The sequence below is a fragment of the Camelimonas sp. FR25 genome, assembly GCF_059740505.1.
On the sequence record NZ_JCAWFG010000021.1, the window covers coordinates 57,672 to 115,342 of the forward strand.

Genomic DNA, 57,671 nt, shown 5'->3' on the forward strand with positions numbered 1-57,671 from the left:
GCCATGGCCGCCGGCGCCTGTGGCGGTGATCGCCGCGCCATTGCTCTGGATCACCCCGCTGATCGCTGCGGCGTCAAGCAGACGTCTTCCGTGCCGGGCGACGAGGCCGTGGCCGCCGGCGCCGCTGGCGGCAAAGGCGCCGCCGCTAAGATTGATAGCGCTGTTGCTGTCGACCACAACGACGTGACCATCAGCCCCGCTGGCGGCGACCTGGGTGTTGCTGACGTGAATGGCGCCGCCATCGCTGGCCAACAGGCCAATGGCGCCCTGACCCGTGGCGCCGATGTCGCCGCCTGACAGGGTGACGTCGCCAGCGCTGCGCCCATCATAGGCGTTCTCTGGGTCTGATGCGTCGGCTGCGCCAGCCACAACCGCATGGGCGCGGACGCCATGGGTCTGGATATCGCCGCTGGAGGCGATGGTCCCACCCATCATCGCCGCAAGCCCGACAGCGTCGGCGCCCATTGTCGTGAACTGACCGCCGTCAATGCCGATGTGGGCGCCATGCGAGGCGAGGGCGGCCGCCGCTTGCGCCCCTTCAGTGCGCAGGGTGACATTGGCGGCGACGATCGTGCCGCCGGCGGTCGTAAGGTCGACGCCCTGCTTGCGCCGGTCGTTGTCGGCGAGCAGGCCGATGGCGGCGGCGCCAGCCGTGGCGACGGTGACGCCGTTGAGATGGATGGCGCTGCGACTTTCGGCATGCGCGCCGACGCCATTGGCGCCCGTGGTGCTGACGCTGATCTGGGCGGCGTTGATGACGCCAGCATCCAGAGCGTGCAGGGCCACGGCGTGCGCACCGCTGGTGGTGATGGTTCCACCGGTCAGATTGACCGTGCCTGCCGTTGCGCCGTCATAGGCCGTTGCAGTGGCGGCGCTGGCGCCCGCCTGCACCGCAAAGCCATGGCTGCCGGTGGTGGTGACCGTGGCGGCGGAATTGATCACGCCGCCGCTATGGGCGAGGAGGCCGATGGCAGGCGCCGCCGCCGTGCTGGTCACGCTGATGGCGCCTCCCAGCAGGGTGACGCCGCCGCCACGATTGTGAACCTCGACGGCGCGTTGTCCCGCCGTCACCGCGATCACCGGGTTGGCATGCATGCCCAGATCAACGCCATTGGCGACAATGGGCGGGTCCGCCAGCGCCGCGCCTGAGCCAAGCGCCAGCGCCATGGCGGTAGAAGCCATCAGGCCACGATGGCGGCGACGGGCGGGGTGGGGTCCAGTGGCGCGGCGCGCCACGTCTTCGTGCAGGGGGATCGGCGTCATTATGCACCGTTGCATGAATAAAATGGATATTGATCAAAAAACATGAAGTAATGATATGTATTAAATCTTTAAAAATATGGTTAACGACTATTTATTGTTACGTATTGTTGCGCGTCATACCATGTCATCGCGCGCATCGATTGACGTGTTATCGAAGAATCCAAAAGAACAAATGTCATCGCTGTGCGCGTCTGGGTCGCGAATTACGCTGCTCGCGCAGATATAGCTGCGCGCCAACGTCATGCGATTCCTGGAATGGCGCTGCCCTGTCCGGCCTGGCGTTGCCTGTGCTGGCGCGACCTGGCTGACCCGGATCGGGCCCGCTCGGCCAGGCGTCGGATATGGCGCGGCGACAGGAGACGCCTGCCGTCTGCGCGACGGTCAACTGGCGTCGGCACAAGCCGACGCGCCCGAACCTGGCGCCGTGACGCAGCTTGCGTCACGGCGCGCTCTGCTCACGGCGCACTCTGCTCACGGCTCGTCTGCTTTAGGCGCGTTTTGCCTTTGACGCACAGTGCGGCGCATCACGCCCCGCCTCCCCTGGGAACGGCGGGCGCGCGCCGCAGGCAGACGCGCGCCATCCACTGGCGCGCGTCCGGTGTCCGGCTCATTTCTCCGAAATCGGGCCTTCGAACAGATTGTAGCGGTCGCCCTCGAAGCGCTGCAGATACAGCGCGTTATACAGGCTGTAATTGTCCTTCTGGGTGTGCAGCGACAGCTTCGGCAGCACCATCGGCACGTCTTTCTCATCCATGGAAGCGGCGACGTCGCGGATGTTCTCACGGGTGAGATTGTCGCCGGCCCGCTTCAGGATGCGCTCCAGCAGCACCGCGGCCATATAGCCCTGCACCGCGTTGGAATCGTCGACCATGCCTTCCTGGCCGATGCTCTTCATAAAAGCCTTGTAGTCCTTCATGTCCTGATCATTGGCCCATTGCGGATCATCTGGCTCCTTCAGCGCCACGGCGGTGATCACGCCTTGAGAGGCCTGAACGCCCGCCGGCTTGAGCACGCTGCCAATGGAAGCGGAGACGCTGACAACCATCTGCAGCGGCTTCCAGCCCAGCTCATGGGTGCGCTTGATCACCTGGGCGGCGAATTTTGGCGTCGCGACGATAAACAGAATGTCGGCGCCGCTGGCCCGCATGCGCACCACTTCGGCGTCGACGGTGGCGCTGGTGATCTCATAAGGCGCCTCGATGGTGATCATCGACTTCGCCTTGGCGCCCAGCCCCTCGCGGAAGCCGCGCACATAATCTTTGCCGAAGTCGTCGTTCTGGTAGATGATCGCCACCTTGCCGTCCGGCTTGTTCTTCAGGACGTAATTGGCGTAAATCTTGGCTTCCATGTCGTATAGCGGCAGCATCGCTGTCGTCCATGGATAGTTCTTCGGATCATTCCATTTGCTGGCGCCGGTGGCGACAAACAGCTGCGGAACCTGCTTGCTGTTCAGATATTTGTGCACCGCCGAATTGGAGGGTGTGCCGACCGAACCATAGACGGCCAGCACATTGTCGCTCTCCACCAGCTTGCGGGTCTGCTCCACCGCCTTGGGCGGGCTGTAGGCGTCGTCCAGCGACAGGATGTTGATCTTGCGTCCGTTGACGCCGCCCTTCTCATTGACCTTCTTGAAGTATTCCACGATGGCCGAGCCGCGCACACCGTAAGCCGAGGCGGGGCCGCTATAGGGCACCACATTGCCGATGCGGACTTCCGTGTCGCTGGCGCCAGGGCCGTATTTCTTGTCGCTGGCGGCTGCGGCGCCAATCGATGCGGCAAGACATGCCGCTGCGATCAGGATGTTTTTCATGGCGTTTCCTCCCGGATCCCTTATCCGGAAGACCAGCTTCGATGACCCCGTAAGTAGGCGTCAATCCCGACATTGGCAGCACTGGGCGCCCGCCAGACGCAGACTTGCCGCCGCCTGGCCGCCGTATAAGGCGCAATCAAGCAGCGCAAAGACGTCTGCGCTGCACATGGTGAAACCTTACGCCGCTGCCGGCGCGGCGCTGACCACCACCCGTCGCCGCCTTACTTGCGGCGCGCCGTCACCGCGATGCGCACGTTGATGCCTTTCGACACCCAGGCGCCGTCGGCGTCCGATTGCATGCCGACGTCGAGCTCTGTGCGGTTGAGTTGCACATCGCCAGTGACGTGGGCGACGCCGTCGCTCTCGCTAAAGCTGAACGGCAGGGTCACCGGCAGGCGCAGGCCTTTGAGCTCAAGGGCGCCAATCGCCTCGAAGCGATCGCCGCCAAGCGCCCGGAAATCGCTGGCGACAAAGCGGGCGGTGGGGAAAGCCTTCGGATTTAGCCATTCCTCACCCTCCAGCGCGCCTTCCTGGGTAGCGTCGCCGGTGCGGGCGGAGGCGGTGTCGATGCGGATGTCGGCGCGGGAGCCAGCGAGGTTCTGAGGGTCAAACCACACCTCGCCGCTCCAGCGTTCAAACTGGCCCTCGAAGGGCGCGCCCGAGTGCTCGCCGGCAAAGCTGATGCGCGAGGCTGGCCGCTCGATCTGCCAGGCCTGGGCTGCGGCGCGTTCGACGCCATTGGCGGCGTCATTGCCGGCGGCTGCGGCGGGCGGCGTCGCAGCCGGCGCCTGCGCCAGCCCGGCCTGTGGCGTGACGCTGGGCGCCGCGCTCGAGGCAGCCTGTGGCGCGGGCTGCGCGGCGATGGCGGCGGCGACGGCCAGCGCAAGGATGGCGCCGGCGCCCGTTACGCGCTCGAGCATGTGGAGGGCGCGACTGGGCGGGGCGGCCCGCGGCGCTTCGCCATGGGCGAGGCCCGGCAGCATCTGCGCCAGCACGCCATCGCGGTTGACGAACTGGTGCTTCAGCGCAGCGCCCACATGCAGCACGATCAGCGCCACGGCGCCCCAGGCCAGCGCCGCATGGGCGCCCATGCTCTGAAACGCGAGCATTCGCCGCGTGGCCGCCGCCGCATCGGCGACGAAGGGCAGAGCCGGGATGGTGAACAGGCCGAACCAGCTGGTGGGCACGGCGAGGGCGCGGTCAGTGGCTACGGCCCAGCCAGCCGAAACATAGAGCCAACCAGTGAGCGGCAAAGCCAGCATCAGGCCGTAGAACGCCGCATGGGTGGCGCCCGCCGCAAATTTTTCCCACCACCGCATGCCGGTCGGCAACGCCGGAACCGGATGGGTGAGGCGCCAGATGATACGCACGACGGTCAGGGCCAGCACCAGAAAGCCCAGCGACTTGTGCAGCTGGAACACCCGATAGGCCAACGCCTGCGTTTGCGGATCGGCGATGGCGTCCGTCATCCATAGCCCCATGGCGATAAGGGCGATGATGCACAGGGCGATGGCCCAGTGCAGGGCGATGGCGACGGTGGTGTAGCGGGCGGGGCGGGAGGGCATCGGGTACTTCCAGATCCGGCGCACGGGCGCCGTAGGGCGCCGCAGGCCCGCAACGCATGCGGGCCTGCGGCCAGGTCATCAAGGGCGCTGTGGCTTACTTCGCCACGGCTTACTTGGCGTCAGCCTTGCGGATGAACTCGCCGTCGAAGCGCACGCTGACCTCGTCGCCGACGAAGCCTACCGGCATGCCGAAGTCGCTGCGCTTGAACGAGCCGGTGGCCGAGAAGCCGATGGCCGGGCGCTGCATGAAGGGGTGCTTCTCGAGTTCGCCGACGAAGGTGGCGTCGAGGGTCACCGGCTTGGTGACGCCGAGCAGGGTGAGGTCGCCGGTCACCTTGGCGCTGCGCGGGCCGGTCGGCTCAACCTTGGTCGAGGTGAAGCTGGCGGTCGGGAACTGGCCTGCGTTCAGGTAATTCTTGTTCTTCGCGATGTCCTCGCTCCAGCTGGCGAAGCCGGTTTTCGCGTGGGTCGCCTTGTAATCCGCCGGATAATTGGCGTCGACGGAATCGGTCTTGATCTCGATTTTCACCGAGGATTTGGCCGGGTTGGCCGGATCAAGCGTCACCTCGCCCGAGAAGGCGTTGAAGCGGGCGGTGTAGTGCGAAATGCGGTTGTGCAGGAAGGAGAAGCTCAGCGACGCATGGGTGGGGTCCATCACATAGACGCCGGCCGGAGCCTTCACCGGGGCTGCGGCCTCGGTCTTCGGCGCGGCGCTGTCTGCGGCGTGCGCCTGACCAAGGGCGAGCGAAAGGGCGACGGCGGAGATGGCCAGAATGCTGCGATGCGACATGGGTATTCCTCTTGTTCCGCGCCGGGGAGGGGGCGGTGATGACAGCGGTCCGCGCTGCGGCGGACGAACGCCCCACTGTTTACGTTGCGAAATTGAACCAAAATGTGTTGCAGAACACGTGGATGCGGCAGCTTGATCAGTGCTATTGCGCCAAAAAGCCGACTTTCGCCAATGACTTGCGGTCATTCGTCAGCAGATTTCCACATTTGTGCCAATTTGCATGCACATCTTTGCAGATCTGCATGGGCACATGCCGCGGCGGGCGGGTCTGCGCCGGGGCCAGTTCAACAATGCAATCTATCCACACGAGGCTGCAGGCGACCGCGCCTTGGCGCCTTGGCGCCTGCACGCCCAGGCATCGCCCCTGCAAAATACATCGCCATGCTGTGGAACCAAAAGGCCTGGCCCGTTCCTTACCGGAGACGCCGCTCTTGAATGAGGCTTTAGGAATGGAAACGGGTGAATTCAGGCAATTTCTTATTTTGATTGTCGTCATACTGGCGTTTGGCGTACCCGCAATTGTGTTTATTGGCTAATTTTTTCAGTATAGATGCGCGCCAATCCACGCCAACGCGGACGTCCGCGCGCAACAAAACGCTATCCCTGTTCCGCGATGGGCGTATTTCCGCGGCGATTGGCCCTGGCTCTGACGACTTTCCCGGACGACATTCCGTTCCGTTGATGCCCGCGCCAGGCAGCGCCCAGCGCCTCCTGTCCGGGGCGCGCGCCCTGCGCCCTGATGGCGGACGCAAACGCGATTAAGGCCTGACCGCAAGCTCAGGCACAGCCGCGGGCTTGCAGCCGAGCGCCTCACGCCGTCAGTCACCGATTGCCCACCCGCTGCCGCCACTGTGCGTCGCAGCGCCAGCATCAGATATCGCCCTTGAGCATTCCCCGCGTCCGGCGGGTCCGACGTCCGGTTGATGCCAGGATGCGACGATGCTGACGCATCCGCACCCTTGCATGCTCAGGCGCCGCACCGGCTTCACCAGAACCCGATCTCTCATGCTCACCGGGTTCTGAGACGACGCAGCAGTTGTGTCCGACATCCGCCAATTTGCCAAAGCAGCGTCCAGTCACGTTCACGATTCTACGCCGAATGGATGTGTTTATCGCTCATTGACCTTGCGTAATCTGGGTGACGCGGGGAGGACGCGATGCGGCGACGGGAAATCATTGAGCTGGTGGTGTTGATGTCGGTGTTTCTGGTCATGGCGGTTGCGGGCGTCAGCTATATCAGCGCCATCAGCATCTGGTTCGAGCGCCAGGCCCAGCACAACCAGCGCGCCGTCAGCCTGTCGGATCTGCGGCGCTAGCATCATGCCGCGACGAAGTTGACGTGCCAGCGAGTGGCGGGACTCCATCGCCCTGGTCTGCAAATACGCCGTGCCCGTCGCTTGCTGTTGCCTGTTATGGCGCTGCTCCTGTAGTGCTGTCGCCAGACATATTGGCGGGCGGGGCGCATGCACGGCGACATTTCCGGTTATCTCTACGTGGCCTTCCACATTGGATCGATCATCGCCGCGCTGGCCGCCGGCGTGCTGTGGATGCGGTCAGCCGCCATCAAGGTGCCAGACATCGCGCCCTATCTGATCCAGCAGGTCGATGGCGGCGCCCTGGCCAGCCGTGACATGCGCGATATTGAACGCAATCTCGAACAGCACCGTCAGGCGCTGGAGCAACAGGGGCGGTTCAACCGCGCCGCCGCCGGCGCCGCGTCCGCCGCCGCCGCCGCCCAGGCAGCGACCTTCGCACTCAATCTGATGGCGGTGCTGGCCCAGGGCGCCTGAGCCTTGCCGGCGCATGCCGCGCCCGCCGCGCCTATGGCGCCGCGCGCAGCGCGCAGGGCCGCCCGGCGCCAGCAACGAAAAACCCCGGACCAGCGATGGTCCGGGGCTTTTTAATGTCTGGCTAAAATCGCAGTCGCTGCGGCGGCTGAAGAGCCGCGCAAGGGCGCAGCTCCCAACCGGGCCAGCTCACTCCGGCAGAATGCGCACGGCGCCCAGATCAGCGGAGGAGGCGAAGGCTGCATAGGCCTTCAGCGCCGTGGTGACGTTACGCTTGCGCGGCTGCGCCGGCTTCCAGCCCAGGCGGTCCTGCTCGGCCCGGCGCGCCGCCATCTCTTCAGCGGAGATTTTCAGATTGATGGTGCGGTTGGGGATGTCGATCTCGATAATGTCGCCATCACGCACCAGACCGATGGCGCCGCCCTGCGCCGCTTCCGGCGAGGCGTGACCGATCGACAGCCCCGAGGTGCCGCCCGAGAAGCGGCCATCGGTGATCAGCGCGCAATCCTTGCCGAGGCCCCGCGACTTCAGATAGCTGGTCGGATACAGCATTTCCTGCATGCCCGGGCCGCCCTTCGGACCTTCGTAGCGGATCACCACCACGTCGCCCTTCTTGACCTTTTTACCCAGAATGCCAGCCACCGCATCGTCCTGGCTTTCATAGACCACAGCCGTGCCGGTGAATGTCAGGATCGATTCATCGACGCCCGCCGTCTTCACGATGCAACCGTCGAGGGCGATATTGCCCTTCAGCACCGCAAGGCCGCCGTCCTTGGAGAACGGATGCTCCACCGAGCGGATGACGCCGTTCTCGCGGTCGAGATCCAGTTCATCCCAGCGCGACGACTGGCTGAACGCCGTCTGGGTCGGCACGCCGCCCGGCGCCGCCTTGAAGAAGTCGCGCACGCTGTCGCTTTCGGTGCGGTCGATGGCCCAACGGTTGATCGCGTCGCCCAGCGTCGGCGCATGCACGGTGGGCGTGTCGGTGTGCAACAGCCCGCCAGCCTCCAATTGGCCAAGGATGGCCATGATGCCGCCGGCGCGGTGCACGTCTTCCATGTGCACGTCCTGCTTGGCCGGCGCGACCTTTGACAGGCACGGCACGCGGCGCGACAGCGCGTCGATGTCATCCATGGTGAAATCGACGCCGCCTTCATAGGCCGCCGCCAGAATGTGCAGCACCGTATTGGTCGAGCCGCCCATGGCGATGTCGAGCGACATGGCGTTCTCAAACGCCTTCTTGTTGGCGACATTGCGCGGCAGCACACTGTCGTCGTTCTGCTCGTAATAGCGCCGCGCCAGATCGACGATGAGATGACCGGCCTCAATGAACAGCCGCTTGCGGTCGGCGTGGGTGGCCAGCGTCGAGCCATTGCCCGGCAGCGACAGACCAAGCGCCTCGGTCAGGCAGTTCATCGAATTGGCGGTGAACATGCCGGAGCACGAGCCGCAGGTCGGGCAGGCCGAGCGCTCGATGACCTTGACGTCCTCATCCGAGATGTTCTCGTCGGCGGCGGCGACCATGGCGTCAACGAGGTCGAGCGCCACGGTCTTGCCGTGCATCACCACCTTGCCGGCTTCCATCGGGCCGCCGGAAACGAACACCGACGGGATGTTGAGCCGCATGGCGGCGTTGAGCATGCCGGGGGTGATCTTGTCGCAATTGGAGATACAGACCATCGCGTCAGCGCAATGGGCGTTGACCATATATTCGACGCTGTCGGCGATGATCTCGCGCGACGGCAGCGAATACAGCATGCCGTCGTGGCCCATGGCGATGCCGTCATCGACGGCGATGGTGTTGAATTCCTTGGCGATGCCGCCGGCGGCCTCGATCTCACGCGCCACCAGCTGGCCAAGGTCCTTCAGGTGGACGTGGCCAGGCACGAATTGGGTGAAGGAGTTGACGACGGCGATGATCGGTTTGCCAAAGTCGCCATCCTTCACGCCAGTGGCGCGCCAGAGGCCGCGGGCTCCCGCCATGTTGCGACCGTGAGTGGTGGTTCTTGAGCGATACGCGGGCATCGGGATGTCGTCTCTCTCGGTTTCCTGGCGCCGCGCCAGGGGTGTGGCGCCGGCGCGTGACCCTGCAATGTGGCCGACGCATCGCCCGGGGGCGGCGGCGCCAGCGTCCCGGCCACGGCCGGATCACTGGTAATTCTGGGCGTCGGCTGGCGCAATGGCGCTAACATAACGGCCAGGCCGCCACATCCGCACGTGTGTGCGCCTGTCTGTGACCTTTGAACAACTATAAGCATTGCGCGGCGGCGACGCCAGCTTGAGCGGCCATGCAAGGCGGGTCTTTGCGTCGTATTGGCCCGATTTATCGCCAGGCGACAGCTGCCGGTCCGGGCTGGGGCGCGGCGCCACGGCGTCTTTCATGCATCCAGCGCAGTGGACCATGCGCCATACGCCTGTCGCGGGCGTATTGGCAACCTGCGCGCTCTGCCTTGATCAGCGCCAGTGTTCGCCGCGAGTGTGCGCCGCCAGCGTTTGCCGCAATCGTTCGCCGTCAGTGTTTGCGGTCAGCCGCGTCGGCTCCGCGCAGGCCCATCGGCATTGGCGCTCCGGTCGTGGTGTCGACATAGGTCTGGCGCTCGGTTTCGGCGTTCAGCTCCGCCCCCACCAGGATAATAATGGCCGACAGCCACATCCACATGGTCAAGGCGATCACCGCGCCCAGCGCGCCATAGGTTTTGTCGTAATCCTCAAAATTGGCCACATACCAGGAGAAGGCCATTGAGGCGACGATCCACACCATGGCAGCGACCAGGGCGCCTGGGCTGACCCAGCGCCACTTGGCCTGGGAGCGGCTGGGGCCGAAGCGGTAGAGCAGGGTGAGCGCGGCGACCAGCACGATGACGATGGCCGGCCAGCGGCCGATCCAGATCAGCGGTTCGACAAAGCGCCCCAGATACAGCCGCTCCAGCGCCACCGGCGCGGCGACGATGACGGTGACGGCGAGCGCCGCGAACAGCAATACCCCAGCGGTGAAGCCCAGCGACAGCAGATTGAGGTGAATGAAGCCCCGCTTCTCATCCTCACCATAAGCGACATTGAGCGCATCAAAGATCGCCTTCATGCCGGCGTTGGCGCTCCAGATCGACAGGGCGAGGCTGATGGCCAGCGATAGTCCCAATTGTCCCGAGCCGGTGGCGCTGAGGCGCAAGACGTGATCACGCACCAGCTCATACGCCCCAGCGGGCAGGATCGTCGCCAGAAAGCCGAGGTGCTCCATGACCGTGTCAGGCTGCGCCACAAGGCCATACAGCGACACGAAAGCGGCGATGGCCGGAAAGATCGCCAGCAGGCCGTAGAAGGTTACGCCAGCCGCCACCGCCAGCACGCGATCGCGGCTGATCTCACCAAAGGTGCGCACAACGATCTCCCGCCAGCCGCGCGCCTCGATCCCGGTCGGCGCCGCAGCGTCCTTGCCCGCCGCTGAATTGGTCCCGGCCTCCTTGCGCTCCGCCTCCTCGCGCGCCGACAGTTGCTGCCCACCGCCCTGACCACCGCCCATGGCCAGGGCCGCCAGAGCGAAACCGAGCGTGAAGATGCCGACCATGCGCAGGGCGCCGCGTCCGCCTGATGCTGCTCTCGTCATCCGTCCCCCTTCCGCCGCCAAACGGCGAGTGTTCAAAGCAGCTCACCATGACACCCTGGCGCTGCGTCATGGGCAGGCGCCATGGCGCCAGCTTCGCCATGCGACGGGCCGTGAAGCGCCTGGTCTCGGCGCTTCATCACTGCTCCGACAAACGCGCGGCGGCGCAAATCGATCCCGTAGGCGACGCTTTTGACTTTGACGCCGCAGCAAAAATTGCATCTGGCGACCCCCGGTCGCGTCCTGGCAAAGCGGCGAGGTTGCGCTGTCAGCCATGGCCCCGCCTTCTGAACCTTTGCGGTCTCCCTGCGCCCGGCGGAGGGCAGACGGCGCCGGGCGCGCTGGCGCGCAGCGCAGACCACGACGAAGAGCGGGCTTTGCCGGCGTGTTGTCATCGGGCCATTATCGACAGGCGGGGCGGGGAGCTGGCCCGGATGCGTGTTTTGCCTGCCCCACAAAGCCCGGCGCAACCCGGCGCGCCTCGCCGGCCCGCGCGGCCCAGATTGGCGCAGGGCGGCGCAGCGGGACGGGTACGGCCAGCGTTGGCGAGCGCGCGGGATGCCAGGGTCATCACAAGGGGAAGGGGCCGCATGTGCAATCTGTACAGCCAGACGAAGGGGCCGCAGGCGATCCTCGACCTGTCGCGGGCCTTGCGCTCGACGGCGGGCAATTTGCCGCCTTCGGACTTCTATCCCGACTATCCTGCGCCGGTGGTGCGCCACGAGAACGGCGAGCGTGTGCTTACGCTGGCGCGCTGGGGCATGCCGACATCGCGCCGGGCGATCTATGAGGCGGCGACGCGCCGGGCCGACCGCCTGGCCCATCAGGGCAAGAAGGTGGACTTTGAGGCGCTGCTGGCGGTGGAACCTGACCCGGGCGTCACCAATGTGCGCAACACCGCCTCGCGCCACTGGCAGCCATGGTTGACTCCAGAGCACCGTTGCCTCGTCCCGTTCACCGCCTTCAGCGAGCCAGGTCGCGATGCGGCGGGCAAATATAGCCCCATCTGGTTCCGCCTCGCCGGCGACGACCCTGCGCCCCTGGCCTTTTTCGCCGGCGTCCATTTGCGCGGCTGGGAGGGCGTCCGCAAAATCCGCACGGGGCGGGAGCGGGCCGACCTGTTCGCCTTCCTTACCTGCGACCCCAACGCCGAAGTCGCCGCCGTCCACCCCAAGGCCATGCCGGTCATCCTCACCAGGGCCGACGAGATCGAGGCCTGGCTGCACGCCCCCTGGTCCGAAGCCCGCGCCCTGCAACGCAAATTGCCCGATGGATCGCTCGTGGCGGCGCAAGGCGCCCGAGCACAGCAAGGCGCCCGCGCGGGGCAAGGCGGCGGTCAGGGGACAGGCGTGTTGCCGCTGATCTGATGGCGCTTAAGTGGCGCCGCCAATCCTGGGCGGTTGAACGGCCAACGGTTGCTCCGCGCGCCGGACGAGCGTGGCGATCCCCTCATCAGATGATTGCTTTGAAGCCTGCGACGCGGCGTCTTTGGCGCCAGGCCCACGATACTCAATCTGGACAGCGAAAATTTCTGCCGCGGTAGATAATTTACCTACGGCCTTGAACGCGGCTGGCACGCCTGCCCTGGCTTTCGCCATCCTGTCTCATATCTGTCGGCGCTGCGTGTCTGTCGCAGGCGCATGTGGCCCGCCGTCGCCAGTTAACTGTGGGGTAATTGCTTATAAATTCTGGCATCTGATCAATATCTTATAACATTTCCGTGATGTGTCCATATAGAATGCGTGTAATTTTATGATGCATTCGCCATGTAGCTGTTTAATCTTGCGTTATTTGTCTCTGCATTGTCGCGCATTTTCATTACTTGTAAATTCGGCGGAGCAGGTTGCCTGATCCCGCCATGTCCTCGCGCCACGGCGTCCGGTCCGGCCTTGACCTGAGGTTAAGGAAGCACCCATGACGTTGAAGTCATCCCATCGGAATTGCAGCGCACGTGCGCAGTTGTTGTTGTCTGGCGCGAGCGGTCGGGCGCTGGCGCTTGGGCTCATGCAGGCTACGGTGGTGGCAGGCGCAATTCAGATGACGACGCCAGCGAGGCAGAGGACGCCAGTCGCTTTGCCTCGCTGGCGACATCGTGGACCGGCGCATCGTAGGAGGCCGCCGGCAGCGACATCAAGGTGACCGGCAACAGCTACAGCAACCTCAACATCGTCAATGATCGCGGCGTCGGCGTCTGGTCGGCGGGCGGCCACGCCGAGAACGGCCACAATGGCGGCTGGGGCGGCCATGTCAGCCTGACGCAAACCGGTGACCTCTCAGGGCAGCGTAGCTCTGGCGCGGCGCTTCCGGCCTGGGTGATCCACGATTCCAAGGGCAACGCCCGGAGCACGGCCGACAGCAACCAGCGCTTCACCAGCGTCGACGTGCTGCCGATGATCTTCGTGCTGTCCCAGGGCGGCGCCGGCGGCGACGACTCGAATAATCGTGGTCCAGGCGGTAGCGGCCAGACAGCGACCCTGAACCTGCAGGCCAATGTCGCGACGACCGGCGACAGATACGCCGGAGCCTGGGTGTCTTCCGTGGGGCTGCTCAGTGGCTGGGGCGGCTCCAACAGCAGTCGCGCCTCTTATCTGACCAGCCAGCGGCCCAGCGGCGGCGCAGCCAGCGCGACCCTGGCCCAGGGATTCGGCGTCAGCACCAACGGGGCCAACGCCGTCGGCCTCGTGGTGGAATCGGTCGGCGCCTCGGGCGGCGGCAACTGGAAGGGCGACAATGACAAATGGCCTTCCATGGGCGGCGACGGCGGCGCTGTCTCCGCCATCAATTCAGGCACAATCAACACTGCGGGCGCTGACAGCATTGGCCTCGTGGCGCAGAGCCTTGGCGGCGAGGGGTCACAGCAGCAATACGACGGCTCGTCTGCTCATAATGGCGGCGCGGGCGGCAATGCCGGATCTGTCACCGCCTCCAATTATGGCTCTATCGTCACCACTGGCGACAGCAGCTATGGTGTGGCGCTTTACTCCGTTGGCGGCCTCGGGGCGTCGGGCAGCGTCAAGTCCACCTTCGGCAGCGGCTCTTACGCGGGCGACAATGGGCGCGGCGGCGCCGTGAGCTTCACCAACGGCGCCAACGCCTCCATTCTCACCCTCGGCGACGAGGCCTATGGCGTGCTCGCCCAGTCGGTGGGCGGCGGCATTGTCGCGGGCTACTACAATCCATTGGCCGGCCAGACAGCAGCCAGCGGCGGCGACAGCGGCGCATGGGGCCATGGCGACGATGGTTCGGTGGGGGGCGGCGCCGGCACGGTGACGGTGACCAATAGTGGCTCCATCGAGACACGCGGTTCCGACGCGGCCGCGCTGGTGGCGCAGAGCCTTGGCGGCCTCGGCGGCAATGGCGGCGACACGGTGCATGGCGACATCTTCGTGGCTGTTGGCCTCGGCGGCAATGGCGGCGAGGGCGGCGCAGGCGGGACGGTCGATGTCAGCGCCAGCGGCGCCATCACCACGCGCGGCGATTCATCCGCGGCCATCGTCGCCCAGTCGATTGGCGGCGGCGGCGGCCATGGCGGCGTCGCCCAGTCCTATAGCGCCGGGGCTTTCATATCGGTGTCGATCGCCATCGGCGGCTCCGGGGGCGCGGGCGGCGACACTGGCCCCGTCTATGTCAATAACGCCGCGACCCTGCTGACGGAGGGGCATAATTCTGCGGGCATCTATGCCCAGTCGATTGGCGGCGGCGGCGGCCATGGCGGCTCGGCCTCGGCCGTCGCAGCAGCCTTCGGCGGCGGCGATGTGCCATCGGCTGCGGCGAGCGTCTCCATCGGCGGCGCCGGCGGCTCAGGCGCGTCGGGCAACACGGTGCAGGTGCAGAACGTCGCCCCAATCACCACTTACGGCGTCAGCTCGCATGGTATCCTTGGCCAGAGCATTGGCGGCGGCGCCTCGGGCTATGTGTTGTCTGCATCGCAATATGCTGTCGGCAGTTCGGTGTCAGTCGGCGCCTCCGGCGGCGGCGCAGGCCACGCAGGCGCCGTGAATCTCTCCCACAGTAGCGGCGCCATCTCCACCTATGGCGCAGGCGCTCACGGCGTTTACGGCCAGGCCATCGGCGGCGGCGGCGGCGGCGGCTCGGGCGGCAACGCCTCGGCGGCGGCGGACATCTTCAAGCTCAATGGCATTGGCATCGCCATGAACCTTGCCCTGGGCGGCAATGGCGGCGGCGGCGGCGGCGGCGGCGGCAGCGGCGGTAACGCCGATTCGTCCGCCGGCACTGGCCTTCTGTTTGGCGACACGGTCAGCACCCTGCTGGCCGATTCAAAGGTTGGCGGCATTATCGCCGTCCAGTCCACGGTCGGCGGCAAGGGCGGCGCCGGCGGCAAGGGCGCTGCGGTGGAGATCGACATGGCGGATGCGTCCAGCATCCAGACATGGAGCGCCCACTCGCACGGCGTCTTCGCCCAGTCGATCGGCGGCGGCGGCGGCACTGGCGGCAGCATGACCTCGGACAAGGGTGGCGATGCGGATGACGCCGCCACCTTCGTGTCGCAGGCGCGGCGCGCCCTTGGCGTCGACAAGTTCGAGGCCTGGGTCCAGTACAATGGCTACGACGACGACTACAAGACGCTGGCTGGCCTGAAGCGCCTCATCGATGACACCGACATTCTCAACGCGTTCGAGACGGAATTCCGCAAGGAGCTGCTGACCAGGCTCTACGGCCTCGCGGAGAACCACAACTGGGCCGCCAGTATGTTTCAGAAGGCCGGTCTGATCGACGAGGACGGCAATGTTGTCGAGTCTGAAGCCGAGGAAGAACAGCGCAGCATGTCGCTCACCGTCGGCGTGGGCGGCACGGGCGGCAAGGGCGGCGGGGGCGGCGACGTCACGGTCGTCACCAATGCCGCGCTGACCACCTTTGGCATTGGCTCCCACGGCGTGTTCGCCCAGTCAATCGGCGGTGGCGGCGGCGCCGGCGGTCTCGCCAGTTCGTCAAACAAGGACGGCAACACCATCAATCTGAACGTGATGGTGGGCGGCAATGGCGGCGCGGCCAATCCAAACGACCCGAGCGCCCTGGCGGGCGGCGCGGTGTTGATCGCCAACACTGGGGCGATCAACACCGGTGGCGGCGCGGCTTACGGCCTGTTTGGCCAGTCGGTTGGCGGCGGCGGCGGCGTTGGCGGCGGCGCCATCAGCCCCGAAACCCGGCACATTGCGGCCAATTTCAAGGTGGGCGGTTCGGGCGGCACGGGCGGCGTCGGCGGTTCGGTAAACATCCAGAATAGTGGGGCTATCACTGTCCTGGGCCCGGAATCACACGCCATTCTCGCCCAGAGCATCGGTGGCGGCGGCGGCGCCGTCACCATGAACATGGGCTCCACAGACGACCCGGACGAACGCGCCCAGCAGCTGATCGAGTTCAAGCTCGACCAGCTGGACAAGATCGGGACCGTGATGAGCGCCGCGGGCGCCAAGGCTTTCAAGTCGCCGAACTATGATGACCTGAAGGACAAGTCCAAGGACAAGCTACTTGAGATGGCCGAGTTCACCGTGCGCATTGGCGGCTCAGGCGGCAACGGCGGCGCGGGCGGCGCGGTCTCGGTGAACCATGCGGGCTCCATCGTCACGCGCGGCGAGGCGGGCATTGGCGTGCTGGCCCAGTCGATTGGCGGCGGCGGCGGCCTGTTCACCCAGACTGGCAAGGTCGATCTCAGCCATGGCTGGGACGTGAAATTCTCCGGCCACAATGGAACCGGCAATGACGGCGGGGCCGTGAGCGTCTACCTGCAAGGTTCCCAGCCCTCGATCGTCACCCATAGCTACGGCGCGCACGGTGTTTTGGCGCAATCGATCGGCGGCGGCGGCGGCTATCTCGGGCGCACGCCTAACTCCACTGACATGATCAGCAATGACGCCTCAGCCGGCAATGGTGGGGCAGTGACCGTCACGAGCAACATCAGCACCACCAACATCACAACCTATGGCTGGGGCTCCAACGGCATTTACGCGCAGTCCATCGGCGGCGGCGGCGGCGGCGGCGCCTGGGGGAATGTCGACAACTTCTATAATGCTGATCCGACGCAGGCCAACGCTCAGGCGCGCACCAGCGCAACCGGCGTCGGCGGATCTGTCTATGTTTCCTTCATCGGGAACATCTCCGCCACGGGTCAGTACTCCAACGCCATCCTTGCCCAGAGCGGCAAGCAGATGACCAATGGCGCCATTGATCCGGCGTCCACGGGTGGGCTGATCACCATTGATCTGGTTGGCGGCTCTTTAGTTGGTGGGTCCGGCAATGGCGCCGGCCTGCGTATTGACGGCGGCAGCAAGGATACAAACAATCCCAACGTGGTGACCGTTGGCGGCATGGCCAGCATCAGCGCCCTGTCCAATGTCGCCATGCGGGCGTTTTCGGGTGGTGTGGAGCACGTGTCCGTCTATGGCCTCGTGACCGGTGACGTCATCCTTACCGACAAGCCGGCCAATACGTCCGAGCAGAACAGTTTTCGCGTGGATCAAAGCGGCCGTTATGTCTCACGCTCCGGCTCCGGCGTCATGAAGCTTGGCTCACAGAACGTCGGGAGCTGGTTCGACGTCTGGAACGGCGGCGTGCTTGATGTTGGCGGGGTCAACACCATCTCCACCCTGGCGGTCACCGGCGCCATGAACGTGTCCGGCGGCGTGCTGAAGATGGACGTCAACGTCGATCCGGCTACGGGCGCCCGCAGCAATGACGCCATCACTGTCAGCGATGCGCTTTACCTGTATTCGACCAACGCGCTGTAAGGCTCGCAGATCCACGTCAATGTGGTCAACGGCCTGCTGCCAGGCCAGTTCACGCTGTTCAACAAGACGCCGGTCGAGTCCAACCAGCTCATCGTCAGCAATGGCGGATCAGGCGGCCCCATCAGCTGGAGCACGCCGGATGGCGGCCGCAGCATCACCCCGTCCGCCCAGTTCCTCACAACGGCGGCCAGCGCCTTCACCGTTTCCACGACGGAAAACGGCATGCTGCAATCGCTGCAGAACGAATGGAACGCAGGCAACCCGACCCATGCCGCGCTGTTCGGCGCCCTGGCCAATGTGCAGACTGCGGCCGACTACCAGACAGCCGTCACCAGCCTGAACCCGGACGGCTTCCAGGCTTCGGCGGGCGCCCAGACCCAGAACGCCTCCAGCTCCATGGGCGCTTCCATGAGCTGCCCGGTGTTTTCTGGCGGCGGCGTGACCATCAGTGAAAGCCAGTGCGTGTGGGGGCGCGTCTCCGGCGCGCGGGCGCATATGGACGGGGTGCGTCCGGGCCACGGATCGCGCAACGACGATTTCACCTACCGCATCGGCGCCCAGTGGGAAGTGGCGCCGCAATGGTTCTTCGGCGTGACCGGCGCCTATATGTCCAGCGATATGGCCACGAAGAGCGGACACATCCGCGCCCAGGGCAAGGGCGGCGATGTCTCGGTGGCGCTGAAGCATCAGGTGGGCGACTGGCTGTTCGCGGCGTCGGCGCATGTGGGCTACGGGACCTACGACACCGACCACCGCATCAGCATCGGCGCCCGCCGCTGGGGCCTGAACGCCGATCAGGAGCTGTGGACCGCCGGCCTGCGTCTGCGCGCCGCCTACCAGTTCAATCTCAACGGCTTCTATATCCGTCCGTACGTTGATCTCGACGCCGTGCACACCTATGCGCCGGGCTTCGTCAGCGCCGGCAATTTCATGCACGCCTACAGCTTTGGCGCCATGAACAAATGGACCTTCACGGCCAGCCCCACCATCGAAATCGGCGCCCGGGTCAACCTCGGCGAGAACATGTGGCTGCGTCCCTACGCATCAGTAGGCGCCACGGTCCTCAACGATCCGGCCTTCACCAGCCACGTCCGCCTGGACGCCAACGGCGCCCATTTCGCCTCCACCCACCGGATGGACAAACGCCTGCTGGATCTTGGCGTCGGCGCGCAATTGTTCGCCAACGACATGCTGGAGCTGCGCGCCGAGTACAAGGCGCGGCTCGGCGAGAACTATACCCGCCACGAAGCGGTCGGCCGCATGGCCATCCGCTTTTGATCCCTCGCTATTGAGGTGGACCAGCCAGTCACCGGCGCTGCAGTCACGAAAGTTGCACTTGCCGCCGCGCTGACTGGCTGCCCTCTGGCGACCATCGCAACGAATGCGCCCTATCTGGCGTCAAACCCGGGAGGGCAGGGGCAGGGGCTGGGGCAGGCGCATGGCTAGCGCAGACGTCATCTGTCCCACCGCCACGATGGAGGCCCTCGTCGGCGGCGAGCCTCGACCGCAGCAAGGTTTGCAACGCCGTCGCCAAGTGTCTGCGCCGTCGGCGCCGGCAGTTGGTCAGAACAAGATCGGGCCAGGGACACAGGCCCCCAGACGCCATTTGCCGGGTTTCCGCCATCTCGACCACCTGATGGAGCCTACCTGCAACCTCTGTATTTCGTGGCGGCATGGTTGGTCGTCTGTATCTCCGGGCGCGATCAGCGAGCAGGTCATCCCATCGACTAGCCAGATGGCCAGAGCACTAACAAGCGCAAAGCGCCCGGTACGGGCAGCATGGATGGCCACCGCGATGTCACGGACAATCCCGTCGCCTGCTGAAAAAAAGCAGGCTGAAGAGCCATAAAGCGCCATAAAACGCCAAATCGGCGCATGTTCGCACACATCGCATACGGCGGAAATCGCCAGTCTGTCGTCCACGCGACAATCTCGCGCCCCGCCCCACTTTGCGCGCCGCGTCAAAAATTCTTAGTATCACGTGGTGGGCAAACCCGCCCATCAATTTCCCCGCAGTCGCAAAAAGTCCCCCTATGATCAGAGCGTCCAACGGCCGAGACGACAACGAACAATCAGCACCGATATCCGACCCCTCGCCCTGGCGTTTCTGCGTGGCCCCGATGATCGACTGGACCGACAGGGAGTGCCGATATTTCCACCGCCTGCTGAGCCGGCGGGCGCGGCTTTATACGGAGATGATCACCACCGGCGCCATCGTGCATGGTGATCGGCAGCGGCTGTTGGGCTACAGTCCGCAGGAGCATCCGGTGGCGGTGCAATTGGGCGGCAATGATCCGAAGGCGCTGGCCGCGTGCGCCCGGGTGTGCGCCGATCTGGGCTATGACGAGGTCAATCTGAATGTCGGCTGCCCGTCGGACAGGGTGCAGGACGGGGCGTTTGGCGCCTGTCTCATGCGGCAGCCGGAGCTGGTTGGCGACTGCGTTGCGGCGATGAAGGCGGCGGTCGCCGTGCCGGTCACGGTCAAATGCCGCATTGGCGTCGACGACCAGGACCCGGAGATCGCGCTGGAGGACATCACCCGCGCTGTGGCGGCGGCCGGCGCCGATGCGCTCATCGTGCATGCCCGCAAGGCCTGGCTGCAGGGCCTGTCGCCGCGCGAGAACCGCGATATCCCGCCGCTGGATTATGATCGCGTCTACCGGCTGAAACAGGCGTGGCCCGCGCTGCCCATCATTATCAATGGCGGCATCGCCGATCTCGACCAGTCTCGCGCCCATCTTGCGCAGCTCGATGGGGTGATGCTGGGCCGGGCGGCCTATCAGAACCCCGGCCTTTTATTGCAGGTCGATCCGCTATTGTTTGGCGAACCAGCCCGCTTCGACGATGGGCGCGCGGCGCTGCACGCCTTGCTGCCCTATATCGAGGAACGGCTGCAACAGAGCCTCCGCCTGTCGCAGATCACCCGCCATGTGCTCGGCCTGTTTCCCGGTGAGCGCGGGGCCCGCGCCTTTCGCCGTCACCTCGCCACCCACGCCACCCAGCCTGGCGCGGACGGTCAGGTGCTACGCGACGCCATCGCCCTGGTGCAGCCGGGGCTTGCGGCGGCCTGAGGCGAGCGTCTGGCCTGCATCGGGCATCGTCGCAACCGTCGCTGGCGCAACCATCAAATCCCGCTATCAGCCACAGCGCTTCACCCGGCGCGAGCCTGGGGGTATAGCTGCGCGCAAAGGCGCGTCGGCGCCGTTTGAATTTCCGGGTGTCTGGCAAGGCCAGGCCCGCAGAGCGATTGCGACAGGGACCCATGGCCGCCAGCTTCACCGGACTTCCGTTCGACGATATCCGCCACATGATCCGTGAACTGCCGGGTCCTGATGTCGACGCCGCCGCCCATGTGCGCGAGCGCGATGCGGAGCTGACCAAGCCCGCAGGCTCGCTTGGCCGGCTGGAGAGCCTGGTGGAGTGGCTCGCCGCGTGGCAGGGCCGGTCGAAGCCCATGGTCAACCGGCCAGTGGTCTGCGTCTTCGCCGGCAATCACGGCGTGGCGGCGCGCGGCGTCTCGGCCTATCCGCAGAGCGTCACCCGGCAGATGCTGGAGAATTTCGCCGCTGGCGGCGCCGCCATCAACCAGATTTGCGCCGCCTATGACCTCGGCTTCAAGGTGTTTGACCTCGCGCTCGACGTGCCGACTGGCGACATCACCTGTGAAGACGCCCTGGATGAGAAATCCTGCGTCGCCACCATGGCCTTTGGCATGGAGGCGATCGCTGGCGGCACGGATTTGCTCTGCCTCGGCGAGCTTGGCATCGCCAACACCACGGTGGCGGCGGCGATTTTCGCCGCATTGTATGGCGGCCCGGCGGCGCATTGGGTCGGCCGGGGCACAGGCCTTGATGACGCGGGCCTTGCCCGCAAGGTCGCGGCGGTGGAGGCGGCGCTGGCGTTTCACGCCGGCCATCTCGCCGACCCACTAGAGGTGCTGCGCCGCCTCGGCGGTCGCGAGATCGCCGCTTCGGCCGGCGCCATTCTCGCGGCGCGCGCCCAGCGTATCCCTGTAATCATCGACGGCTATGTCATCACCGCGGCGGCGGCGATCCTGCACGCCATTGAACCGACGCTGATCGACCATTGCGTCGCCGGTCATTGCTCGGCAGAAGGGGCGCACGCCGACGTGCTGGCCCGCCTCGGCAAAAAGCCGATCCTCGATCTCGGCATGCGGCTGGGCGAGGGCACCGGCGCGGCGCTGGCTGCTGGCGTCATCAAGGCGGCGGTGGCCTGCCACAACGACATGGCGACCTTCGCCATGGCCGGCGTCGCGGGCAAGGACAGCGCAGAACAGCCAGCAGGCTGAGCGCCCTCCGGGTCGAACGGGGCGCCGCACACCTTGGGCGTCGCCGTCGCTCTGGCCGATCCCTGGGCGCAACGCCATAGTGACGACAGATCGCCGTGCAATGCATGGTCGTGACGGCGCGCCGACGCGACGGGGCGTGGATGGGCGGAGTGGGCGGACGGCGTGGGCGCCACCTGCGCCACGCGCTGCGGCGCCGTGCCTTTTGATCAAACGGCATGGTTTGATCGACCAGAATTCGCTCCTTGCGTGGAGATGGGGAGCATGCGCCGATCGCGGTGTGACCGGTGCATGCTCAAGCGTCGCAGCAGCGTCCCTCATGCGCTGGGCAGGACAGAGGCGGGGGCCGATGGCGCGGATGCGACGGAGCGGCGGAAAGCGACGGCTGGCGCGATTCAGCACGGCGGACATGCTGCTGGCCGCCAGCCTGCTGCTGGCCAGCGGCGCCATCGTCGCCATGCTGCCTGAGCGCGATCCGGGCGAATTCATCGAGGGCGCGGGCAAGGCGGTCGATGGCGATTCCGTGCGCCTGGCCGGCCATGACATTCGTCTGTGGGGCATCGACGCGCCTGAGCGCGAGCAGACCTGCCAGCGCTCTGGCGAGACCTGGCGCTGTGGCGGCGCCGCCCAGGGGGCGCTGGCGTCGTGGTTGGCGCGCGGCCCGACGAAGTGCAAGGCGCGGGGCTTCGATGTCTACGGTCGCACCCTCGCCATTTGCCATGTCGGCGACATTGACGTGAATGCAGCCCTGGTGCGCGAAGGCATGGCGGTCAGCTATGGCGGCTATCGCGAGCAGGAGGCGGAAGCCCGGGCCGCCCGTCGCGGCGTCTGGGCTGGCGACTTCCAGTCGCCGCGCGAATGGCGGGCCAACCACCCGCGCGCGTAGCGCTGATCCTTGCGCCAAATCAGGGCAGCGCGCCACGCAGCGGCGCCCCAAGGCAGCCAGCCTAATCTACGTTTATGACATGCTATTTACGCATGGCTGCGAGCGGCCTCCGAAATTATGATGCGCTGTACGCATGCATGTGCGCTGGCGCACGTACAGCCGCCCGGCGCCGCGCTACAGATGAACCATCAAATCCAACGACCTCCGTAGATTTGACTAGCCCCCCTGAAGGCGTCGCGTTCCCCCCACGCGGCGCCTTTACTTTTGGGGGTGTTGTTGGTGGCGACCAACTCGACCTATACCAGGATGCGAAGATGCTGACGCATCCGCATCCTGGATTGCTCAGGCGCCGCACGGGCTTGACCAAAGTGCGATGAGTCGTGCTCACCGCACTTTGGTATTAACGAGTGGGCGCAGTGAGCCTGTCACCGCCGGCCAGCGCTGCAAGGCTCAGGCTGGGCCAGGCCCGACCCAACGAAACCCGATCGCCTGTGCCTGCCACGCCCAACGCATCCGACATCAGCCCCGCGCCACGTCGCAGCTGGTCTTCGCCCGGTCACAGCGCGGCGCCTGAAGGATCATGGGGAGTACAGGGCGGCGCGCGCGGATTGCGCCCGCGCCTCATATTGACCTGATGCAGCGCCGATGGTCCCCTCAGCACAAATGAGGAGACGTCGCCCATGAAGCTTTACGACACCCCCCGCACGCCCAATCCCCGCCGTGTGCACATCTTCATGGCCGAAAAGGGCATCGATATTCCGCGCGTCGTCGTCAATCTTGGGGCGATGGAGCACAAGGGCGCGGCTTATGGCCAGGTCACGCCGATGCAGCGCGTGCCGGCGCTGGAGCTGGATGATGGCACTGTGATCGCTGAGTCGGTCGCGATCTGCCGCTATCTGGAAGAATTGCACCCTGCGCCAGCGTTGTTCGGCCATGACGCCCGTTCACGCGCCTTGGTCGAGATGTGGAACCGCCACGTCGAATTCTATCTGGGCCAGCCGATTTTCTCCGCCTTCCGCCACATCAACCCGGCCATGGCGGCGATGGAACAGCCGCAGATCGCCGAATGGGGCGAGGCCAACAAGACCAAGGCGCTGGATTTCATGCGCGTGCTCGACAAGGAGCTGGCGGGCCGCGAATTCATCGCGGGCGACGCTTTTTCGGTGGCGGACATCACCGCCATCTGCGTGATTGATTTCGGCAAGGTGGCCAGGGTGGCTGTGCCGGACGAGCTGGCGCATCTCAACCGCTGGCGCGCCGCCGTCTCCGCCCGTCCGAGCGCGAGCGCCGCCTGATGCGTCTGACGGTTGTCGGATGCGGCGACGCCTTCGGCGCCGGCGGTCGGTTCAACAGTTGCTTCCTGCTGCAGGCCGGGGGCAGGGGGATGGCGCTGGACTTTGGCGCATCGACCCCGGTGGCGCTGAAGCAGCGTGGGCTTGGGGGCGGCGATATCGACGTGGTGGTCGTCAGCCATCTGCATGGCGACCATTTTGGCGGCCTGCCGTTTCTCCTGCTCGACAGCCAGTATGAGAGCCTGCGGCACCGGCCGCTACAGCTCATCGGGCCGCCAGGGTTCGAGCAGCGCCTCGCGGCGCTGACCGAGATCATGTTTCCCGGCGTCTGGAACACCCGCTGGCGCTACGATCTGACCATCACCGAGATGACGCCGGGCAGCTCGCCACAGCAGGTCTCAGGCTTCGGCCTGCAGAGCCTGACGGTGATCCACCCCTCTGGCGCGCCCGCCACCGGGCTGCGGGCCAGCGCCGGGTCACGCCGCGTGGCCTATTCGGGCGACACCGAATGGACCGAGGCGCTGATCCCCCTGGCTGACGGCGCCGATCTGCTGATTCTGGAGTGCATGGGGCGCGGCAAGGGCCGCTTTGGCGTTGTGCCGTCGCATCTGGATCTGGAGACCATTGAGGCGAACCGCAAGCGGCTGAACGCGCGCCGCATCCTGCTCACTCATATGGGGCCTGGCATGTTGACGCCAGCGGCGCAGGACGACGCGAGGCGCCGGGGCTATGAGCTGGCCGAGGACGGCCTGGTGCTCGAACTCGGAGCCGCCGCGCCCGGTCGTTAGCGGGGCGCGAGTGAAGGACAGGCGCGCAGGCAGCACGTGGCGCCTCTGGGCGCCTGAGCTTTTCGGGTCGCGGCTGCCCCGGCGGCCTTGCGACCCGGATCGCATCTTGCTGGCGATCCTTGCCGACAGCATTGGCTAACAGCCCTTGCCGTCAGCCTGTTCCGCCAGCCCTTGCCGCTCGAACTTGCCATCAGCGTTTGGCGTCGGCCTTCGGCAGCCGCGCCAGCAGGCTCGAGGTGTCCCAGCGGCCGCCGCCCAGCGCCTGCACTTCGCCATAGAACTGATCGACCAGCCCCGTCACCGGCAGGCTGGCGCCATTGCGCCGCGCCTCGTTGAGGCAGATCGACAGGTCCTTGCGCATCCAGTCGACGGCGAAGCCGAAGTCAAACTGTCCGGCGTCCATGGTCTTGTGGCGGTTTTCCATCTGCCAGGATTGGGCCGCGCCCTTGGAGATCACGTCGATGACGGCGGTGACGTCGAGGCCGGCGTGCTGGGCGAAGCTGACGCCCTCGGCCAACGCCTGCACCAGCCCGGCGATGCAGATCTGGTTGACCATCTTGGTCAATTGACCGGCGCCAGCCGGGCCCATCAGCCGGCAGGCGCGGGCGAAGCTGGCGATCACAGGTTCGGCGCGGGCGTAATCGGCTGCCTCGCCGCCACACATCACGGTCAACACGCCGTTCTCGGCCCCGGCCTGGCCGCCCGACACCGGCGCATCGATGAAGCCAATGCCGCGCGCCGCGGCTTCCGCCGCCAGCTCGCGCGCCACATCGGCGGAGGCGGTGGTGTGGTCGACGAAAATCGCCCCAGGCGCCATGGCGTGGAAGGCGCCCTCAGGCCCGATGGTCACGGCGCGCAGATCATCGTCATTGCCGACGCAGGCGAACACCAGCTCGGCCCCGGCGGCGGCCTGCCTTGGCGTCGGCGCCGCCGCGCCGCCATGGCGGGCGACCCAGGCCGCGGCCTTGGCGGCCGTGCGGTTGTAGACGGTGAGCGTGTGCCCTCTGGCCGCCAGATGTCCGGCCATGGGAAAGCCCATGACGCCCAAGCCAATGAATGCTGCCTTCGCCATGTCCCGCTCCTTTGTCGCCGCCTACAGATCGACCCATGTGGCGTCGCAATCGCTGCACCCAGACCGCGCCGCGCCAGAGACCTGCGCCAATCTGCGCGGCCCGGCCTCCCATGGATGTTACCGGACGTCTTATAAACCGGGCGTATCGCGTCGGGTACCCGGCGCAACCAGACGGGCGACGTCGCCCACGAAAAGCTTTTTGCATTGTTGCGCAGCTTTCTGGCGCCGTTTTCCAGCGGCCCTGACCTGTGCGGCCGCCGCTATCCCGCCTTTTCGGCGCAAAGCCATGGTGCTTCTGCAGCCTGTCTGCTTGACGCTCGCGGACAAGGATCGCCCGGCCAGGCCGCTCCGCCTGACGCAGGCGCCGCCACCTTGACCGCCACATTGACCGCAACGTCGGGCCGCCGCATATCTTGCGCCATGATCACCAGGGAAGAAATCGTGGCGGCGCTGATGCGCGTGCCGGGTCCGGATGGCGTGACGCCTCTGCCCCAGACGGGATTGATGTCTGACGTCGCCATCACTGGCGACCGGGTCTATGTGGCGATCCGCACCGAGCCCGCCGAGGCGGCGGCCATGGAGCCGCTGTGCCGCAAGGTGGAGGCCGCCATCGCCGCGCTTCCCGGCGTCGGCGCCGCTCTGGCGTCGCTGACCGCCGAGGCGACGCCCGGGGCAGGGGGCAAGGCAGGCGGCGCTCCTGGCGGCATGGGCACTGGGCGAGCGCCGGCGGGGGCAGGCGGCTCGCGCGCCGCCGCCCAGCGCAAGCGCGAGGCGGTGCCAGGCGTGCGCCATATTGTGGCGGTGGCCAGCGGCAAGGGCGGGGTGGGCAAATCGACCACCGCCTGCAATCTGGCGCTGGCCCTGTCGGCGCTGGGGCTCAATGTCGGCCTGCTCGACGCCGACATTTATGGCCCATCCGCGCCGCGCCTGTTTGGCGTCACCGAGAAGCCCCAACTGCTGGAGAACCGCATGCTGGCCCCGCCGGTGCGCTGGGGCGTCAAGATCATGTCGATCGGTTTTCTGGTTGATCCTGAGGCGGCGATCATCTGGCGAGGCCCGATGGTGATGTCGGCGCTGCAGCAATTGCTGCGCGAAGTGGCGTGGGGCGATCTCGACGTGCTGGTGGTCGACATGCCGCCGGGCACCGGCGATGCGCAACTGACCATGGCGCAGAACGTGCCGCTGGCCGGCGCGGTCATCGTCTCGACGCCGCAGGACCTCGCGCTGATCGACGCCCGCCGCGGCGTGGCCATGTTTGACAAGGTCGACGTGCCGGTGCTCGGGGTGATTGAGAACATGTCGACCTTCATCTGCCCCGCCTGTGGAACCCGCTCGGACATCTTCGGCCATGGCGGCGCCCGCCACGAGGCGGAGCGGATCGGCGCGCCGTTCCTCGGCGAAATTCCCCTGCACATGACCATCCGCGAAACCTCGGATGCGGGCCGCCCGGTGATGGTGTCCGAGCCCGATGGGCCCCACGCCCAGGCCTATCTGGCCATCGCCGAAGCCGTGGCCCGCCGCCTCGCGTCAGGCGCCGCCGCCCGCAAGGCGCCGCGCATCGTCATCGACTGAGCAGGCGGTCGCGCCGCCCGGACGGCGCCGCGACACCTCAGGGTCAGAAGCGCGCGCCGGGGTGCGCCATCTGGCGCAGGCCGCGGCGTCGCGGCATGCCAGACCCCGATGCGCATGACCCATCGGGGCCTGCTCACGTCCGTGCGGCGCCTGGGCATGTCAGGATGCGGCGGCGTCAGCATCGTCGCATCGTGTTGTCAGGCGCCGGCCGTGACGCTCCGCCACCCCAAAGGCCCCGCCGTCGACCGCCGCCGCAAGGTTTGTTGGCGGGGTTGATCACTTGCGTCGCCGCGCGGCGTCACGCCGCAAGCGCTTGTGTGTCGCAGCTGACAATTGACGCATTTTTTCCTTGAATTGATCAAATGTGACGGATTTATTTCAAGAATAGTTCTGATCTACCGTGCGCACTTGTCGCAAGCAGTTGCGTATTGTCTGGCTTTACCGTGCGCTGTTGTGTGCCTAGCATCACCGTGGTCATCCGGGCGCAGGGCCATGCGGCGCGACGCCGGATGACATCGGGCCGGGAGCCTCTGGTCGCCGCGCCAGGGACACGGCTGACCATGGCGCCTGCGCGGCAGTGGCTGGCGCGCCATGGGGGCGCCATATCCTGTCCTGGGAAGCCTGCGCCGCGTCGGAGTGATCTGCGCGGCTATGGGGCCCTGGATGACGCGAGGGAGGCGAGCATGAGCTTGCGCCATAACGATACACAGCGCGCCAGACTGGCGCTGTATGGCCCATCAGGCCTTGTTGCATCGGTGGCGATGGCGCTGGCGCTCACCGTGGCCGGTGGTTTCGGCGTGGCTTATGGCGAGCGCCCGGCGACGCTGCGCTGGCGGGTGGCTGAGGCCGACGCGGGAGCGCAACGGCAAACGCCGGTGGTGTTTCAGTTCACCGCGCGCGTCGATCGCGGCGGGCAGCCTTATAGCCGTTGAGCCAATCCCCACGCCCCGTGAGGCCGGGCGACTGCCTTGCTCTCCGTCAAACGTATGATGTTGCAATTGCACGATTTTGATTGCGCGCTGCCTGAGGCGCTGGTTCTCTGACGCAAACGAATGGTCCATCGGACGGATCAGCGGGAGGAACCCAGATGAAGCGTCGCCAGTTTTTGCAGGCTGCCAGCACCGGTGTTGTGGGCGCGGCCGTCGCCTCACCGGCCATCGCCCAATCCGCGCCTGAGATTCGCTGGCGCTGCACCTCCAGCTTCCCCAAATCCCTCGACACCATCTATGGGGCGGGCGAGGACTTCGCCAAAGCCGTCGCCGCCATGACCGACGGCAAGTTCCAGATCCAGGTGTTCGCCTCCAATGAGATCGTGCCTGGCCTGCAGGCCCTTGATGCGGCGCAGAACGGCACGGTCGAGATGTGCCACACCGCTTCCTATTATTACGTCGGCAAGGACCCGTGCTTCGCCTTTGGCTCGGCTATCCCCTTCGGCCTCAACTCGCGCATGAACACGGCGTGGGTGCTGGCGGGCGGCGGCCTCGACATGCTCAATGAGTTCTACAAGAAGTACAACGTCACCATGCTGCCTGGCGGCAATACCGGCACGCAGATGGGCGGCTGGTTCCGCAAGGAGATCAATTCGGTTCAGGACCTCAACGGCCTGAAAATGCGCATCGCTGGCCTCGCCGGCCAGATTTTGCAGCGCCTCGGCGTCGTGCCGCAGCAGATCGCCGGCGGCGACATCTACCCGGCGCTGGAGAAGGGCACCATCGACGCCGCCGAATGGGTCGGCCCCTATGACGACGAGAAGCTCGGCTTCGCCCGCGTCGCCAAATATTATTATTACCCCGGCTGGTGGGAGGGCTGCGCCTCGCTGAACTTCTTCATCAACCAGGCCAAATTCGACGAGTTGCCCAAGGCCTACCAGGCGGCGGTGCGCACGGCGGCGCTGATGGCCAACCAGCAGATGCAGGCCAATTACGACGCCAAAAATCCCGGCGCCATCAAGCGCCTCGTCGCCAGCGGCGCCCAGCTCAAGCCCTTCCCCCAGGAGGTGCTGGAGGCCTGTTACAAGGTCTCGAACGAGCTGTATGACGAATTGTCGGGAAAGAACCCTGAGTTCAAGAAGCTGTATGAAGCGGTGCGCGCCTTCCGCAACGACGAGTATCTGTGGTGGCAGGTGGCCGAATACACCTATGACAATTTCATGATCCGCGCCCGCGCCCGCGGCTAATCCAGGAGGGGCGAGGGGGCATGGCGCCCACAAGGCCCCGGAAGGCCCGACGCCGCTGGGCACAGCTCCAGCCAGCATCAGGGAGAGCCAGCCATTGGCGCGTCAGGAGCGCGCCGGACGGCTGGCTTTTTGCTGGCGACTCGTCGGCTTCCGGGTTACCTGCCGGCCCATGTGTGGCGTGATGCTGCAGGCTTGGGTGAGGATTGACAGCGCATGGATGATATCTGGCCAGAGGAGCTGCGCCTCAACGCCGACAAGAACCAGCTGACGGTTCGGTTTAACGATGCCGGCGAGGGCGCCTTGCCTGCCGAGTTCCTGCGCGTGTTCAGCCCGTCAGCCGAAGTTCGGGGCCACGGCGGCGCCGATCGCCGGACCGTCGGCGGCAAGCGGCATGTGCGCATTCGCGCGCTGGAGCCGGTGGGCAATTACGCGGTGCGCATCGTCTTTGATGATGGCCACGACAGCGGCCTGTATGGCTGGCGCTTGCTGCGCCAGATGATCAGCGAGCAGGCCCAGATGTGGACCTCCTACGAGGCCGAACTCGCCGCAAAGGGGATGGGCAGGGGCTGAGGCTGCCCCGCGCTCAGCCAGCTTCCCCCACCGCCCCACCGCCGTCATGCCCGTGCTTGTCACGGGCATCCACGTCTTGCTACCAGGATGCGAAGATGCTGACGCATCCGCATCCTTAAATGCTCAGGCGCCGCACGGGCTTAGCCAGAACCCGATGAGTGAAGCTCATCGGGTTCTGGTATGACGGGCGCCCAGCAGGCGCCACGAGCGGCGACTAGCCAGCGGGGGGGCCCTGCCCGCAGCCTCTCGTGGCGATTGATCCAGGCGCTTGCCCTTGGCTAATCATGGGCGCCAAGTCGTGGGCCGAAGTCGTGAGCAGAAGTCGTAGATGCCAGTGACAAGCACGGGCATGACGGCATGCGTTGGCGCTCTGAAAGCTCAAAGCATCGAGACCCAGCGGCGGTAATCGTCAGCGCCCCAGAGGGCGATGCGTTCGGCCCGTGACCATGCCGTCGCCAAGCTGCATCTTTGGCCGCGGTAACGGCCATATCAGTATGTGATTGCGCAGACGCCGCAGCCTTCTGCACGCTCACGCGTCGCACAGGCTGGCAGAGAGCGCGAGGAAGGGGGTACGCCGCAGATCCCCCTCCTGAGTAGCAAAAAGGGGCCGCAAAGGGCCCCTGAATGTCGTCACAGCTGCACATGAGCGCTAACCAACGCAGCGCAAGACATCGCTCAGCGGTTGGTCAGCACCCAGGCTCGCGCCAGACCAATGTGTCTGGCGCACTGCAGTTTAGCGCAGCACCACCACCCGGGCGCCGACATTGACGCGGCCGTACAGGTCGATGACATCCTCATTCATCATGCGGATGCAGCCCGACGATACGGCCTGACCAATGGTCTCCGGCTCGTTGGAGCCATGGATTCGATACAGGGTGTTGCCGAGATAGAGCGCGCGAGCCCCCATCGGATTGTCGGGACCGCCTGGCATAAAGCGCGGCAAGTCGGGACGGCGCTTCAGCATGGAGGCGGGCGGCGTCCATGTCGGCCACTCGCGCTTCATGCTGACGCGCTGGGTGCCGGCCCACGAAAAGCCTTCACGCCCCACGCCCACGCCATAACGGATGGCCTTGCCGTCGGGCAGTACGTAATACAGCCGGCGCTCGGAGGTATTGACCACGATGGTGCCCGGCGCGTGCCTGGCGGTATAGGTCACCACCTCGCGTGGGATGACTGTGGCCTGCGCCTTGTAATTGGGGGCTGCATAAACGAGGGGCTGACGCGTCAGCGGATCGATCTCGGGATACGCCAGAGCGGCAGGCGCAACCGCCGCCATGCCTGCGAGAATGCCGACCGTACAGAAAGTCAAGCGACGCATTGATGCCTCGTCCGGGGAAATGCAGATGAACCGGTAGTTCCTGAAAAGAACGCAGACTTGTCGTTCCGGTTCCTTATCTGCGCCAAAATGCTCAAGACGGCCTTAACAAGCAATGCGTTCGGCACCTTATATTTGGTCGTTGTCCCAGATTGGCGATGGCCGTGTCAGCCTCGCAACACTGGCTGGCGCAAGCGTGATCGTCATGACGCTGGCGCAGGGCTGTGGCCCTGGTCGACATGACTGTATCCGGCAGCTTCAGGCGCGCGGCGGCGCGAGGGCTCAGCGCCCGGCGGGATGTGCTGCCCTGAAACCTGCGCAACGTGTTGGGGTGGGCGGGGCGGCTCGCAGCGTCATGCACAGCCCTGTCTACGTCAGCCTGTGGATTCTGCTTTGGCAGGCGCACGGCGCTTGACGGCGACCCAAGCGCTGCCTATGAGTGGCGCATTCCCGGCGACGGCAACGTCGCAACCGGTTAGGGCGGTTAGCTCAGCGGGAGAGCACACGCTTCACACGCGTGGGGTCACTGGTTCAATCCCAGTACCGCCCACCATTTCTCACTCCATATCGATGATGGCGCAAGGCTGGCTGCCTCTGGCAGTCCACCGCATCGCTGCCATTGCCGCGGTCTCGCCTGGGCGTCTGCAGCCCGGCCCACCGTCCTTGCCGGACAGCGCCATCAGATCGGCGGCAAATGCAGCCAGGCGGCGAAGGCGTTGAGGATGAGATTCACGGCGATCGCCGCCAGGATCATGCCCAGCACCCGCCGCAGCAAATTGGCGCCGCCCGCGCCAATCACCCGCAAAATGCGCTCGCCGGCGACAAAGGCCGCCAGCATGATCAGCAGCACCACCGCCAGCAGTCCCGCCACCTGCAACTGGTTGGCGATGCTGTGGCGGGCGTTGTCCATCAGCACCACCACGCTGAGCAGGGCGCCGGGACCGGCGATAATCGGCACGGTGAGGGGATAGATCGCCGTTTCCAGCGCCGAGGCGTTGTCGCCGGCGTCGGCTGAGGCAGGGCCTGCGGGTTTGTGCGGCGCGCCCATCACCATCTGGCCTGCGAAGGCCAGCACGATCAGCCCACCGGCGATCTGGAAGGACAACAGCGACACGTCCATCGCCTTCAGCAGGCGCAGGCCGATCAGCCCAAACAGCACGATCACCACATAGGACAGGCCAATGGCGATCATCGCCGCCCGGCGCTTCTGACTGGCGTTGAGGTGGCTGGTGGCCGCCAGATACATGCTGAGGTGGTCGACAGGCTCCAACACAGCCAGCAGCGTCAGAAATTGTGTGGTCCAGAGGCTTTGGTCGCTGATCATCAGCCGGCTTCCGGGGGGGGCGGCCCAGATCGCTGGCATGCGTGGCGCAGGGCGATCCGGGCAAGAGACGGGCATGAGACGGGCCGTGGGAGCGGCTGACGAGGCCCGCTCGCCGTCAACCGTAACCGATCAGCATTCACCTCTCGCCTGGGCGAGAAGCTGCCGCCGGCGCGATGACACTGGGCCGTGGCTGGCGGCAGCCTGGCGCAGCGACACCCCCCAGCATCAAACGGCAGGGGGGCGAAGTCTTGTTGGGGGCCATCAGGCGTTGCAGTCAGATGGCCCTGTGCAGGTCTTGTTACTTGACCAGCGGACAGCCGCCTTCCGACATCGGGCGGAAGGCCTGATCACCGGGCACTTCAGCCAGGATCTTGTAATAATCCCACGGGCCCTTCGACTCTTCCGGCTTCTTCACTTCCAGCAGCAGCATGGAGTGCTCCATGCGGCCATCGGCGCGCAGCTTGCCATTGTCGGTGAACATGTCCTTCACCGGCGTCTCGCGCATCTTGGCCATCACCTTGTCGGCGTCGGTCGAGCCGACAGCCTTGACGGCGTTCAGATAATGCGTCGCGGCGCTCCAGTTGGCGGCCTGGTTCATGGTCGGCATCTTGCCGGTGCGCTTGAAGAAGCGCTGACCGAACTCGCGCGTCTTGTCGTTCTTGTCCCAATACCAGGCTTCGGTGATCACCAGGCCCTGGGCCGTCTTCAGGCCGAGGCTGTGGATGTCGGAGATGAACATCACCATGCCAGCCAGCTTCTGGCCGCCCTGGACGATGCCGAACTCAGCCGCCTGCTTGATCGAATTGATGGTGTCGCCGCCGCCATTGGCGAGGCCGATGATCTTGGCCTTGGAATTCTGCGCCTGCAGCAGGAACGACGAGAAATCCTGATTGTTAAGCGGATGCTTGGCCCCGCCCAGCACCTTGCCGCCGGCTTTCTTGACGAAATCGCCGGTGTCGCGCTCGAGCGAGTGGCCGAACACATAGTCAGCGGTGATGAAGAACCAGCTGTCGCCGCCTTCCTTCACGATGGCCTGACCCACGGTCTTGCCATTGGCATAGGTGTCCCAGGTCCAGTGCGCCGTATAAGGCGAGCAGTGCTTGCCGGTGATGTCGGAGCTGCCAGCCTCGGTGACCATGACGATCTTCTTGCGATCATTGGCGATCTGCATGGTGGCCAGCGCCGTGGCGGAGGTCGGCAGATCCATGATCATGTCGACGCCGTCATTGTCATACCATTGGCGGGCGATAGCCGAGGCCTGGTCAGCCTTGTTGAGGCTGTCAGCGGCGACCATCTCGATCTTCTTGCCCAGCACCTCGCCGCCAAAATCCTCGATCGCCATCTTCACGGCTTCCACCGCGCCCGGGCCGCCAATGTCTGAATAGACCGACGACAGATCGCCCATCACGCCGATCTTCACCGGCTTCTGCGCCGTCTGCGCGAAAGCCGAAACGGCAGTGACAGCGGTGAGGGCGCTGGCGCCGAGCAGCGCGGCGGCGAAAGTCGTGGTGAGCCCACGGCGAAGCTTACGCATGTTTCCTCCAGAAGTATTGCTTCTTGATGATTTGGGTCGCCGATGATGTCCTGGCGCCCAGTTGCGGGCAATGCCGTGGGCTTTATTTCATACTTTATGATGAGGCAGGTGTTGTTACGTAGGTAAGCTGACGCAGGTTGAGAGTTGTGCCGCGCCGCCGCCGCTGGCGACAGGGCGGCCCCCTGGGGCCAACCCCGGCGCTTCGCCGCCGCCTGACGCGAGCGAAGCGCCCACGCCAGCCGACATCACTTCACCAGCGGGCAGCCGCCATCCTTGAGCGGGCGCGAGGACTGGTCGGCCGGCACTTCCGCCAGGATCTTGTACAGGTCCCACGGCCCCTTCGACTCGCCCGGCTGCTTGATCTCGAGCAGCAGCATGGAGTGGACCATGCGGCCGTCCTCGCGCAGCACGCCATTGTCGGTGAAGGGATCGCGGATCGGCGTGGCGCGCATTTTCGCCATCACGGTTTTGGCGTCCTTGGCGCCAGCCTCCTTGATCGCCTTGAGATAATGCGTGGTGGCGCTGTAATTGGCCGCCTGGTTCATGGTCGGCATCTTGCTGGTACGCTCCATGAAGCGCTTGGCGAAGGCGCGGGTTTTATCGTCCTTGTCCCAATAAAACGCCTCGGTGAACACAAGGCCCTTGCCGGTGTCGAGGCCGATGCTGCGCACGTCGGTGATGGTCATCACCATGGCCACCAGCTTTTGGCCGCGCTGGGTGAGGCCAAATTCATTGGCCTGCTTGATGGCGTTGCTGGTGTCGGCGCCGCCATTGGCCAGCGCGATCACCTTGGCGCCAGAGTTTTGCGCCTGCAGCAGCAGCGAGGAGAAGTCCTGGGTGTTGAGCGGGTGCCTTGCGCTGCCCAGCACCTTGCCGCCCTTTTCGGTGACGATCTTGGTGGTGTCGCGCTCCAGCGAATGGCCGAACACATAATCGGCGGTGATGAAGAACCAGCTGTCGCCGCCCTGTTTCATCACGGCGTTGGCCATGGTCATGGCGTTGCCATAGGTGTCCCAGGTCCATTGCGCGGTGAAGGGCGAGCAATGCTTGCCGGTGATGTCGGAGCTCGCAGCCTCAGTCACCATCACCACTTTCTCGCGGGCGTTGGCCAGCTCCATAACGGCGAGGGCGATGGCTGATGTGGGCAGGTCGATGATCATGTCGACCGCTTCATTGTCATACCATTTGCGGGCGATGGCCGAGGCGATGTCCGGCTTGTTCTGCCCGTCGGCGCTGACCACCTCGATCTTCTTGCCCAACGCCTCGCCGCCAAAATCCTCGACGGCCATCTTCACCGCCTCAATGGCGCCGGTCCCGCCCATATCCGAATACACCGACGACAGATCGGCCAGCACGCCAATCTTCACCGGGCCGCCTGGCGCCGCCTTTGCCTCAGCCCCTGCGGCGGGAGCGGCGGGCTTTGCGCCGCCTTGCGCCAACGCTAGCTGCCACGGCGCAGCGGCCAGCCCAAGCAGCATGGCTGCGGCCATCAACGGTCGTTTCATGAGCGTCTCCCGATTTATCATCTGTTATACATTCACTATGGCATGGCGCTGAAACGACGCCAAGTGAATGTAAAACCGGGAGTTTTCCGTCGCGCCCCCCAGGCGGAGCGGACCAGTCTTGATCGCCTGGCGGAGGGCGTCTATCACCGATTCCAACCTACACTTGAGGCCAGAAATCAGCCCCGCCAAGGCTCAAATCTCAATTCCCCCTCACGCCCCCCCTCCACCGTCATGGCCGGGCTTGACCCGGCCATCCACGACTTGGGCGCGTTGCCCCACGCGCCACCTCAACCGCCGTTCGCCACCCGCAGATAACTGACCGCCCGCAACCGCACCGCGCCCCCAGGGACAACTTCCGCCCGCCGCAGACCCGCCGCGCGACAGGGCGCCGTCCCTTCACGCTTTAATCGCGTGGATGAAATCTGCCGATGGCACGAAATACAGCGAACCCGTGACAGCCTTGCTCACGTCGAGCAGGCGATCGTAATTGCCGGGCGGATCGCCAACAAACATGTTCGACAGCATCCGCTCGATCCATTTCGGCGAGCGGGTGTAGCCAATGAAATATGTGCCATATTCATTCTTGCTCAGATCACCGAACGGCATATTGTCACGCAAAATGCGCACCGGTCGGCCATCTTCATCAATACTGTTCAACGCATTGTGGGCGTAGCTTGGCTTTTCATCAGCGCTAAGTTCGATATTGGACAGCTTCCTGCGTCCAATGATCTTCTCCTGAACATCGACGGGGATGGCGTTCCATTTCGTCATGTCGTGCAAATACTTTTGCACGATGACATAGCTGCCGCCGGCGAACGGCGGGTCCTCGTCGCCCACAAGCGTCGCATTGACGGCCGCCTGTCCGGCAGGATTCTCGGTTCCGTCGACGAACCCAAGCAGATCGCGGTTGTCGAAATATTTGAACCCGTGAACTTCATCGACGATCGTCGCCGCGCCCGCAAGGCGGGACGATACCTCGGCGGCAAGTTCGAAACACAGGTCCATGCTGGTGGCGCGGATGTGAAACAAAAGGTCGCCTGGCGTTGCGGGCGCATGATGCACGCCGTTGATCTCCTGAAACGGGTGCAGCTCGCGCGGCCTCGGCAGACCAAACAGCCGGTCCCAGGCATGGGATCCGACGCCCAGCACACAGGAGAGCTCGCAATCGCTGATGCGCGAGCCGATGCCGCGCACCAGCGATGGCAATGCGGCGCATAGGGCGCGCACACGGCCATCGACCTCGCGTGCTGGATCGAGGGCGACCACCAGGAAGATCGCCGCGCGTGTAAGCCTCGCGTCCACCGCCTGTGGCAGGGCGGCGGCATGCTGTGGGACTGAGACGGACAATATGGGCTCCTCACCAGTTCTCATTCTTGACCAGACACGGGTCGACGACCCCCGTAGCGCCCCGCAGAGCAGCTTTGGCCGCCCCATGCAGTCAAGGTCAAGTTTGCGACTTGCGTGAATGATCAGCCAGTGCGGTGGGGCTTAATGGAGTGGAGAAGCACGCAACCAGCGCCATGCCGCAAAGGGGTGGGGGGGTATTGTCGTCGACCCGCGCCGGCAACTAAACCGCAAGAGCACCCTCCGCCTCACCAACCTGCGCGCCGTCATCGACATCGAAGCCAACACAGAGCCTTATGCGCCGAGAGAACCGACTTCACCGAGGCGATGAACGTGTTTCGCGAGATGCGTCCGTGACGGTGTAGGGTGGTGGAGCGGAGGGCGCACGATGACTCGACGCCTTCCGATTTCTAATGTGCCCATACCGGAATTCGGGGAGGGCGGGACAAATTCGTTTTAGCGTGAGCCCGAGCGTCTCTTAGATTTTAGGCCGCGGATGCGTCCGTCTCTTCGCGACCTTGAGTATGACTGTCTTCGGGGGGGGCACACTCAATCCCGAGTAGTGAAGTCTGACTGCAATACGCACTAGGGTTTAGAACTAGGCGTATCGACAGATTTACGTGCTGTAGTCGGCGAAGTTCGACTTAGAGTACGAAAAACACGATATCTTGGGCGCTTCGCAATTTCACGTTGATAGATGACTTCCCGAGCAATGTGCCATCGGTTGTGCTCGTTTTACCCCTTCAACAGCTTGCACTCACTCTCACTCACCGGCCGGAACGCATCCTTGCCCTTGATCTCGCCCTTGATCTCAAAATAGTCCCACGGCCTGGTCGACTGCTCCGGGGCCTTCACCTGCATCAGCCAGATGTCGCGCACCAGTTTGCCGTCGGCGCGCAGCTCGCCATTCTTGATGAAGGGCGCCTTGATCGGGCCGGAGCGCAGTTGCGCCAGCACCTTGTCGGTCTCGACTGATTTCGCCGCTTCCGCCGCCCGCAGCCAGGCGAGGGCGCCGCTGTAGTTCATGGCCTGCGCCTCAGATGGCGGGCGGCCCATTTTTTCGGCGTAGCGTTTGGCGAAGGCGCGGCTTTCCTCGTCCGCATCCCAATAGAAGATCGAGGAAACCGTAGTGCCCTGGCCCGCCTTCAGCCCCACCGAATGCACGTCGGAGAGCAGCAGCGCCATGGCGGCGGGCTTCACCTTGTCGTCGAAAATGCCGAACTCCTGGCCCTGCTTCAGCACATTCTGCTGGTCGGCGATGGCGCTGGCCACGCCCACCACATTGGCCCCGGAGTTCTTGGCCTGCATCAGGAAGGAGGAGAAATCCAGCGTATTGATCGGGTGGCGCACATGGCCCACCACCTTGCCGCCCAGCGCCTCCACGGCCTTGCGCGTGTCATTCTCCAGCGCGTGGCCAAAGGCGTAATCCGCCGAGATAAAGAACCATTTGTCGCCGCCCGCCTTCACCACCGGGCCGGTAATGCCCTTGGCGAACTGGTAGGTGTCATAGCCCCACTGGATGGCGTTGGTGTTGCAGTGCTTGTTGGTCAGCTCGCCGCTGGCCGCGCCGGTCGCCACCGACAGCCGGTTCTTGTCCTTGGCGATGTTCTGCACCGCGATCGCCACGGCGGAATTGCCCAGGTCGATGATCATCCGCACATTGCGGGTGTCGAACCAGTCGCGGGCGATGGCGGCGCCAATGTCGGCCTTGTTCTGGTGGTCGGCGCCCAGCACCTCCACCTTCTCGCCCAGCAGCTTGCCGCCAAAATCCTCCACCGCCATGCGCGTGGCCTCAACCGAGCCAGGCCCCTGGGCGTCAGACAAAGGTCCGGAAATGTCGGTGAGAACGCCAATGCGAATGGTCTCAGCCTGGGCGACGGCGGCGCAGGCCATAACCGCCAGCGCAGCCACGCCGGCTTTCAGCAGATGCTTCATCCTGTTTCCTCCCGAGCATGCGGCCCGCTCTTGTGGCGAGGCCTGCACGCATCGACGCACAGGATCACCCGGCGCAGGGCCGGGCGTCAACCGCCAGCGGGCGGCGCTGGCGCTGGTTAAGCCATGAATCGGCCATGGAAAAAACGGAATGAACTTTAAATAATATCGCCGAGAAATCGGCAACTGTAAATAATGAAAGCAAGGGAGGGGTTATTTCTCAATAATGTTTTGGGATTGTGTCATGTGTTACTCCGCATCTTGCCGTGACGACGCGCGTGGCCCCGCAACTGCTGCCGTTGGTGCAGGGCGACGCATCGGGCGGCGGCAGGTGTTGAGGGCGGTCGGCATGGCGATGACTTCACTCGCGGGCGTAACGGCAGGGCGCAGGGCGCTGGCGACGCCGGAGCGCGCGACGCCGCCAGCGCTGGGCGATGTCGACATGTTAAACTTCATGCTCAATCTGGAATATCTGCAGGCGGAGTTTTACTTGCGCGCCGCGCACGGGCATGGGCTGGAGGCGGAGGACATCAGCGGGCGGGGCAGGCCTGGCGGCGTCGTCGGCGGCCGCAAGCTGGCCTGGGCGGACGCTGCGGTCCACAATTACGCGGTGGAGATCGCGGCGGAGGAGGTTGCCCACGTCCGCCTGCTCAGAGCCATGCTCGGCGGCGCACGCATCGCCCGGCCACTGATCGACATCAACGACGCGTTCACGCGCGCGGCGCGGCGATCCGGGATCATTGGCGATGACGACGTCTTCGACCCCTTCGACGGCGAAAGCCGCTTCCTGCTCGGCGCCTATTTGTTGGAGGATCTGGCGGTCACCGCCTACAAGGGCGTGGCGATGCAGTTCAAAAGCCTTCAGGCGGCGCATGCGGTCGCAGGCTTGTTGGCGACCGAGGCCTATCACGCAGGCGGCGTCCGGGTGATGCTTTACGCGCGCGGCGTCTATGGCCCAACCGCGCGCATCGCAGCCGCCCGCAATGAATTGGCCGGCGGCAGCGCCATGGACCAGGGCGTGGGCGATTTTCAGCAGGCGACGATCGTGCCCGCCGATGGCAATGGCGTGCTGCGCGGCCGCACGCCGGAGCAATTGCTCGCAATCGTCTACCTCAATTCCGGCAGACGCCCCGGCGGCTTCTTCCCACGTGGCCTGAACGGCGTGGTGCGTTGACCACGCCGCCAGGCTCATGCTGGCTCCCCCCGGGGCGGTGAGGCGGCGGCGCGGGCCTCATACCAGGATGCGAAGATGCTGACACATCCGCATCCTGAAATGCTCAGGCGCCGCAAGGGCTTAACCGGCGCCCGATGAGTCATACTCATCGGGCGCCAGTATCAGCGTCCCTTGAACACCGCCGGACGCTTTTCCATGAACGCCGACATGCCTTCCGCAGCGTCTTCTGATTTGAACAGCGGCAGCAGCTGCAGGAACACGTGGTGCACGTGCTCGTTGAACGGCTCAGACAGGCCCATGCGCATCATGCGCTTGGAGGCCTGCACGGCCAGCGGGGCGTTGCTGGCGATCTCGTCAGCCAGCTCGCGCGCCTTGATCATCAGCTGGTCGTCCTCCACCACATAAGAAGCGAGGCCCCAGGCGACCGATTCCTCGGCCGACAGGGTGCGGCCGGTGAAGATCAGCTCCGCCGCCTTTGACCAGCCGATCATGCGCGGCAGAAACCAGGTGCCGCCCGATTCCGGCACCACGCCGCGCCGGGTGAAGGCGGCGGCCAGCTTGGCGGATTTGGCCATGATGCGGATGTCGCAGCCCAGCGCCGTATCCATGCCATAGCCGGCGGCGCCGCCATTGATGGCGCAGATGATCGGCGTATCCATGGCGTGCATCACGGTGGGGGGCGTGTTGCGCAGATTGATGTTGGTGGGCGAGGAGGCGGAGCTCATCAGCGTGCGGCCGCTGTCGGCCTTGGCGCGCAGGTCGAGGCCGGCGCAGAAGGCGCGGCCCGTGCCGGTCAGAATGATGCAGCGCACATCCTGGTCATCATTGGCGCGCACCAGCAGCTGGGTCAGCTCGTCGAGCATCGGGCCCGAGATGGTGTTCATGCGCTCGGGCGCATTCAGGGTGATGGTGGCGACGTGATTGTCGACCGCATACAGCACTTCGCTGGCGGTGGCGGCGGCGTCCATGGCGTTCTCCCAGGTTTGGCGACGGGCCGTTGGCCGGCCCCGCGCTGTTCCCCGCAGAAAAACCACGCCGCGCGACGCTTGTCGAGGCTGGCCTTGAGCGCGCCATGACGCCCGCGCAGCCGTTGCGCCGCGCGCGGCCTCAGCCGGCGATCACCGTGCGCGGCCGCTCCAGCAGGGCATGGGCGTGGTCAAACAGCCCGTCATAATGGTCGAGCACCACATCAGCCCCCAGCTCAGCCACCGGAATGTCGGTGTAACCAAAGGTCATGCCGACGCAGGGGATGGCGCCGGCTCGGGCGGCGTGGATATCGGCGGCGCTGTCGCCCACCATCACGGCCCGCAATGGATCGCCGCCGGCCAGCAACACGGTCTCGGTGATGTGGCGCGGGTCTGGCTTGCGGAAGGCGAAGGTGTCGCCGCCGCCGATGGCGGCGAAGCGGGGCGTCAGCTCCAGCGTGTCCAGCAGATTGCGCGCCAGCCCCTCCAGCTTGTTGGTGCAGACGGCCAGCCGCCAGCCGGCGGCGCTAAAGCGGTCGAGCGCTTCCAGCGCCCCGGAGAATACACGGGAATGGTCGGCGATATGCCCTTCGTAATAAGCGATGAAGCGGTCGAACAGCACATCCATATGGGCGGGCTCGGCGACAATGCCGGAGGCGGCGAGCCCGCGCTCCAGCAAGGCGCGGGCGCCGGCGCCGGTCATGGCCCGCACCTGGTCGAGGCTCACAGCTGCGAGGTGTTCGGTGGCCAGCACGGCGTTCAGCGCGCCAAGCAGATCCGGGGCCGTATCGACCAGCGTGCCGTCCAGATCGAGAACCAGAGTTGGCTGCAGGCTCATGATGTCTCCTTTGGCAGACGCGCCCTTGCTGCGGCGGCCAGCCATGATCTGGCCGGACGCGGTCTGTTACAGTGCGCCGGGCGAGGCGCTGCCTGTCGATTCGACGCTAGCTACAGGGATAACGGGTTCATGTCCGAGAACAAACGCACCGTGTCCGGCCATTGCGCGGCCGCAACCTCTCCGCAGGCCCGCGAGCGTGGCGCAGGCGCCAATCCGCGCCGTTTGGCGCCCCGTCTTGCGCTGCTGCTGGCCGCTGCGGCGGGGGGCGTGGCGGCAGCCGTTGCCGCGCCAGGGAGCGCCCACGCCAATAATTACGATTTCGCCCCGGCGCCGCAGGTGGACCTCAACCGCATCTACCGTGTCGAGCGGGTCACGGGCGAGATGGGCGCGTGCCAGTATGGGCTGAAAGAGGGTTCTGTTGGCGTCACCCTGTGCTATGGACCCGGCGAAGGCGGCGGCGCCCAGACGCCGGGCGATTATCGGCTCGTGACCTCGCGGCATGAGCGGGAAGGCGGCGTGTTCCGCATCAATGATCGCACGGGCGAGATGAGCATCTGCTACGTCTTCAGCGAAAAAGTGGTCTGCACGCCGCAGGCCAAGTGAGGGCGCGGCGCAGAGGGGCCGCCCCTGAGGACCATGGGGCGCCTGGCGCCCGGGACAGGACGTGATGAGCTCTGAAGATCTGAAGCGGCAGGCCGCCGCCCGCGCCCTTGAGGCGGTCACCGATGGCATGCGTCTGGGCCTTGGCACCGGCTCGACCGCGAAGCATTTCGTGGAATTGCTCGGCGACCGGGTGCGCGCCGGCCTCAAGGTGATCTGCGTCGCGACGTCGGAGGCCACCCAGGCCCAGGCCGAAGGCGAGGGCATTGAGATGTCGACGCTGGATGCGACGCCAGAGCTCGATCTGGTAGTTGATGGCGCCGATGAGCTGGATCCGCAGCTGCGCCTGGTCAAGGGCGGCGGCGGCGCCTTGCTGCGCGAGAAGATCGTCGCCTCGGCCAGCGCCCGCATGATCGTCATTGCCGATGACACCAAGCAGGTGGCGACGCTGGGCAAATTCCCGCTGCCAGTCGAAGTCAATCCGTTCGGCCTCGAGGTCACCCGCCGGCAGATCGCCGCAGCGGCGGCCCGCACCGGCTGCAGCGGCGAGCTGGTGTTGCGCCAGCGCGACGGCAAGACCTTTGTCACCGATGGCGGCCATTACATCATCGACTGCCATTTTGGCGTGCTGCCTGATCCGGATGGGCTGGCTGCGGCGCTGGTGGCGATCCCCGGCGTGGTCGAGCACGGCCTGTTCATCGGTCTCGCCACAGGCGTCGTGCTGGCGTCGGCGTCGGGCCTGATCGAGCTCGGCGAGATCTGAGCCGCCGAGCCCAGGGACCAGACGAGCGATGAGCGCGCCACACACTGCCACAACCACGCCCGACTGGCGCTGGCGGGCCATGACCAGCGCTGATCTGGCGCGGGTTGAAGAGCTCGCGGCGCTGATCCACCCGGATTATCCGGAAGAGGCGGCGGTGTTCGCCGAGCGGCTCGGGCTGTTCGGCGAGGGGTGCCTGGTGCTCGAGCAGAGCGGCGTGGTGCAGGGCTATCTGCTGTCGCACCCGTGGACCGGGGCGACGCCGCCGTCGCTCAACACGCTGCTTGGCGCGCTGCCCGCTCTGCCGAGCCTGTATTATTTGCACGATCTGGCCCTGGCCCCGGCCATGCGCGGTTCGGGCGCGGCTCTGGCTGCGGTTGAGGCCGCCCTTGCCGTGGCCAGCCGCCACGGCTTTGGCCAATTGGCGCTGGTGGCGGTCAATGGGGCCGACCGTTTCTGGCGCCGCTGCGGCTTCACCCCCGTCGATGACGCTGCGTTGCAGGCGGCGGCGCGCCGTTATGACCCGGATGCGCTGTATATGGCGCGCGATGTGGTGGTGAGCCGGGCAAAATGATCGTATGCAAGGAAGCGCGCGGGTTGGGGGGATTCTGCGCGGCCATCGCAAGCTGGCCTGATATATGCCGCCCGCGCACGCCATAAGCGGCGCACGCGCATGTCATGAGGGGCGCCCGCCTTGGGGCCGAAACGACAATCGTTCTGGTGAGCTGGAGAGAGAGATGAACCGATTTGCCCGTCTTGCCGCCATCGGCCTGTTTGCGCTCGCCACGCCGCTGGCTGCCGGCGCAGCTTTCGCCCAGGGCGCCGACGCCAATAGCGCACAGATCGCGGTGGCCCGCGAGGTGGTCAAGGCTTCGGGCCTGGCGCGGTCGTTTGAATCGGTGCCGCCGACCCTGTTCGCCCAGGTGCGCGAGCAATTGCTGACCCGGCCGGAGATCAAGGCGGACGTTGAGGAGATCATCGTCAAGATCACGCCGGAGATCACCGCCAGGGCCGACGACATGGTGACCGAGGCGGCTAAGATTTTCGCCAGCCAGATTTCTGAGGCCGACCTCAAGGAAATCGCCGCCTTCTTCAAGTCGCCGGCGGGCGTCAAATATGTCCAGGCCCAGCCCCGCGTCATGCAGGACATGGTCGAGCGCATGCAGGAGTGGAGCCAGGCCCTGTCGGGCGTGGTGGTCGAGCGTATCCGCAACGAGCTGCGGACCCGCGGCAAGAGCTTCTGAGCCCGGCACAATGAGCATTTCCGCGCCGGCCGTTGGGCCGGCGCAGTTGTATCTGGCGCATTGCGCCGCAAGGGGAGCCTGACCATTGGCCTCGGCGCCGTCTGACACCGCCTCCGCTGACACTGCCTCCGTGCAAGCCCAGTCCTCCACTGCCCTAGCAGGCCGTCGGCTGGACGCCGCCGCCTGGGCGGTGCTTGCAGCCATGCCGTTAGCGCTGAGTTTCGCCGTGCGCTCGTCGGCGGCGCTGATCGTGGCGGCGGGCGCGCTGGCGTTGGCCGGCGCCCTGGCGGCAGGCCGCGGCGGGGCGATTGCGCATGCGGCGGCGCGCCACGCCGTGTCGATGCCGGGCGTGCTGGCCCCGCTGTTTGCAGTGCTGGCGGCGGCGTCGCTGCTGTGGCATCCGTTCCCGACCCAGGGTCTGTTCGCCTTTGGCGAGGCCTTTGCGCCGCTCGCCGGGGCGCTGGCGCTAGGCCTCTGCCTCGGCCTGCCGGACACCCAGGCTGAGCGCCAGCGGCTGTTTTTCGTCGCCGCCAGCCTGTTTGGCCTCGCCTGCATCGAGGTCAGCCTCGAATTATGGACCAATATGGCGTGGCGTGAGGCGCTGGGAGCGCGTACCGCGTTGTTCGTGCTCAACAAGCCGGTGATCTGCCTCGTGGTGTTGTACTGGCCGCTGCTGGCGCTGTCCGAGGGCATGCCGCGCCGCAATTTGGTGATGGGCGTCCTCGCGGTGCTGATGGCGGCGGCCACCTTCAAATCCGTGTCGGGCGCATCGATGCTGGCGCTGGTCTGCGGACTGCTGACCTATGTGCTGGCCCGGTTCGCCCCGCGCCTGATGTGGGGCGTGATGATGCTCGGCCTCGGCGTAGCGCTGGCGCTGGCCCCGGTGAAAGGTGAGCTGGCGCACCGCGCCATTCCCGATTCGGCGCTAGACCGTATCCAGTCGCTGCATGCGCGCGATCGCGTCGAGATCTGGCAGAGCTTCGGCGAGGTGGTGGGCTTCCATCCGCTGGCTGGCGTCGGCTTCGGCTCCAGCCCGCGGATGGGCGACGCTCCGGTGGCGGCGCGCGTGCCGCCCGAGCACCGGACGCTGCTGTCGGTGGGCCATGCCCATGACATGTTCCTGCAGATCTGGTCGGAGCTGGGCGCGCTCGGCGCGCTGCTGGCGGCGCTCGGACTGTTCTGGCTCGGCCGGGCGACGCGGCTTTTGCCGGCGCAGCGCATGGCCCCGGCGCTGGCCTGCCTCGCGTCCATATTGGTGATCGCCGAGGTTGGCCACGGCGCCTGGCAGGGCTGGTGGGTGGCGATTGTTGGCGCCGCTGGCGTCTGGTTCGCGAAGATTTATGGCGAGGCGCCGGCGCAGCATCGCGCGCGCCGCGCGCTGGAAGGGCACGCATCATGAGCGCATATGACGTTGACCTGTTTGTCATTGGCGGCGGCTCGGGCGGCGTGCGCGCCGCGCGCGTGGCCGCTGGCCATGGCGCACGGGTGATGCTGGCCGAGGAATTCCGCATGGGCGGCACCTGCGTCATCCGTGGGTGCGTGCCGAAGAAGCTGCTGGTCTACGCCTCCCGCTTCGCCCATGAGTTTGAGGACGCCGCTGGCTTCGGCTGGACGCTGCCCGCCGCCCCCCAGTTCGACTGGGCGACGCTGATCGCGCGCAAGAATGACGAGATCACGCGGCTCGAGGGGCTGTATCGCAACAATCTGGCCAATTCCGGCGTTGAGATCGTCGCCGCCCGCGCGGTGATCGAGGGGCCCAACGCCGTGCGCCTGCTGCCGGAAGGGCGCGTGGTCACCGCAGCGCGCATCCTGGTGGCCGTTGGGGCCTGGCCGGTGACGCTGCCAGATGTCCCCGGCATTGAGCACGCCATCAGCTCCAATGAAGCGCTCGACCTTGCCGCGCAGCCCAAACGGGTGATGGTGGTCGGCGCCGGCTATATCGCCGTCGAATTCGCCGGCATTTTCGCCGGCATGGGCAGCGCCGTCACTTTGGTGCATCGCGGCGCGCAATTGTTGCGCGGTTTCGATCAGGATCTGCAGGAGGGCCTCGCCACGGCGCTCGCCAGGGAACTGGACCTGCGCCTCAACACCGAGCTGTCCCGTATTGATCGCAGCGACGCCGGGCTCGACGTCACCCTGAGCGACGGCGCTGTGGTGCAGGTGGATCAGGTGCTGCTGGCCATCGGTCGCGCCCCCAAGACCCGCAATCTCGGCCTCGAGAAAGCCGGCGTGGCGGTTGATTCCAGCGGCGCCATTCGCGTCAACGCTCAGTCGCAGACCAGCACGCCGTCGATTTTCGCCGTCGGCGACGTCACCAACCGGGCCAATCTGACGCCGGTGGCCATTCGCGAGGGACATGCCTTCGCCGACACCTTCTATGGCGACAAGCCCTGGCAGGTTGACCACAGCCTGATCCCGACGGCGGTGTTCTCGACGCCCGAACTGGGCACAGTCGGCCTGAGCGAGGCGGAGGCGCGGGCGCGGCACGGCGAGGTGCTGCTGTTCCGGGCCAGCTTCCGGCCAATGAAGGCGACGCTGTCAGGCCGCGACGAGCGGATGATGATGAAAATCATCGTCGACCGCGCGACAGACCGGGTGCTGGGCGTGCATATCCTTGGCGAGGGCGCTGGCGAGATGATCCAGACGGTGGGCATCGCCGTGGCCATGGGCGCCACCAAGGCGGATTTTGACCGCACCATCGCCGTCCACCCAACGGCGGCGGAGGAGCTGGTCACCATGCGCACGCCGGTCAATCCGTGACGCCGCTGGCCTGGCGCCTGCCATGGGCGACTGGGCGCGCGGCGACCCGCGTCCGCGCCGTCACTTGTATCAGAACCCGATGAGCTTCACTCATCGGGTTCTGGCCAAGCCCGTGCGGCGCCTGAGCATTTCAGGATGCGGATGCGTCCGCATCTTCGCATCCTGGTATGACGCGGCGTTTGCGGCGTCCTGGGCGGCGCAATCGCCGGGTGGCCCTGCGTCTGGCGCAGGGGAAAGCTGCGCCTGCGTCACGCTTTAACCAAACCTCTTCTCTCCTGGCGGCTTCGGCGTTATAAGCGCCGCTTCCAGGCTTCTCGCCCGGGGGCAGGGCAGCGGCTGCAAGCCACAAATCATCCGCTGCGGGAGTGACGAATATGAGTGAGCGGTGGACGCCCGCCTCATGGCGCCAGAAGCCAGTGCAGCAGATGCCAGCCTATCCCGACGTGGCCGCTCTCGGCGCCGTTGAGGAGCAGCTGACTGCGTTTCCGCCGCTGGTTTTTGCTGGCGAGGCGCGGCAGCTGAAGCGCGCGCTCGGCAAGGTTGCTGCTGGCGAGGCATTTCTGCTTCAGGGCGGCGATTGCGCCGAAGCTTTTGCCGAACATAGCGCTGATAATATCCGCGACTTCTTCCGCGTCTTCCTGCAGATGGCCGTGGTGCTCACCTTTGCCGGCGCCTCGCCGGTGGTGAAGGTCGGCCGCGTCGCCGGTCAGTTCGCCAAGCCGCGCTCGGCCAACACCGAGACCATCGACGGCGTCGAATTGCCGAGCTATCGCGGCGATATCGTCAATGACATCGGCTTCACCGAGGACGCCCGCTCGCCGGATCCGCGCCGGCAGCTGATGGCCTACCGCCAGTCGGCGGCGACGCTGAACCTGATCCGCGCCTTCGCCAATGGCGGCTACGCCAATCTGGACAATGTCCAGCGCTGGATGCTGGGTTTCGTCAAGGACAGCCCGCAGTCGGGCCGCTACCAGGAGCTGGCTGGCCGCATCACCGAGGCGCTCGACTTCATGCGCGCCATCGGCATCGACCCGGAGACGCATCCAGAGATGCGGTCGACCGAGTTCTACACCAGCCATGAGGCGCTACTGCTCGGCTATGAGCAGGCGCTGACCCGCGTCGATTCCACCACCGGCGACTGGTACGCCACCTCCGGCCACATGCTGTGGATCGGCGACCGCACCCGCCAGCTCGACCATGCTCACGTGGAATATTTCCGCGGCGTGCAGAACCCGATCGGCGTCAAATGCGGCCCGTCGCTGGGCGCTGAGGAGCTGCTGCGCCTCATCGACGTGCTCAACCCGCAGAACGAGGCGGGTCGCCTGACGCTGATCTGCCGCTTCGGCGCCGAGAAGGCTGGCGACCACCTGCCGGCGCTGGTGCGCGCGGTGGAGCGTGAGGGCCGCAAGGTGGTGTGGTCGTGCGACCCGATGCACGGCAACACGGTCAAGGCTGGCGCCTACAAGACCCGTCCGTTCGACCTGATCATGTCGGAAGTGAAGACCTTCTTCGACGTGCACGCGGCGGAAGGCTCTTACGCCGGCGGCATCCATCTGGAGATGACCGGCAAGGACGTCACCGAATGCACCGGCGGCGCCCGGGCGATTTCGGAAGCGGGCCTGTCGGATCGCTACCACACCCATTGCGACCCGCGCCTCAACGCCGAACAGGCGCTGGAGCTGGCCTTCCTGGTGGCCGAACGCCTCAAGAAGGAGCGCGAAGGCAAACTCACCGAGCAGCGCGCCGCCGCCGCCGAGTGAGCCTCATAGCGCTCTGCGCCAGACAATGAATCGAAAAACCCCGGAGCGATCCGGGGTTTTTTTATTGGCTGACAAGGCGCTCCGTTCCGTGGGCGAGAGCTGCAGGCGCCCACCAAAGACGCAAGCGGCCAAACCAATCCCCACCCACCCCACCGCCGTCATGCCCGTGCTCGTCACGGGCATCCACGTCTTGCTACGCTTCAGTCTTGATGCCGGCAGGACCGCGGCAAACCGTTTACCAGCAAAAGCGTCTTCCCCACGCGCCACACGCCCCCCACGCGCACCTGCTGCCCACGCTGCAAACGCGTGGATGCCCGTGACGAGCACGGGCATGACGGCGAGGGAGTTCAAACAGACCCCACCCGAGCCGCCCGCCGGCGCCCGCTGCAGGCGCCCACCAAAGACGCAAGCAGCCAAACCAATCCAAAGCCACCCCACCGCCGTCATGCCCGTGCTCGTCACGGGCATCCACGTCTTGCTACGCTTCAGTCCTGATGCCGGCAGAACAAGCGGCAAACACCTCTCGTGGCAGCAGTGTCTTCCCCACGCGCCACACGCCCCCCACGCGCGCCTGCTGTCCACGCTGCAAACGCGTGGATGCCCGTGACGGGCACGGGCATGACGGCGCGGGGTAGCGGCGGACAGGCCCCATCCCTGCCGCGCGAGCCTCACGCCCCAATATTGTCCGAGTGCACCACCTCGGCGTAGCGGTCGGCGATTTCGGCGAGGGCGACGCGCTGGATGTCGGCGGCGCTGATGGCGCTGGAATCGGTGGGGTCGGGCAGGGCGCGGGTGGCGGTGGCGTCGGCGACGACGAAGCTGTTGCAGCCGTGATCGAGCGCCGAGCGGGCGGTGGCGCTGACGCACATATGGGTCATGAACCCGGCGATGATCAGCTGCGGCCGGCCATGGGCGTCGAGGATCGCCTTCAGCTCGGTGCCGGTGAAGGCGTTGGGCAGGCGCTTCTCGATCACCCGCTCGCCATCCAGCGGCTTCGCCTCATCCAGAAACGCCCCGCCAGGCCCCTGCGGATCGAACAGCCCGCCAGGGCGGCCCAGCTGCGCCACATGGATGATGGGTGCGCCAGCGGCGCGGGCCCGCTTGAGCAGCAGGGCGAGGCGGCTGATAGCCTGGTCAATCTGGCTGAGCGGCAGCCCGCCGGAGCGATATTCGTTCTGGGCGTCGATGGTCACGAGGGTCGCCTGCGACAGCCGCGCCTGTTGCGGCGGCGCGCCGGCGAGCGAGAGCAGGGTGCGGGGAGCCTCGGCGGCGTTGGCCATAATGGTTTCCTCGGGCTACGGCGCGGCTTGCGAGATCGCGCTCTGGTTGCAGGGCGCACTCCAGCATGGCGCCGGAGGCGTGGCAATGGCGCGCCCCCATCGCGTATCGCGCCACTGCCCGGAACAGGGCGTGTTGCGCTGCCCCCTGCGTCCCGGCATAACGACGCTTTCGCCCATGCGGCTGCGCCTTGCTGCGCGCAGCCCGCCATCCCGGAAAGCCGCAGCCGCGCCCCACGCTTGTGGGCTGGCTGGGCGCCGCGCGCCAGGACCTGTCATGATCGTCCGTTTCGCCCCTTCGCCCACTGGCTATCTGCACATTGGCAACGCCCGCACCGCGCTGCTCAACGCGCTAATGGCCCGGCGCGCTGGCGGCAAGCTCATCCTGCGCCTCGATGACACCGACGCCGCCCGCTCGCGCGAGGAATATGCCGAAGCGATCCGCGCCGATCTGGCCTGGCTCGGCGTCATCGCCGATCAGGAGTTTCGCCAGTCGCAGCGGATGGATGTGTATGAGGCTGCGGCCAATCGGCTGCGTCAGGCCGGGCGGCTCTATCCCTGCTATGAAACGGCGGACGAGCTGGAGCGGCGGCGCAAGCGCCAGCTCGCCCGTGGCCTGCCGCCGGTTTACGACCGCGCGGCGCTGAAGCTCACGGAGGCTGACCGCGCCGCGCTGGAGGCGGAAGGCCGCAAGCCGCACTGGCGCTTCCTGCTCAATCCGGCGCCGGTGAACTGGACCGATCTGGTGCGCGGCGAGGTGCGGGTCGAGAGCACCTCACTGTCCGATCCGGTGCTGATCCGTGAGGACGGCGCGTTTCTCTACACCCTGCCATCGGTGGTCGATGACGCCGATATGGGCGTAACCCATGTAGTGCGCGGCGAAGACCACGTCACCAATACCGCGGTGCAGATCCAGATTTTTGAGGCGTTGGGCGCCAGCGCCCCGCAGTTCGGCCACCACAATCTGCTGACCACCGCCAGCGGCGAGGGCCTGTCCAAGCGGCTCGGCCATCTGTCGCTCCGCGGCCTGCGCGCGGCGGGCATTGAGCCGATGGCGGTGGCGTCGCTAGCGGTGCTGGTCGGCACGTCAGAGGCGGTGCGCCCGGTCGGCGATCTCGACGCCCTTGCGGCCCTGGTCAATCTGTCAGGCATCTCGCGCGCCCCGGCGAAATTCGACGAGAGCGAACTGGCCAGCCTCAACGCCCGGCTGTTGCATGAGATGCCCTGGGAAGCCGCAGCGCCACGGCTGGCGGAGCTGGGCGTCGCCCTCAACGAGGCTGGCTGGCTCACGGTGCGCGGCAATCTCGCCACCCTCTCCGAGGCCGCCGACTGGGCCGCCATTATCGCCACCGGACCTGAAGGCGCCGTCGCCAGCGGCATGGACGACGGCTTCCGCGCCGCTGCCATCGCCAGCCTGCCGCAAGGCGACTGGAACAGCGACACCTGGAAGGCCTGGACCACAGCAATCCGCGAGACGACGGGCGCCAAGGGCAAGGCGCTGTTCATGCCATTGCGGCTGGCGCTGACCGGCCGCGAACACGGCCCCGAGCTGGCGGCGCTGCTGCCGCTGATCGGGCGCGACGAGACGCTGCGCCGGCTCACGACTGCCGGCTGAGGCCGGCCCCACCGACAGATACTGGCTACGCATTGCGGATCGGGCGGCACTGTGCCGGGACAGGAGCCGGGCGGCAGCCCAGCCCGTCCGGACTACGCGCTAACGCGTGACCTGCTGCCATGGGGTTGCCATGCGACACGCGGACATCGGCGCAAGCTGGCGTCAGCCCAAACAAAAGCCCGCCGATCGGCGGGCTCCCGTTGCGCCGATGGCGCCGCTGTCAGCGCGGCGCCGGGGCGACGAAGATATTGGGGGCGACGACGCGGACCTTGGCCTTTTCGCCTGACTGGCCGACGCTGTCGCGGATCTGGCCCTCGCGGGCGCCCACCGTCTGTTCTTCGATGATGGTTTGCGGGCCGATGCCTGACGATTCATTGGAGGCGGTCGGCACGCTGCTCGGATCGACCGGGCCTTCCTCATCGCTTTCCGACGCAGCGACGGGCTCAGGCTTTTTGGCGCGGGCGACCGGCGCAGCTGCGACAGCCTTGGGTCGCGACAGTTCCTCGGCCTTGTCTTCCGTCACAATCAGGTCGCCGCGACCGGATTTGACCATGTTCTCCGCCGGGGTCAGCGCCGTCGTCCAGCTCTCGTTTTCCTTGCGGCACGAGCAGGCGGGATCAAACGATTTCTTGTACTTCCCGGCGGTGGGCAGCTCCGTATAGGGCTTGCCCTCGCGATTGCCGGCCCGCTCAATCGCCCCGTCGCCCGACATGAAATACACCAGCGTCTGGGTGTTGGGGCACAGCGCCTGGCACATGTCCTCGGCGCCATCACGCCGGTTGGATGGCAGCGGGAAGAAGAAGCCGTCGCAGGCGCGCACACAGACCACGCGCGAACCGCCGAAGCGACCCGTGCCTTCGGTGGCCTGCTGGTGCGTGTTCATCTCATAGTTCTGGTCATATTGTTGCGGCGGCGGCGCGGCCTGACCGCCGCCGAACAGCCGCTCGAAGAAATTCGGCTCACGACCGCCTGGCGTGCAATAGCGCGCAATGGCGTTGAGCAGGGCCTGGCGGCGACCAGGGTCGCCCTGGGCGCGGGCCTGGGCCGCGCCAAAGGCGCCTTGCAACTGCCGGATCCGCGCGTCGATCTGGCCGCATTGCGGCGGCTTGTCGCCGAAAAACAGGAAGCCGCGATCGCAGCCGAGCTGGGAGCGATAGGCTTGCAGTCGCCCCAGCTCGCCGCGAATGGCGTTGGCCTGGGCGGCGGCGCCAGGGTCGCCGCGCGACAGGGATTGCAGTTCGGCGCGATATTGATTGCAGGCCGGGCTCTGCGCCTCGGCGGCGAAGCCGCTGGCCAGCAGGGCGAAGCCAACCATCGCCGCGCGGGCCAGCGGCCGCGCGCCAGCCCATACGCCGCCGCCCACCGAATCGGCGCCGCCGACCAATGACGCGCGATCACCGCCGCGCGTGTCGGCAGGGCAGGAAAACAGGGCGGGTAGGCGCCGAAACAGCATCGAATCATCCCGTAGAAAGGGCCGCGCCCGTTTCTGCCGACGAATTGCGGCGACAGCCCGTGCGCTGGGCCACTCTATGTCACCGTAAATGCCGCACATCGCAAGCGATCAACCGGTTTGCCGCCAGATGTCGCGTGGATCAACCGCCGTCGTGGCATCCAGGTCACGTCGCGGGTCACGTCCCAGGTTGCGTCGCGGGTCAAACCAACTTCCACGCCGCAGTTGGCCCGGCATGCGGCTGCCTTCGCCTTATCAAGAGGGCGCCGCGTCGCCGATCGGCGCTGGCGCCTGCCTCAGCCTGGGGCAATTGGGCAGGCAATTGGGCGGGCAAAGGGCGCGGGCAAGGGGGCAGGCAAAGCGCGCGGAGAGTAGGGCGCACAGGCGGGTGGGCGCGGTGCATCGCTCATCCGAACAGCGGTCGCCCCACCATTCACCACCGCCTCAGGCCACGCTTGCCTTGCCAGGCGACGATCGCCATGTGTGGAGCAGACCGCCAGACATGGCGGGGCAGATGTGAGGGCGAGGCACTATGAGTGACGCAGGCATGAGCAGTCAGGGCATCAGCGCGGCGCATCCGGCGGGCGGGCGTGGTCCGTCGATGTGGCGGCGCAGCGCCATGGCGTTGGGCCTTGCCGGCCTCGCGGCCGTCGCCAGCATCGCTGCGCCAGTCGCCGCCCTGGCTGATGGCCCCGACGTCATCCTGAAAAAATCCACCGTCTGGAAATTCATGACGCCAGACGACAAGCTTGTCGTCTATGGCATCGACGATCCGGTGGTGGAGGGCGTCGCCTGCCATTACACGCTGCCGGAGCGCGGCGGCGTCAAGGGCATGCTCGGCGTCGCCGAAGAGGTGTCCGACATCTCCATGTCGTGCAACCAGATCGGCCCGATCGCTTTCAAGGAGAAGTTCTCCCAGGGTGAGGTGGTGTTCTCGGAGCGGCGCTCGCTGATCTTCAAGAAGATGCAGATCGTCCGCGCCTGCGACGCCAAACGCAACACTTTGGTTTATCTTGTCTATTCTGACCGGGTGATCGAAGGCTCGCCGCAAAACGCCACCGCCGCCGTGCCCATCGCGCCCTGGGGCGGTCAGGGCGCTCCGGTGAAATGCGCTGACTGGGTGAAGTAAGCACAAGGTTGCAGCCGCAGGCGTTGCTTGCGGCGCGATCCAGCCAGAACTGGCGCTGGCGCACCAGCCACGACGCGCTGAGGCGCGCTGGCGTTGCGCCGCGCCAGCCTCGCTGGCCTGGCGACAAGCTGCCTTGCTGGTCGCGAACCCATCGTCCATCGGCTAATCTGGCTTCAGCTTGTGGTATGGCCATCCCTTTGCCCAGTCCTCGCCCAGCCACTCTCGTTGGCCAGCGCGCCTCGGCCCGCCTGGCGCCCTTGACGGCGCGCCCGCGCCGTCGCACAACGTCGCCATGACGATGGCCCGCATTATTTGTGCGATCTGCATTATAACCGGCTAGCGCACCGCGCGGCCCGGAGCCGTCCCCTTTTCAGAACCTGAAAATCGGATTGATCTCCTGGCCGGCGGCCATTGGAGAGGTATGTCCGTGTCCAGGGAACCGTCTGCACCGACTGAGCAGGATATGGGTCGCGCACGGTCCGGCGCGCCGGTTCTGCGGCTGCACAACACGCTGACGCGCACCAGGGACGCGTTTGCGCCGATCGATCCGGCCAATGTGCGCATGTATGCCTGTGGCCCCACGGTCTATGACGACGCCCATATCGGCAACGCCCGCCCGATCATCGTGTTCGACGTGCTGTTCCGGCTGCTGCGCCAGATCTATGGCGAGGCCGCGGTCACCTATGTCCGCAACATCACCGACGTCGACGACAAGATTAACGCCCGCGCCGCCGAGCGCGGCGTCAGCATTCGCGATCTGACCGAGGTCACCGCTCGCCGTTTCCACGAGGACATTCGCGCTCTTGGCGTGCTGATGGCTGACCAGGTCAATGTCGACGGCGCGCCGCCGCGCTTCATCGAACCGCGCGCCACCGAGCACATCGTCGAGATGCGCGACCTGATTGAGCGGCTGATCGCCCGTGACATCGCTTATGTGGCCGAAGACCACGTGCTGTTCTCGGTCAAGGCGATGGCCGACAAGCCAGGCGCGCCGCGTTATGGCGCGCTGGCCAATCGCACGCTCGATGAGATGCTGGCGGGCGCCCGGGTCGAGGTTGCGCCCTACAAGCGCGATCCGATGGATTTCGTGCTGTGGAAGCCGTCGAAGGCCGGCGAGCCAGGCTGGCCGTCGCCGGGCGGCATCGCGGTGGAAGGCCGCCCAGGCTGGCACATTGAGTGCTCGGCCATGTCGTGGAAACACCTGATCCAGGGCTTCGCCGGGCGGGTCAGCTGCGAGGCCGCCGACGCCAATATTTTCGATATCCACGCGGGCGGCATCGATCTGGTGTTCCCGCACCATGAAGACGAGATCGCCCAGTCCTGCTGCGCCCTCGATGCGCCGCGCATGGCCAATTACTGGCTGCACAACGGCTTCCTTCAGGTCGAAGGCCAGAAGATGTCGAAGTCGCTTGGAAATTTCGTCACCATCCGCGACCTGCTGACCTCCGGCAAGTTCGGCGGGCCATGGGCGGGGCCGGTGATGCGCTGGGCCATGCTCGAGACCCATTACCGCCAGCCGATCGACTGGACCGAGAAGCGCCTTGCCCGGGCCCAGAGCGAGCTGGAGACCATCGCCGGCGCCATCGGCGGCCTGCAGGGCCGCTTCTTCGGCGGCTGCGACATGACCTTACGCAACTGGATCCGCGATCTCGACAGCGCCCCGCCGGACGCATTTTTGGCCTTCCTGGCCGATGACCTCAACACCCCCGGCGCCATCGGCTGGGTGCGTGGCCAGATCAGCCGCATGACCAGCGACCTCGACGCCGCCGGTCAGGTGATCCGCGCGCTGTCGTTCCTCGGCCTGATCGACCGCAAGGCGCCGCTGGCGCTGGCGGCGCCGCTGGGCTGCGGCCAGTTCAGCCCCGAAACCGGCATGTTCGGCTTCAGCATGAGCCGCATCTGGCGCACGGCGCTGGTCAATGGCGACCGGCGGCTGCTTGAGTCGACCCGTGACGAGCTGGCGCGCAAGAAGATCGGCATCGAGACCGACGCCAATGGTCTGGTGCAATTCCGCTCCGAGGCTGACGATGATCCGGCGCTGGCGCGCGTCAACGCGCTGGTCGCCGCCCGCGCCGAGGCCCGGGCCCGCAAGGACTGGGCCGAGGCGGACCGTATCCGCGACGAACTCGCCGCCATGGGCGCGGTGGTCAAGGACGCCAAGGATGGCGGCGTCACCATCGAATGGGCCGCAGGGCAGTAAGGGCGGGCGACATGGGACAGGCATTTAACCCCGGGCTGCGCCCCTATCTTCCGGCTGATGCGCCGATCCTCGCGGAGATCTTCCGCGAGGCGATCTATGTGCTGGCGGAAGATGATTATGATGAGGCGCAGCGCGACGCATGGGCGGCCTCAGCTGATGATGAGGCGGCCTTCGCCGCCCGGCTCGCGGGCAATCTGACGCTGGTGGCGGTGGCTGGCGGCGCGCCGCTGGGCTTCGCCTCGCTGCGCGGCAAGGACCATGTCGACATGCTGTTTGTGCATCCTTCCGCCGCCAATCAGGGCGTCGGGGCCCTGTTGCTCGGGGCGCTGGAGAAGCTCGCCGGGGCGCGCGGGGCCGAGGCGCTGAGCGCCGATGTCAGCGATGTCGCCAGCCATCTGTTCCAGAAGCTCGGCTTCGAGCAGCAGCGGCGCGAGACCGTCGACCTCGACGGCGTCTGGCTCGGCCGCACCCATATGACCAAGAAACTGACCAGCGCCGGCAAACCGGCTGCGCCCGGGGGACGGCAATGACGCGCGAACGTCTGTATCTGTTTGACACCACGCTGCGCGACGGCGCCCAGACCACCGGGGTGGACTTTTCGGTCGACGACAAGCGCCAGATCGCCGCGATGCTCGACCGGCTCGGCGTGGATTATGTCGAGGGCGGCTATCCGGGCGCCAACCCGACCGACACCGAGTTCTTCCAGGAAAAGCGCACCAAA

General features: G+C 66.1%; 45 protein-coding genes and 1 tRNA gene (2 of these 46 cut by a window edge). 29 read left to right on the plus strand and 17 right to left on the minus strand.

What is annotated here, in order from left to right; all coding sequences use genetic code 11:
• The 4 genes from AC6A67_RS02920 to AC6A67_RS02935 form a co-directional block, all read right to left on the minus strand.
• A protein-coding gene (locus AC6A67_RS02920; protein WP_498035058.1) for a hypothetical protein crosses the window boundary here: on the minus strand, positions 1-1,263 show its 5' portion. It extends 33 nt beyond the left edge of the window; the window shows 1,263 of its 1,296 coding nt (coding positions 1-1,263); its start codon is at positions 1,261-1,263; the stop codon falls past the left edge of the window.
• 607 nt (positions 1,264-1,870) lie between these two features.
• Positions 1,871-3,073, minus strand: a complete 1,203-nt coding sequence (locus AC6A67_RS02925) for an ABC transporter substrate-binding protein (RefSeq protein WP_498035059.1) — start codon at positions 3,071-3,073, stop codon at positions 1,871-1,873.
• A gap of 221 nt (positions 3,074-3,294) precedes the next feature.
• A complete protein-coding gene (locus tag AC6A67_RS02930) occupies positions 3,295-4,638 on the minus strand; it encodes a cytochrome b/b6 domain-containing protein (RefSeq protein WP_498035060.1) in 1,344 nt (447 codons plus the stop codon).
• A gap of 109 nt (positions 4,639-4,747) precedes the next feature.
• Positions 4,748-5,428 carry a YceI family protein gene (locus tag AC6A67_RS02935; RefSeq protein ID WP_498035061.1) on the minus strand — a complete coding sequence of 227 codons (681 nt, stop codon included), beginning with the start codon at positions 5,426-5,428 and terminating at the stop codon, positions 4,748-4,750.
• Between the two features lie 38 nt (positions 5,429-5,466).
• Between AC6A67_RS02935 and AC6A67_RS02940 the strand changes: the two genes are divergently transcribed.
• From AC6A67_RS02940 to AC6A67_RS02950, 3 genes are all read left to right on the plus strand, one after another.
• A complete protein-coding gene (locus tag AC6A67_RS02940; RefSeq protein ID WP_498035062.1) occupies positions 5,467-5,964 on the plus strand; it encodes a hypothetical protein in 498 nt (165 codons plus the stop codon).
• 621 nt (positions 5,965-6,585) lie between these two features.
• On the plus strand, positions 6,586-6,744 hold the full coding sequence (locus tag AC6A67_RS02945) for a hypothetical protein (RefSeq protein ID WP_498035063.1): 159 nt from the start codon (positions 6,586-6,588) through the stop codon (positions 6,742-6,744).
• Positions 6,745-6,891: 147 nt separating this feature from the next.
• A complete protein-coding gene (locus AC6A67_RS02950) occupies positions 6,892-7,218 on the plus strand; it encodes a hypothetical protein (RefSeq protein ID WP_498035064.1) in 327 nt (108 codons plus the stop codon).
• Positions 7,219-7,404: 186 nt separating this feature from the next.
• Here AC6A67_RS02950 and ilvD read toward each other — a convergent pair whose 3' ends face one another.
• Together ilvD and AC6A67_RS02960 are read right to left on the minus strand one after the other, a co-directional pair.
• Positions 7,405-9,240 (minus strand): dihydroxy-acid dehydratase, encoded by a 1,836-nt coding sequence (gene ilvD, locus AC6A67_RS02955; protein WP_498035065.1) that lies wholly within the window; start codon positions 9,238-9,240, stop codon positions 7,405-7,407.
• 487 nt (positions 9,241-9,727) lie between these two features.
• Positions 9,728-10,819 carry a YihY/virulence factor BrkB family protein gene (locus AC6A67_RS02960; RefSeq protein ID WP_498035066.1) on the minus strand — a complete coding sequence of 364 codons (1,092 nt, stop codon included), beginning with the start codon at positions 10,817-10,819 and terminating at the stop codon, positions 9,728-9,730.
• A 587-nt stretch (positions 10,820-11,406) separates the two neighbouring features.
• Between AC6A67_RS02960 and AC6A67_RS02965 the strand changes: the two genes are divergently transcribed.
• The 8 genes from AC6A67_RS02965 (at position 11,407) to AC6A67_RS03000 (ending at position 24,834) form a co-directional block, all read left to right on the plus strand.
• Positions 11,407-12,183, plus strand: coding sequence for an SOS response-associated peptidase (locus tag AC6A67_RS02965; protein ID WP_498035067.1), 777 nt, complete (start codon positions 11,407-11,409; stop codon positions 12,181-12,183).
• A gap of 768 nt (positions 12,184-12,951) precedes the next feature.
• Positions 12,952-17,562 (plus strand): beta strand repeat-containing protein, encoded by a 4,611-nt coding sequence (locus AC6A67_RS02970; RefSeq protein WP_498035068.1) that lies wholly within the window; start codon positions 12,952-12,954, stop codon positions 17,560-17,562.
• 21 nt (positions 17,563-17,583) lie between these two features.
• A complete protein-coding gene (locus AC6A67_RS02975) occupies positions 17,584-18,840 on the plus strand; it encodes an autotransporter outer membrane beta-barrel domain-containing protein (RefSeq protein WP_498035069.1) in 1,257 nt (418 codons plus the stop codon).
• A gap of 755 nt (positions 18,841-19,595) precedes the next feature.
• Positions 19,596-20,633 (plus strand): tRNA dihydrouridine(20/20a) synthase DusA, encoded by a 1,038-nt coding sequence (gene dusA, locus AC6A67_RS02980; protein WP_498035070.1) that lies wholly within the window; start codon positions 19,596-19,598, stop codon positions 20,631-20,633.
• A gap of 191 nt (positions 20,634-20,824) precedes the next feature.
• A complete protein-coding gene (gene cobT, locus AC6A67_RS02985) occupies positions 20,825-21,871 on the plus strand; it encodes a nicotinate-nucleotide--dimethylbenzimidazole phosphoribosyltransferase (RefSeq protein WP_498035178.1) in 1,047 nt (348 codons plus the stop codon).
• Between the two features lie 406 nt (positions 21,872-22,277).
• Positions 22,278-22,754 carry a thermonuclease family protein gene (locus AC6A67_RS02990; protein WP_498035071.1) on the plus strand — a complete coding sequence of 159 codons (477 nt, stop codon included), beginning with the start codon at positions 22,278-22,280 and terminating at the stop codon, positions 22,752-22,754.
• 680 nt (positions 22,755-23,434) lie between these two features.
• Entirely contained in the window at positions 23,435-24,049 is a 615-nt protein-coding gene (locus tag AC6A67_RS02995) for a glutathione S-transferase family protein (protein ID WP_498035072.1), read from the plus strand.
• Complete coding sequence (locus tag AC6A67_RS03000; RefSeq protein WP_498035073.1) at positions 24,049-24,834, plus strand: MBL fold metallo-hydrolase; 786 nt, start codon at positions 24,049-24,051, stop codon at positions 24,832-24,834. Before AC6A67_RS02995 ends, AC6A67_RS03000 begins: the two co-directional genes overlap by 1 nt.
• A gap of 190 nt (positions 24,835-25,024) precedes the next feature.
• On the opposite strand, the gene AC6A67_RS03005 is transcribed toward AC6A67_RS03000, so the two are convergent.
• Positions 25,025-25,906: an NAD(P)-dependent oxidoreductase gene (locus tag AC6A67_RS03005; RefSeq protein ID WP_498035074.1), complete on the minus strand. Its 882-nt coding sequence runs from the start codon at positions 25,904-25,906 to the stop codon at positions 25,025-25,027.
• Between the two features lie 420 nt (positions 25,907-26,326).
• Between AC6A67_RS03005 and AC6A67_RS03010 the strand changes: the two genes are divergently transcribed.
• From AC6A67_RS03010 to AC6A67_RS03025, 4 genes are all read left to right on the plus strand, one after another.
• The gene (locus AC6A67_RS03010; protein WP_498035179.1) at positions 26,327-27,478 is read left to right on the plus strand and encodes an Mrp/NBP35 family ATP-binding protein; all 1,152 of its coding nucleotides are present in this window, start codon (positions 26,327-26,329) and stop codon (positions 27,476-27,478) included.
• A gap of 683 nt (positions 27,479-28,161) precedes the next feature.
• Positions 28,162-28,410, plus strand: a complete 249-nt coding sequence (locus AC6A67_RS03015) for a hypothetical protein (RefSeq protein WP_498035075.1) — start codon at positions 28,162-28,164, stop codon at positions 28,408-28,410.
• Positions 28,411-28,565: 155 nt separating this feature from the next.
• On the plus strand, positions 28,566-29,654 hold the full coding sequence (locus AC6A67_RS03020) for a TRAP transporter substrate-binding protein (protein ID WP_498035076.1): 1,089 nt from the start codon (positions 28,566-28,568) through the stop codon (positions 29,652-29,654).
• A gap of 213 nt (positions 29,655-29,867) precedes the next feature.
• Positions 29,868-30,224 (plus strand): gamma-butyrobetaine hydroxylase family protein, encoded by a 357-nt coding sequence (locus tag AC6A67_RS03025; protein WP_498035077.1) that lies wholly within the window; start codon positions 29,868-29,870, stop codon positions 30,222-30,224.
• Positions 30,225-30,957: 733 nt separating this feature from the next.
• Here the strand turns inward: AC6A67_RS03025 and AC6A67_RS03030 are convergent.
• Positions 30,958-31,542: a L,D-transpeptidase gene (locus AC6A67_RS03030; RefSeq protein ID WP_498035078.1), complete on the minus strand. Its 585-nt coding sequence runs from the start codon at positions 31,540-31,542 to the stop codon at positions 30,958-30,960.
• A gap of 475 nt (positions 31,543-32,017) precedes the next feature.
• Here AC6A67_RS03030 and AC6A67_RS03035 point away from each other — a divergent pair.
• Positions 32,018-32,092: transfer RNA gene (locus AC6A67_RS03035), tRNA-Val, on the plus strand.
• A 126-nt stretch (positions 32,093-32,218) separates the two neighbouring features.
• Here the strand turns inward: AC6A67_RS03035 and AC6A67_RS03040 are convergent.
• From AC6A67_RS03040 to AC6A67_RS03060, 5 genes are all read right to left on the minus strand, one after another.
• Positions 32,219-32,863: a MarC family protein gene (locus AC6A67_RS03040; RefSeq protein WP_498035079.1), complete on the minus strand. Its 645-nt coding sequence runs from the start codon at positions 32,861-32,863 to the stop codon at positions 32,219-32,221.
• Positions 32,864-33,161: 298 nt separating this feature from the next.
• Entirely contained in the window at positions 33,162-34,397 is a 1,236-nt protein-coding gene (locus AC6A67_RS03045; RefSeq protein WP_498035080.1) for an ABC transporter substrate-binding protein, read from the minus strand.
• Between the two features lie 245 nt (positions 34,398-34,642).
• Positions 34,643-35,902 carry an ABC transporter substrate-binding protein gene (locus tag AC6A67_RS03050; protein ID WP_498035081.1) on the minus strand — a complete coding sequence of 420 codons (1,260 nt, stop codon included), beginning with the start codon at positions 35,900-35,902 and terminating at the stop codon, positions 34,643-34,645.
• Positions 35,903-36,298: 396 nt separating this feature from the next.
• Positions 36,299-37,336: a Dyp-type peroxidase gene (locus AC6A67_RS03055; RefSeq protein WP_498035082.1), complete on the minus strand. Its 1,038-nt coding sequence runs from the start codon at positions 37,334-37,336 to the stop codon at positions 36,299-36,301.
• Between the two features lie 645 nt (positions 37,337-37,981).
• On the minus strand, positions 37,982-39,181 hold the full coding sequence (locus AC6A67_RS03060) for an ABC transporter substrate-binding protein (RefSeq protein WP_498035083.1): 1,200 nt from the start codon (positions 39,179-39,181) through the stop codon (positions 37,982-37,984).
• A gap of 346 nt (positions 39,182-39,527) precedes the next feature.
• On the opposite strand from AC6A67_RS03060, the gene AC6A67_RS03065 reads away from it, so the two are divergent.
• Entirely contained in the window at positions 39,528-40,352 is an 825-nt protein-coding gene (locus AC6A67_RS03065) for a ferritin-like domain-containing protein (RefSeq protein ID WP_498035084.1), read from the plus strand.
• Between the two features lie 161 nt (positions 40,353-40,513).
• Here AC6A67_RS03065 and AC6A67_RS03070 read toward each other — a convergent pair whose 3' ends face one another.
• Entirely contained in the window at positions 40,514-41,320 is an 807-nt protein-coding gene (locus AC6A67_RS03070; protein WP_498035085.1) for an enoyl-CoA hydratase/isomerase family protein, read from the minus strand.
• A 139-nt stretch (positions 41,321-41,459) separates the two neighbouring features.
• Positions 41,460-42,155 carry an HAD-IA family hydrolase gene (locus AC6A67_RS03075; RefSeq protein ID WP_498035086.1) on the minus strand — a complete coding sequence of 232 codons (696 nt, stop codon included), beginning with the start codon at positions 42,153-42,155 and terminating at the stop codon, positions 41,460-41,462.
• 129 nt (positions 42,156-42,284) lie between these two features.
• Between AC6A67_RS03075 and AC6A67_RS03080 the strand changes: the two genes are divergently transcribed.
• The 7 genes from AC6A67_RS03080 to AC6A67_RS03110 all read left to right on the plus strand — a co-directional run bounded on the left by AC6A67_RS03080 (position 42,285) and on the right by AC6A67_RS03110 (position 49,279).
• Complete coding sequence (locus AC6A67_RS03080) at positions 42,285-42,758, plus strand: hypothetical protein (RefSeq protein ID WP_498035087.1); 474 nt, start codon at positions 42,285-42,287, stop codon at positions 42,756-42,758.
• A gap of 64 nt (positions 42,759-42,822) precedes the next feature.
• Positions 42,823-43,518 carry a ribose-5-phosphate isomerase RpiA gene (gene rpiA / locus AC6A67_RS03085; protein ID WP_498035088.1) on the plus strand — a complete coding sequence of 232 codons (696 nt, stop codon included), beginning with the start codon at positions 42,823-42,825 and terminating at the stop codon, positions 43,516-43,518.
• Between the two features lie 79 nt (positions 43,519-43,597).
• Positions 43,598-44,089 (plus strand): GNAT family N-acetyltransferase, encoded by a 492-nt coding sequence (locus tag AC6A67_RS03090; RefSeq protein WP_498035089.1) that lies wholly within the window; start codon positions 43,598-43,600, stop codon positions 44,087-44,089.
• A gap of 163 nt (positions 44,090-44,252) precedes the next feature.
• Entirely contained in the window at positions 44,253-44,759 is a 507-nt protein-coding gene (locus AC6A67_RS03095) for a DUF2059 domain-containing protein (protein WP_498035090.1), read from the plus strand.
• A gap of 202 nt (positions 44,760-44,961) precedes the next feature.
• Positions 44,962-46,158, plus strand: coding sequence for an O-antigen ligase family protein (locus AC6A67_RS03100; RefSeq protein WP_498035091.1), 1,197 nt, complete (start codon positions 44,962-44,964; stop codon positions 46,156-46,158).
• Complete coding sequence (gene gor, locus AC6A67_RS03105; protein ID WP_498035092.1) at positions 46,155-47,519, plus strand: glutathione-disulfide reductase; 1,365 nt, start codon at positions 46,155-46,157, stop codon at positions 47,517-47,519. Before AC6A67_RS03100 ends, gor begins: the two co-directional genes overlap by 4 nt.
• A gap of 374 nt (positions 47,520-47,893) precedes the next feature.
• A complete protein-coding gene (locus tag AC6A67_RS03110) occupies positions 47,894-49,279 on the plus strand; it encodes a class II 3-deoxy-7-phosphoheptulonate synthase (RefSeq protein ID WP_498035093.1) in 1,386 nt (461 codons plus the stop codon).
• Positions 49,280-49,947: 668 nt separating this feature from the next.
• Here the strand turns inward: AC6A67_RS03110 and AC6A67_RS03115 are convergent.
• Positions 49,948-50,559 (minus strand): cysteine hydrolase family protein, encoded by a 612-nt coding sequence (locus AC6A67_RS03115; protein WP_498035094.1) that lies wholly within the window; start codon positions 50,557-50,559, stop codon positions 49,948-49,950.
• Between the two features lie 274 nt (positions 50,560-50,833).
• Here AC6A67_RS03115 and gltX point away from each other — a divergent pair, with 274 nt between their 5' ends.
• Positions 50,834-52,171 carry a glutamate--tRNA ligase gene (gene gltX / locus AC6A67_RS03120; protein ID WP_498035095.1) on the plus strand — a complete coding sequence of 446 codons (1,338 nt, stop codon included), beginning with the start codon at positions 50,834-50,836 and terminating at the stop codon, positions 52,169-52,171.
• A 220-nt stretch (positions 52,172-52,391) separates the two neighbouring features.
• Here the strand turns inward: gltX and AC6A67_RS03125 are convergent, their stop codons facing one another.
• The gene (locus tag AC6A67_RS03125) at positions 52,392-53,624 is read right to left on the minus strand and encodes a DUF2865 domain-containing protein (RefSeq protein ID WP_498035096.1); all 1,233 of its coding nucleotides are present in this window, start codon (positions 53,622-53,624) and stop codon (positions 52,392-52,394) included.
• A 598-nt stretch (positions 53,625-54,222) separates the two neighbouring features.
• On the opposite strand from AC6A67_RS03125, the gene AC6A67_RS03130 reads away from it, so the two are divergent.
• The 4 genes from AC6A67_RS03130 to cimA form a co-directional block, all read left to right on the plus strand.
• Positions 54,223-54,750 carry a CreA family protein gene (locus AC6A67_RS03130; RefSeq protein WP_498035180.1) on the plus strand — a complete coding sequence of 176 codons (528 nt, stop codon included), beginning with the start codon at positions 54,223-54,225 and terminating at the stop codon, positions 54,748-54,750.
• Between the two features lie 463 nt (positions 54,751-55,213).
• Positions 55,214-56,950 (plus strand): cysteine--tRNA ligase, encoded by a 1,737-nt coding sequence (gene cysS / locus AC6A67_RS03135; protein ID WP_498035097.1) that lies wholly within the window; start codon positions 55,214-55,216, stop codon positions 56,948-56,950.
• Positions 56,951-56,961: 11 nt separating this feature from the next.
• Positions 56,962-57,480: a GNAT family N-acetyltransferase gene (locus AC6A67_RS03140; protein WP_498035098.1), complete on the plus strand. Its 519-nt coding sequence runs from the start codon at positions 56,962-56,964 to the stop codon at positions 57,478-57,480.
• Positions 57,477-57,671, plus strand: the start of a protein-coding gene (gene cimA, locus AC6A67_RS03145) for a citramalate synthase (RefSeq protein WP_498035099.1). It continues 1,401 nt past the right edge of the window; only the first 195 of its 1,596 coding nucleotides appear in the window; it begins with the start codon at positions 57,477-57,479; its stop codon lies beyond the right edge, outside the window. The genes AC6A67_RS03140 and cimA overlap by 4 nt, the downstream gene beginning before the upstream one ends.

What these genes read in the sequence shown, in the direction of transcription:
- AC6A67_RS03070 (WP_498035085.1), bottom strand. Translation starts at nt 41,320, where the DNA reads ATGGACGCCGCCGCCACCGCCAGCGAAGTGCTGTATGCGGTCGACAAT.
- AC6A67_RS03100 (WP_498035091.1), top strand. Translation starts at nt 44,962, where the DNA reads ATGCCGTTAGCGCTGAGTTTCGCCGTGCGCTCGTCGGCGGCGCTGATC.
- AC6A67_RS03000 (WP_498035073.1), top strand. Translation starts at nt 24,049, where the DNA reads ATGCGTCTGACGGTTGTCGGATGCGGCGACGCCTTCGGCGCCGGCGGT.
- AC6A67_RS02990 (WP_498035071.1), top strand. Translation starts at nt 22,278, where the DNA reads ATGCTGCTGGCCGCCAGCCTGCTGCTGGCCAGCGGCGCCATCGTCGCC.
- AC6A67_RS02965 (WP_498035067.1), top strand. Translation starts at nt 11,407, where the DNA reads ATGTGCAATCTGTACAGCCAGACGAAGGGGCCGCAGGCGATCCTCGAC.
- AC6A67_RS03050 (WP_498035081.1), bottom strand. Translation starts at nt 35,902, where the DNA reads ATGAAACGACCGTTGATGGCCGCAGCCATGCTGCTTGGGCTGGCCGCT.
- AC6A67_RS03060 (WP_498035083.1), bottom strand. Translation starts at nt 39,181, where the DNA reads ATGAAGCATCTGCTGAAAGCCGGCGTGGCTGCGCTGGCGGTTATGGCC.
- AC6A67_RS03125 (WP_498035096.1), bottom strand. Translation starts at nt 53,624, where the DNA reads ATGCTGTTTCGGCGCCTACCCGCCCTGTTTTCCTGCCCTGCCGACACG.
- AC6A67_RS03010 (WP_498035179.1), top strand. Translation starts at nt 26,327, where the DNA reads ATGATCACCAGGGAAGAAATCGTGGCGGCGCTGATGCGCGTGCCGGGT.
- AC6A67_RS03130 (WP_498035180.1), top strand. Translation starts at nt 54,223, where the DNA reads ATGTGGCGGCGCAGCGCCATGGCGTTGGGCCTTGCCGGCCTCGCGGCC.
- AC6A67_RS02995 (WP_498035072.1), top strand. Translation starts at nt 23,435, where the DNA reads ATGAAGCTTTACGACACCCCCCGCACGCCCAATCCCCGCCGTGTGCAC.
- AC6A67_RS02960 (WP_498035066.1), bottom strand. Translation starts at nt 10,819, where the DNA reads ATGACGAGAGCAGCATCAGGCGGACGCGGCGCCCTGCGCATGGTCGGC.
- AC6A67_RS03115 (WP_498035094.1), bottom strand. Translation starts at nt 50,559, where the DNA reads ATGGCCAACGCCGCCGAGGCTCCCCGCACCCTGCTCTCGCTCGCCGGC.
- AC6A67_RS03095 (WP_498035090.1), top strand. Translation starts at nt 44,253, where the DNA reads ATGAACCGATTTGCCCGTCTTGCCGCCATCGGCCTGTTTGCGCTCGCC.
- gor (WP_498035092.1), top strand. Translation starts at nt 46,155, where the DNA reads ATGAGCGCATATGACGTTGACCTGTTTGTCATTGGCGGCGGCTCGGGC.
- AC6A67_RS03015 (WP_498035075.1), top strand. Translation starts at nt 28,162, where the DNA reads ATGAGCTTGCGCCATAACGATACACAGCGCGCCAGACTGGCGCTGTAT.
- AC6A67_RS03140 (WP_498035098.1), top strand. Translation starts at nt 56,962, where the DNA reads ATGGGACAGGCATTTAACCCCGGGCTGCGCCCCTATCTTCCGGCTGAT.
- AC6A67_RS03110 (WP_498035093.1), top strand. Translation starts at nt 47,894, where the DNA reads ATGAGTGAGCGGTGGACGCCCGCCTCATGGCGCCAGAAGCCAGTGCAG.
- ilvD (WP_498035065.1), bottom strand. Translation starts at nt 9,240, where the DNA reads ATGCCCGCGTATCGCTCAAGAACCACCACTCACGGTCGCAACATGGCG.
- AC6A67_RS03005 (WP_498035074.1), bottom strand. Translation starts at nt 25,906, where the DNA reads ATGGCGAAGGCAGCATTCATTGGCTTGGGCGTCATGGGCTTTCCCATG.
- AC6A67_RS03025 (WP_498035077.1), top strand. Translation starts at nt 29,868, where the DNA reads ATGGATGATATCTGGCCAGAGGAGCTGCGCCTCAACGCCGACAAGAAC.
- AC6A67_RS03030 (WP_498035078.1), bottom strand. Translation starts at nt 31,542, where the DNA reads ATGCGTCGCTTGACTTTCTGTACGGTCGGCATTCTCGCAGGCATGGCG.
- AC6A67_RS03075 (WP_498035086.1), bottom strand. Translation starts at nt 42,155, where the DNA reads ATGAGCCTGCAGCCAACTCTGGTTCTCGATCTGGACGGCACGCTGGTC.
- AC6A67_RS02930 (WP_498035060.1), bottom strand. Translation starts at nt 4,638, where the DNA reads ATGCCCTCCCGCCCCGCCCGCTACACCACCGTCGCCATCGCCCTGCAC.
- cysS (WP_498035097.1), top strand. Translation starts at nt 55,214, where the DNA reads ATGGGTCGCGCACGGTCCGGCGCGCCGGTTCTGCGGCTGCACAACACG.
- AC6A67_RS03055 (WP_498035082.1), bottom strand. Translation starts at nt 37,336, where the DNA reads ATGGGGCGGCCAAAGCTGCTCTGCGGGGCGCTACGGGGGTCGTCGACC.
- AC6A67_RS03065 (WP_498035084.1), top strand. Translation starts at nt 39,528, where the DNA reads ATGGCGATGACTTCACTCGCGGGCGTAACGGCAGGGCGCAGGGCGCTG.
- AC6A67_RS03040 (WP_498035079.1), bottom strand. Translation starts at nt 32,863, where the DNA reads ATGATCAGCGACCAAAGCCTCTGGACCACACAATTTCTGACGCTGCTG.
- cobT (WP_498035178.1), top strand. Translation starts at nt 20,825, where the DNA reads ATGGCCGCCAGCTTCACCGGACTTCCGTTCGACGATATCCGCCACATG.
- AC6A67_RS02925 (WP_498035059.1), bottom strand. Translation starts at nt 3,073, where the DNA reads ATGAAAAACATCCTGATCGCAGCGGCATGTCTTGCCGCATCGATTGGC.
- dusA (WP_498035070.1), top strand. Translation starts at nt 19,596, where the DNA reads ATGATCAGAGCGTCCAACGGCCGAGACGACAACGAACAATCAGCACCG.
- AC6A67_RS03080 (WP_498035087.1), top strand. Translation starts at nt 42,285, where the DNA reads ATGTCCGAGAACAAACGCACCGTGTCCGGCCATTGCGCGGCCGCAACC.
- AC6A67_RS03090 (WP_498035089.1), top strand. Translation starts at nt 43,598, where the DNA reads ATGACCAGCGCTGATCTGGCGCGGGTTGAAGAGCTCGCGGCGCTGATC.
- gltX (WP_498035095.1), top strand. Translation starts at nt 50,834, where the DNA reads ATGATCGTCCGTTTCGCCCCTTCGCCCACTGGCTATCTGCACATTGGC.
- AC6A67_RS02935 (WP_498035061.1), bottom strand. Translation starts at nt 5,428, where the DNA reads ATGTCGCATCGCAGCATTCTGGCCATCTCCGCCGTCGCCCTTTCGCTC.
- AC6A67_RS02940 (WP_498035062.1), top strand. Translation starts at nt 5,467, where the DNA reads ATGACAGCGGTCCGCGCTGCGGCGGACGAACGCCCCACTGTTTACGTT.
- AC6A67_RS03045 (WP_498035080.1), bottom strand. Translation starts at nt 34,397, where the DNA reads ATGCGTAAGCTTCGCCGTGGGCTCACCACGACTTTCGCCGCCGCGCTG.
- AC6A67_RS02945 (WP_498035063.1), top strand. Translation starts at nt 6,586, where the DNA reads ATGCGGCGACGGGAAATCATTGAGCTGGTGGTGTTGATGTCGGTGTTT.
- rpiA (WP_498035088.1), top strand. Translation starts at nt 42,823, where the DNA reads ATGAGCTCTGAAGATCTGAAGCGGCAGGCCGCCGCCCGCGCCCTTGAG.
- AC6A67_RS02950 (WP_498035064.1), top strand. Translation starts at nt 6,892, where the DNA reads ATGCACGGCGACATTTCCGGTTATCTCTACGTGGCCTTCCACATTGGA.
- AC6A67_RS03020 (WP_498035076.1), top strand. Translation starts at nt 28,566, where the DNA reads ATGAAGCGTCGCCAGTTTTTGCAGGCTGCCAGCACCGGTGTTGTGGGC.